Raw genomic sequence first — 57,671 nt, 5'->3', positions numbered from 1 at the left:
ATTTGTTGGTGGATATAGCCTTGGCTGCAGATTTAAGGTTCAAGCAAGTAGACAATTCTATTTATGTGGCCAAAGGAAACTATAAGGATGATCGAGGCAATATTGAAATCTTGATTGAGGAACGTCCTATCAAAGGGAGAGTTGTGGATAGCAATGGACAGGGGATTCCAGGTGCTACTGTCTTGGTTCAGGGAACCAATATAGGTACAGCCACCGATATTGATGGTAATTTTTCATTTGAAGTCCCGGAAAATGCAGTGTTGATCTTTTCATTTATTGGTTACCAACAACAAGTTGTTTCAGTGGGTAACCGAAGTGAAATTGAAGTAACCATGACTGAAGACTTGTCTTCTTTGGATGAGGTAGTTGTGGTAGGCTATGGCACACAAAAGAAAGTAAACTTGACCGGGGCTGTGAGCTCAATAACCTCCAAAGAGATAGTGAATCAACCTGTGGGGCAAACGTCTATGGCCTTGCAAGGCATCGCTCCGGGAGTCACAGTAACTCAGCGAAGTGGGCAACCCGGGAGTGATGGAGGTTCTATTCGGATTCGTGGGGTAGGGACCCTTGGAGATTCTAATCCCCTAGTGATGGTGGATGGAATAGAAACAAACCTTAATAATGTTGACCCGAATGAGATTGAAAGTATTTCAATATTAAAGGACGCTTCTTCTGCAGCCATTTATGGGGCGAGAGCAGCCAATGGTGTGGTGTTGATTACTACAAAAAGAGGCATTGAAGGGGTAAGGGTAAATTATAATATGTATGCCGGTTTTCAGGTACCTACTCAACTTCCGGAAATTGTTGGAGCAATTGATCACATGGAAATGGCGAATGAAGCTTTTACCAATGTAGGTAATGATCCTCAATATACAGATGAGTTTATTGAAGCTTATAAAGCCGGGATGCCATCAGACCAATATCCGGATACCGATTGGCAAGAGATTACTATGAGCAATGTTGCATTCATGCAAAATCACAATTTAAGCATCAATGCAGGGAGTGAGAAGTCAAAGTTATTTGCTTCTGTAAGTTATCTGGATCAGGAAGGAATTATTCCAAATACTAGCTTTAATCGTTTTAATTTAAGGCTCAATTCAGACATAAACGTTTCAGAAAGATTGACACTTTCTACGGATATCTTTTTGCGAAGGGCTTTCCAAAAACAGCCTTCCAGTGGCACGAGTTATGTTTTTCACTGGATGAGAAGAATTCCATCCAATGAAGTGGGAATACTCTCAAACGGGCGCTATGGTGAAGGCTGGAATGGAGACCACCCATTAGCAAGGGCTAAAGATGGAGGGCTAAACACGAATGAGAGCCTTGATGCCATCTTGAACTTTCGACTGAATTACAAAATTTCCGAAGGGCTAAATGCTGAAGTAATGTACGCCCCAAAGTTCTGGAACCCACATAGCAAAGTTTTCTCCAATATCACGCAAACTTATGCCAGAGACGGAGTTACTCCTACGCACTTTGTGCCACAAAGAAATTCATTGTCAGAAAGCTATACTCGAGAGTGGTACAATAACCTCCGAGCAATAGTCACTTATGACAAAACTTTTAATCAGGTTCACACCATTGGTGTGACGGCTGGCTATCAACAGGAAGATCAAACCAATGCATGGATTTCAGCTTATAGAGAAGTGTTTCCCTTGCCTCAATATGAACAGATCAATGCAGGAAACAGGGCAAACGAGCGAACAGGAGGTGCCGCTTCTCACTGGGCTTTACAATCTGTTTTCGGTAGGGTTACCTATAATTTTGATGAAAGATACCTTTTGGAAGGGAATGTACGGAGGGATGCCTCCTCTAGGTTTGCTGAAGGGAACAGGTCGGGTGTTTTTCCTTCATTTTCTGCTGGATGGAGAGTGTCTGAAGAAAGCTTTATGCAGCCTTATTCTGGCATAATTGACCAATTAAAATTACGTGCTTCATGGGGTCAATTAGGAAATCAAAATATTGGACTTTACCCTTTCGCTGCCTTTATGTCCTTAGGTGGTGGTAGTCAGGATTATACCTTTAATGGGGAAAACTCTCCTGGGGCCGCCTTGAATAGTATGGCCAATTCCTCCATAAAGTGGGAAACAACAGAGACCACTGATATAGGCTTGGATTTTAATCTCTGGGGTAAACTAGATGTTTCTGCAGATTATTATATCAGAAGAACCAAGGATATTCTTTTGGCTTTAAATATCCCACAGACCCTTGGGCTAAGTGCACCTTTCCAAAATGCAGGCGAGGTCTTAAATAAGGGCTATGATTTAATGGTAAACTACAGAAACAAAGTAGGGGAATTGAATTATAGCATCATGGTAAACTATTCCGATGTCCGAAATGAAATCATAGACATGAGAGGAATAGAGAATACAGGTTTGACAGTGAATAGGGAGGGCTATCCTATTGGTTCATTCTTTGGATATGTTGATCAGGACTTATTTCAAACACAAGAAGAAGTAGACAATCATGCGGACCAATTTGGAAATATAGCTCCCGGTGATATCAAATACAAAGACATTGATGAAGACGGTATGATCAATGACCGTGACCTTGCTGTGATAGGCAGCCCCATACCAAGACATACTTTTGGACTTCGAGTTAGTGCAGACTATAAAGGGTTTGACCTATCGGTATTTCTACAAGGGGTTGGAAAAGCTGATGGCTACATGTATGGTCAAGGGATCATGCCATTCTACCTAGGAGGTACAGTACAAGAACAGCATAAGGACCGTTGGACTCCCACCAATACTGATGCTGCTTATCCTAGGCTAGCCTGGAATCAAACCAATAATGAGCAGAATTCAAGTTTTTGGATGAGAAACGCTGCTTATTTAAGGGGGCAGAATATCCAAGTAGGTTATACTTTTTCAGAAACAGTCTTGTCCAAGCTTAATATTAGAGGACTAAGGATGTATTTGAGTGGTAGGAATGTGTTTACGGTACATGATTTTTATGAAGGTTATGATCCGGAAGCTCCGGTTAGTAATGGAGGTTGGTATCCCCAGATGGCTACCTATACGATGGGTTTGAATGTTAATTTCTAAACACTTGAAACTGATGAAAAAATTAATAATATACACAATATTAATACCTGCTTTGATTTTGACCACAGCATGTGATGATGAATATTTGGAGCGGTTACCTTTGGACTCTCCTTCAAGCGAAACCTACTTTGCCAATGAAACTGAGTTGGAAATGGCCGTCACTGGGGTGTACAATAGACTGTGGTATTTTCCTGCAGGAATCGCTTGGTTTTTATCTTTCGACTTTGCCTCAGACGATGGATGGGATCGAAATGGGAGTACCCTTCAAGCCTTAGGAAGAGGAGAACAAAATGCTGATAATGGCTTTACCAATGGTTTTTGGTCTCATTTCTACAGAGGGATAAATAGAGTGAATTATATTACTTCTAAAAGTATTGAGCTTAGGCAGAAAATGGATCCCGATGACTATGATAGGTTGGTTGGTGAAGCGAGATTTTTAAGGGCATTCTTTTATTCCTATTTGGCGGAGCTATATGGAGATGTACCCTTGATAACAAGCACGCTTACATTGGAGGATTCACAAACCCCTAGGGCTTCAAAAGAAGCTGTGATTGATTTTGTGCTTTCAGAATTAGATGAGGTAAAAAATTATTTACCCATGAATGCCTCCGATAAAGGAAGAGTGACCAAAGGGGTCGTTTTGGCATTGATATCTAGAGTGGCATTATGGAACGAAAGGTGGGAAGTGTCGGCCTCTGCAGCCAAGGAGCTTATAGACCTGGAGCTTATCAAATTGATCCTGATTATCAGGGGATGTTCACCTTTGCTGGAGATAATTCCCCAGAGGTGATCATGAGGATTCAATATCTTCGTGGAGTAGCTACTCACAATATGCCAAGGAATTTTTGGTCCAGAATGGCTTTAGGGCATTCAAATAAAAACCACCTCAAGATATGGTAGATACTTACCACTGTATTGATGGTTTACCGATTGATGAGTCACCTCTTTACAAGCCCAATAGTCCATTTGAGAACAGAGACCCTAGGTTAGGTCATACCTTGGTCTTACCTGGATCCCGTTTGGTAAATTGGATCTATGAGACGCATAGAGACAGTACTATGACTTGGGAATTTAGAGGAGATGAAATGATAAGGGTTCCTAACATAGAAGCTCAACATGCTTATGCATCCTTTACAGGCTATCTTTATAGGAAGCATGTCGATGTGGCCAATTACCCTACGGATGTGGGATCCTCAGATCAAAACCTAACCATTTTCAGACTAGGTGAGGTCTTGCTGAACTATGTGGAAGCAAAGGTGGAATTAAATCAGTTGGATGAATCTGTATATGAAGCAATCAATGCCATTCGCTCTAGGGAATCGGTACAAATGCCATTGCTAGAGGCCGAGAAAACCCAGGGAGAATTAAGAAATATTGTTAGAAAGGAAAGAAGGCATGAATTGGGAATGGAAGGTTTCAGGTATTTTGACATCCGAAGATGGAGGATAGCAGAAGATGTGATTCCGGGTCCTGTAAGAGGAAGAGTAAACAGGTATGGTGAAGGTGGATGGTTGAATTCTGCACCTATGATAGATGAAATGGGCACTCCATCCTATGATAATATCAGCAATGCAAGTGAAATGGTGGTAGTAGAAACAAGAGCATTCAATCCGGAAAGAGATTATTTGTGGCCAATTCCTAGAATAGAATTAGAGACAAATACCGCTTTGACTCAGAATCCTGGTTATTGATGTTAAAAGCTTATTTCTATTAAAAAAATGACTTAAAATACAATTGAGTTTCCTGTTTCAGGTCAAGGTGCCTGGAGCAGGAAATTCTCTTTTGAACAGAAATTTGACTAGTGGTTTCTCTTTTCAGCATGCCTACGAAAATATTGACATTTTTGAGTTCTTGGGAAAGATGGTAAACCTCCTGATTCATAATATTAGCATAGCTAATCAAAATTTATGTTAAGAATTTATAAAGTATTAGAGTATTTAAAGCTAATTTATAATTGCAAAAAACTTGTTATTTTATTGAACCATTGGATGGTCCGAATAGAGACAAAATAGTGACCTAGAAAATAATTTTCTCACAAATTTTATTTGTGAGTGAAAATAAATAGTCCATAACAGTGGCAGGGCAAAATCCTCAATTATTAAAAACGAAAGAGAAGACGCTAAACGAATGAAGAAAACATTAATGAAACAAATATTATTTTTTAAAAAACCAAGGTTATTAGGATGCTTGGTTTTGGTGATTACTTTTCTATTGGCTGCATGCAAATCCCAGGATAAAGAAATAGTTGGCAAAGATTTACCCAATATCTTGTTTATTTTTGCAGACGACTTGGGATATGGTGATTTGGAAGTATACAACTCAAAATCCAAAACCCTTACACCCAACTTGAATCAATTGGCAAAAGAAGGAGTCCGGTTCACGGAAGCCTATTGCCCTGTTTCTGTCTGCTCCCCTAGTAGGTATGCTCTAATGACTGGTGAGTATCCTTGGAGAAGTTGGAAAAAAAGTGGGGTGATGAGAAATTATGAACCCTCAATGATCAGTGAGGAGACTTTAACATTGCCTCAAATGCTTGCAAACGCAGGGTACCAGACGGTAGGCTTTGGGAAATGGCATTTGGGTACTACTTTTCCTACCATTGATGGTGAAGTTCCAGTAGGTTATGGGGAATTTCACCATGAGCAGAATGGTGCAAATATAGATTTCAACCAACCATTAACTGATGGACCCATGGATCGAGGTTTCCAACACTGGTTAGGTTTCAGTTGTGCCAGTGAATGTTGGCTTTTTGAGGACAAGCAAATTGTGGGTGCTCTTCAGCATGATTTGTATACTACTGAGGCAGCCTCACCGGAAAAAGAGCTTATGAAAATTCCTTTAGAAGGATTTCTACCTCTTATTACTAAGGAAAGTATTAATTTCCTTCAGAAATTTAAAAGCGAACCTGCAAACAAACCATTCTTTCTTTATTACTCCCCCTATGTACCCCATATTCCTTTGGCTGTTTCTGATGAGTTTATGGGTAAAACAGAGGCAGGGCCCTATGGGGATTATGTATTCGAACTTGATTATTATATAGGGGAATTATTGCAAGAGCTAGAGAGGCTAGGCATGAAAGAGAATACCCTCATCATTTTTGCAAGTGACAATGGTTCACAGTTTATTACTACCCATGCCGGACAAGAGGGGGAATCCCATTCAAATAGTCCTTCCAATGTGAATAAAGAGATAAATCCTGATGCTCATCAACCGAATTACCCTTATAAAGGAACCAAATGGTCGGTTAATGAGGGAGGTGTTCGAACTCCCTTAATTGCCAGCTGGAAAGGTAATTTTCCTGAAGGTCTTGTTAGCGACCAACTTATCGCGTTAAATGATGTTTTACCCTCTTTGGCCGCTTTAGTGGGTGAAAAGATACCTGAAGGAGCTTCGAGGGATGGTTATAATTTATTGCCTGCTTTTTATGGGGAGAGTGAAGGTATGGAAAAGAGGGAGTCTGTGGTGGTTAGAGGAAGTGGGAGTCCTACGCCTTCAGACAGGGAAAATGGAAGGTAATAGGGCTGGGGAAATATCCTTTTGTAGCTCCCGGAGAGCTTTATAATTTGGAAGAAGACCCGGGGAATCCAATAATTTATATGAGGAAAACTCCGAATTGGCTGATAAACTATTGAATCAGTTAAATGAACATTTATCAGCAGCCATGTGATAGGCTCGAATTCCAGTGACTTTAAATTTCAGAATTTAGATAAAAATATTACCATTTTCTGATGACCAATTAAAAATTTTAAATTATGAAACACCTATTTACTGTTTTGTTACTTCTTTTATTCGGGACTAATACTTTTACGGTGAAAGCCCAAAGTCCTACTTATGATCTGGTTATTTACGGGGGTACGTCCGGAGGAGTAGCAGCGGCCATTCAAATGTCTCGAATGGGTAAATCAGTAATATTAATCGAGCCCTCAAACCATTTAGGCGGTTTGACAACAGGTGGCTTAGGAGCAACTGATATAGGTAACAAAGATGTTATCGGAGGTATTTCCAGAGAGTTCTATCAAAATATAATGGAATACTACAAGGATCCCGAAACATGGAAATATGAAGATCGATTGGAGTATTTATCCAGACCAGACCAAACAAGATCTAATGATGGTGAAGATGCCATGTGGACTTTTGAACCTTCCGTAGCCATGAAAGTTTACCATGAAATGTTGGCAGCAGAAGAAGTTACCCTGGTGATAGGAAAACGACTGAATAGGCCAAGTGGTGTAAGGTCTCACAACAATAGAATTATTTCTATAACCATGGAAAGTGGAGAGACTTATTCCGGTAAAATGTTTATGGATGCTACCTATGAAGGAGATTTAATGGCTGCTTCAGAAGTGAGTTATACAACTGGAAGAGAGGCGAATAGTCAATATGGAGAAACATTAAATGGTGTTCAGGCCAATAAATATAACCTTACTTTAAAAGGGAATGTGTCCAGAAATGCCATTCACCACAATTTTGTACCCGGAGTTGACCCATACATTGTTAAGGGTGATCCTTCCAGTGGATTATTGCCTTTTATAATTGAAGGAGGGCCGGGAATCGACGGGACAGCTGACAAAGGTATTCAAGCCTATTGCTACCGGATGACCTTAACCAATCATCCTGAGAATAGGATACCATTTAAAAAGCCAGACAACTATAAGGAACTAGAGTTTGAGTTGTTATTTAGAAATTATGAGGCAGCTAATGGGCCAATTGAGGAGATGTACCATTATGGTGATCCTTTGGTTCCTTGGATCAATACCCCAATGCCCAATAAAAAAACAGATACAAACAATCAGAAAGGTTTTTCAACAGATTTTATTGGTCAGAATTTCGATTATCCGGAAGCAAGTTATGCAGAAAGAGAAGCTTTTGCCCAGAGGCAGCTGGAATACCAGCAGGGTTTGATGTGGTCTTTGGCATATCATCCTAGAATTCCAAAGGAAGTTAGAGAGGTGGTATCTAAATGGGGAATGACAAAAGATGAGTTCAAAGATAGAAACGGATGGACCCCACAACTGTATGTGAGAGAAGCCAGGAGAATGGTGAGTGACTATGTAATAACTCAAGCAGATTGTGAAGGTTTGGTCCCCCAGGTAGAAGATGGCGTAGGTATGGGTTCATATGGGATGGATTCTCACATGGTCCAACGCTATGTAGATCACAATGGCTATGTTCAGAATGAAGGTAATTTTGAAGCCAGAGGATTAACAGCTTATCCCATTCCATACCGGTCAATTGTACCTAAAAAAGGGGAGAAGGAAAATCTTTTCGTACCGGTTTGTATAAGTGCCAGTCATGTAGCATTTGGATCTGCTAGAATGGAACCGGTCTTTATGGTTTTGGGTCAATCTGCAGCTACGGCAGCGTCCTTAGCCATAGACCAGGATGTGGCGGTGCAGGATGTGGATTATTCTTTATTGAGGGAGACGCTTCTTGGAGACAATCAAATCCTGAATTATAAAAAATAATTTCATGACCTCTCATCGATTCTTGATAGGAATCATTTAGAAAGAAGTTTATAGAAGGCGAATTAAAAAAAATCTGAAGAGCAAGGAATATCAAATCAACCCAATATACACTTCAAAACATTATTGGAAATAGCATCCTGTACTGCAGCTGAAGGAGCTATTATCAGTTTTTTGTAGATGATAGGTGTTGGTTGGTATCCTGTTAAAAGGAAGCTTATAAAGCTATTAATATTGATTAATTATGTTAGCATTAACCAGTCCATTTCGAAGCCTGAGCCTCAGAAGATTGAGAATTGGAGCAAATGAATTTATATATAAAACAATAAACTAATTAAAATTATGAGAAAAACAGGTATTATCAAGTCTGTCTTTTTAAGCCTCTCACTTGTTTGGGTGTTTATGGCTTGCGGCCCGGCTGCTGAACAGGAAGAAATTACGGATGTAATCGTCTATGGAGGGACTTCCGGTGCGGTAACTGCAGCCATTCAAGCAAAAAAAATGGGGAAATCAGTAATTATGGTTTCCCCTGACAAGCATTTAGGAGGCTTAACTTCCGGGGGATTGGGTTGGACAGATACCGGAAAAAAGAAGTGATTGGTGGTTTGTCGCGTGAATTTTACCAACGCGTATATGATAAGTATGCTGAGGATGATGCATGGCAATGGGAGGCACAAAGTGACTTCGGAAACAAAGGTCAAGGAACCCCGGCCATCGATGGTAAATTCAGAACCATGTGGATTTTTGAGCCGCATGTGGCAGAAGAAGTCTACGATGAATGGGTTGAGGAATTAGGTATAGAAGTTCTTCGAGATGAATGGCTGGACAGGAGTCAGGCGTAACGGTAGAAAATGACAGAATTACAGCCATCCGTACTTTAAGCGGGAAAGAGTTTAAAGGAAAAATGTTTATTGATGCAACCTACGAAGGAGATTTAATGGCCGCTGCAGGTGTAAGTTACCATGTGGGAAGAGAAGCCAGCGATGTATATGGTGAAGAATGGAATGGAGTGCAAACAGGGGTTTATCATCACCGACATCACTTTCAAGTTTTGGGTCAACCCATCGATCCTTACGTGGTTCCAGGGGATCCTTCATCTGGCTTACTGCCAAGAATTAGTGGTGAAGATCCCGGTGTGAAAGGTGAAGGAGATAATAAAGTTCAGGCTTACTGCTTTAGGACTTGTATGTCTGTACATCCTGACAACCAAGTTCCATTCCCAAAGCCGGACAATTATGATCCAAGCGAATATGAGTTGCTTGGACGGATTTTCGATGCCGGATGGGATGAGTGGTTTGGTAAATTTGACATGATCCCAAATAAGAAAACAGATACCAATAATCACGGGCCCTTTAGTTCTGATAATATCGGGATGAATTACGATTATCCTGAGGCCAGTTACGAACGCAGGAGAGAGATCATAAAAGAACATGAAGATTACCAAAAAGGATTGTTATATTATGTAGCCAATGATCCAAGAGTTCCAAAAGCAACTCAAGATGAATTTAAAAGATGGGGTTTAGCTAAAGACGAATTCACAGACAATGGCAACTGGCCTCATCAAATTTATGTAAGAGAAGCTCGAAGAATGGTTGGAAAGTATGTAATGACTGAAAACGAATTGATGCAGAAAAGACCCACTCCTGAATCAGTAGGTATGGGATCATACAGTATCGATTCGCACAATATCCAACGATATGTTGATGAAAATGGTCATGTTCAAAATGAAGGTGATATCGGTGTACACCTTAAGCAGCCCTACGAAATTGCTTATGGATCGTTAGTGCCTAAAGAAGATGAAATTCAAAACCTAGTAGTACCTGTAGCTGTCTCCGCAAGTCATATAGCATTTGGATCCATTCGAATGGAACCTGTATTTATGATATTGGGTCAATCTGCTGCCACAGCAGCTGTAATGTCTATAGATAAAGAAATAAGTGTTCAAGAGCTTCCTTATTCTGAATTGAAAACAAAATTATTGGAAGATGGTCAGGTTTTGACCATTGCCGATAAAATTCAATAAGATTTGAACTAACATAGAAAATTAATTCAATCTAAGTGAAAAATTTAAAGCTATGACAAGTAGTTTTTAAGTAGGATTTGGTTTACCACCTACAGTGTAATTAAATTTTAATTGTTATAAATATGGGGTTATCCGTAAAATTTACCGGGAAGATCTTTGTGTTTTTATGTTGTATGAGTGCTTTTTACGCATGCCATTCTGAAGACAAGGGAATAGTCAAGCCAAACATACTGATCATTCTTACGGATGATCAAGGATGGGGAGATTTAAGTTTTACGGGTAACCCTAATTTACAAACACCAAATATAGACAAGCTGGGTGAAGTAGGAATCAGTTTTGATCGTTTTTATGTTTCACCTGTATGCTCTCCAACTCGCGCAGAAATGCTAACCGGCAGGTACCATTTGCGTGGCGGAGTAAGCGGTACTTCAGCAGGCCAAGAAAGGCTGGATCTTGATGAAACAACCTTTGCTGAAATTCTTCAATCGGAAGGGTATGTAACAGGTGCCTTTGGAAAATGGCACAATGGTATGCAACACCCTTATCATCCCAATGCGAGAGGTTTTGATGAATTTTATGGCTTTTGTAGCGGGCATTGGGGCAATTATTTTAGCCCTCCATTAGAACACAATGGAAAACCCGTGCAAGGGCAGGGGTTCCTTGCAGATGACCTTACTTCCAAGGCTATAGGGTTTATTGAAGAGAATAAAGAAAAACCATTTTTGGTTTACTTGCCACTTAATACTCCTCACTCACCCATGCAAGTTCCTGACCGTTGGTATGATCCTTTTTCTAACAAAATGCTTGATAGCCTTGTCAATGGAGAAGATCCGGATTTTACAAAGGCAGCTTTGGCAATGTGTGAAAATATCGATTGGAATGTGGGGAGGGTGATGGAACAGTTAAAAAAGCTAAAGCTTGAGGAAAACACCCTTGTAATTTATTTCAGTGACAATGGTCCCAATAGTTTTAGATGGAATGGAGGAATGAAAGGAAGAAAAGGTTCTACAGATGAAGGAGGAGTAAGAAGCCCTTTTTTATGCAATGGAAAGGAACAATTCCTGAAGGAAAACTTATAAAGGAAATTGCCGGCGCAATTGATCTTTTTCCAACCTTGATGGATTTATTGGGGATTTCTTACAATCCTGATAAGTCGTTTGACGGGAAAAGTTTAAAACCATTAATATTCAATGAAAATGCGACATGGGAGGATAGAATCATTTATCGTCATTGGAATAATCGAACAAGTTTAAGGACCCAGGATTTTCTACTAGATCACGAAGGGAACTTGTTTGATATGAACAAGGATCCATATCAACAATATCCGATACAAGATAGTAAGCCGGAATTAACAGCCAAACTTAGCTCAGCAAAAGATACTTGGGAAAATGAAATGGCCAATGAATTAGAAAATGACCTTAAAGCGCGTTCATTTACCATAGGTGCACCCGGAGCTAAGTACACTCAAATGCCTGCCAGAGATGGAGATGCACATGGAGGAGTCCAGAGATCTAACCGCTTTCCTAATGACTCATTTTTTGAGAATTGGCAAAGTTTGGAAGACAGCATTACTTGGAACGTAGAAGTGATAGAGCCTGGGAAATATGAGGTCGAACTATATTATACTTGTCCACAGGAAGATATAGGCTCCACTTTTAGGCTTCAATTAGGAGAGAATTATGTTGATGGAAAAGTGGAACTGGCGCATGACCCACCTTTACAAGGTATGGAGAATGACCGAGTTAAAAGAATGGAGTCTTATGTGAAAGATTTCAAAGCCATGCAAATAGGGGAAATTTACCTAGAAAAAGGTGAAGCCACCTTATCCCTGACGGCTTTCGATATACCGGGTAGCCAAGTAATGGATTTGAGATTAATTGTATTTACAAAAACCAATTGATAAAAATAATGAGAAAATATATTAACTATTTAGGTTTACTATGCTTGGTTTTTTCAAGCATCATGAGTTCTTGTTCACCTCCCGAAAAATCGGAGGAAAAAGTTTACGATGTGGTCGTGTATGGAGCAACCTCTTCCGGAATCATTGCAGCTTACACTGCTAAAACAATGGGGAAATCCGTTTTGTTAATTGAGCCCAGCCATCATTTGGGTGGGCTGACCACCGGAGGTTTAGGTTATACAGATATTGGAAATAAATTTGCAGTAACCGGACTTTCCAGGGATTTTTATAGAAAACTTGGAGACCATTATGGGAAATTTGAGCAATGGATTTTTGAACCAAGCGTAGCCAAAGCCACTTTTCAAGATTATCTGGACCGTGCCGGTATTGCCGTTCAATATGGCTTTAGGATTCAAGATGTTGAGAATAAGGATGGGACAATTACCAAAATTTCAATTGAAAACGCAGCAAATCTTACAGAGCCTTTACGAGAGGTAGCAGGCAAGATGTTTATAGATGCCACTTATGAAGGGGATCTAATGGCCAAGGCAGGAGTAACTTATGCCATTGGCAGGGAAGCCAATGAAGTCTATGGTGAGACTTATAATGGTGTGCAGCTAATGAATGGACATCAATTTCCGGATGGGGTGGATCCCTATAAAGTACCGGGAGATCCTTCCAGTGGACTCCTTTGGGGCATAAGTGACGGTAAACTTGCAGAGGATGGTACAGGAGATGATATGATTCAAGCCTATAATTATAGGATTTGCCTGACCAATGACCCGGATAACAGAATAGAAATTACTGAACCCGAAGGTTACGATCCTTCGATGTTCGACCTTTTGGTGAGGCTTTTTGAGGCTCAGCCGGATAAGAGAACCATTAACCAGTATTTTATCTGGAGTAGAATGCCCAATAATAAAACAGATATTAATAATAGGGGAGGCTTTTCTACTGATATGATAGGGATGAATCACGAATATCCTGAAGGAAGTTATGAGAAAAGGCAAGAAATTATTGACGCCCATACTTTATATACCAAATCACTGCTATATTTTTACAAAACAGACCCAAGAGTTCCCAAAGAGCTTCAAGATTTCATTAAGGATTGGGGTTATCCAAAAGACGAATATGTTGACACGGATCACTGGTCTCCCCAACTTTATGTGCGCGAGGTGAGAAGAATGGTGGGTGAATATGTGATGACTCAAGCCAATTGTGTGGGAGAAGAGGTCGTTGAAGATGGAGTTGGGATGGCTGCTTATACCATGGATTCCCATAATATCCAACGTGTAGTTGTGGAGAAGGATGAAAAAAAATGGTGAAAAATGAAGGCAATGTGGAAATAGGTGGTTTTGGCCCATATCCAATTGCTTACAGGTCTATTATACCTAAAGCCAATGAGGCAAAAAACTTGCTTGTACCAGTTGCCCTTTCTGCCAGTCATATTGCCTATGGTTCTATTCGAATGGAACCGGTGTTTATGGTATTGGGGCAGTCTGCTGCAGTTGCGGCAAGTCTGGCATTGGATGAAGGGCTAACAGTTCAGGACTTGTCCATCCAAAAATTACAGGAAGAGCTTAAGTCTAACCCTTTGGCAGATGGAAGTACAGCTGAGATTCTAGTAGACAACGATGATGAGGTTGTAGTTGTTACTGGAGATTGGGAAATTCAAAATAGACATGGATATGGTCCTACACTTTTGAAGAACGCAGGCAATGGCAACTCCATTAGTACAGTCCGTTTTAGTCCAAAAGTGGTAGAAAATGGTAAGTATGACATTTATGTCTATTTCTCAGGAACAGAGGATGCAACAAGTCAGACGAAAATTATTGTTTCTGACGGGAAAGCAGAAAATGAAGTTCTTGTAAAAGAATCGGACATTAGAGTTGAAGGCCAAACAAGAGGGGAGTGGGTAAATGTAGGTACTCATACCTTGGAAGTAGGTACTAATCCCTTTGTTACTGTAAGTACAGAAGGTGCCGATGGTACAGTTGTAGCTGATGCAGTACTATGGGTGCCTGAAAAATAATATTTTCACTGCTTTCTAAAAATTAAATTTATTTGACCAGTTTCACAAAGGTAAAACTTTATGAAACTGGTTTTTTTGTTTCTATTTGCAGTGTAGGGATCAGAGCTGTACCTATGACCGGTATTACTAATACTGAGGTGTTTTCCATTTGTTAAAATTAATTTGTGAATTATTTAGGACTAAATGCATCTCCAACAGGAATGGAAATAAGTTTCAATAGCTGGTATGGGAATCGAAAAATGGTTTGATTTTTGCTAACAAACTTCTTGATTTATCACCATAAATTTTTGTGAAGTTTCAGAATTGTAATCTGGAAGTGTTTTGAGTAAATGTTTCATTTTAGACACTTTTTAAAAAACACACAATGGGAAACCTCACTTGTATCTTTTTAACCGAACAATTAATAAATCTGTTTGAACAAAAATCACCTAGTAAAATTCATCCTTAATCAGCTGTTAATGAATAGATATCATTGATGCTATAACGACTATGAGTATAGATAAAATAGTAAAAAACAACGTAAAAATAATTGGTAACGGTAAGCAACCTATGGTCTTTGGCCATGGGTATGGCTGTGATCAGAATATGTGGCGATTTATCACCCCTGCTTTCGAGATGGATTACCAGGTTATTTTATTTGATCTTGTAGGCTCTGGTAATTCAGATCAAAGCGCTTATGATTTTGAAAAATACAGTTCACTTACAGGGTATGCTCAGGATCTGATTGAAATGATTGTTGAACTTAATCTTTCAAGGGTGATATTTGTTGGTCATTCTGTAAATTGTATTATCGGAATACTGGCTGCTACCGAAAGACCTGATCTTTTTGATAAATTGGTTTTGATAGGGCCCTCACCCTGCTACACCAATGGCGATGATTATTTTGGAGGTTTTACCAAAGCGGATATTGATGAATTAATTGAAACTTTGGATAGTAATTATTTAGGTTGGTCTAGTTTTATTACGCCAATAATTATAGGCAATCCTGAGTTGCCTGAATATGCCGAAGAATTAAAGAATAGTTTCTGCTCGATGAATCCTAATATAGCCAAGCATTTTGCCAAGGTAACTTTTATGGGAGACAATAGAGCGGATTTAGAAAATGTGTCTATTCCCACTTTAATTCTTCAAAGCCATCCCGATGTTATTGCCCCAGTTAGGGTAGGGGAATTTGTAAATCAACAAATTAAAGAAAGTAAATATGTACTATTGAACTCTTCAGGGCATTGTCCTCACCTGACTGCTCCTGATCAAGTTGTTTCAAGTATTGAATCTTATTTAGCCAACAGAAATTGATAGAACAAGGATTTACAGAAGATTCTGAAGACCTTTACCAAAATGCCCCTTTTGGTTATATGACCACTGGTGCGGACGGAAAAATTGTCAACATAAATAGTACATTGCTAAAGTGGCTGGGATATGAAAGAAATGAAATTGTACTTCAAAAGTCTTTTCAGGATTTGTTGGGTATGGGAGAGAAAATTTACTTCGAAACACATATAATGCCCCTGCTTCATATTCATCAAGAAATTTCTGAAATCAATATTGAACTTAAGGGGAAAGATTCAAGGCGATTGCCCACCTTATTAAATGGTATGCAAATTTTTAAAAGCTCCAATGCGTCGCCTTTTTTTAGATTTTCAGTATTGAACATAACCCAAAGAAAGCAATACGAGGTAGAGCTGATAAAGGCAAGAAAACAAGCGGAACAAACTGTCGAAAGGCTTAGACAGGTAAATGAAGGGCTGGAACATTTCGCCTATACTGCTTCGCATGATTTGCAAGCTCCTTTAAATACGATTTCTAGTTTGGTGGGATTATTAGAAAAAGAAGGACATCTGCCCCCTGATACCGACGGTAAGATGTATTACTCCCTTATTTTAGAAAATACCCAAAGGATGAAACTTATGATCAAAGATTTGCTCGATTATTCCAAAATTGATGGAAACGAGAATGAATTTGAAGAGGTTTCATTGAATGAGGTCTGTAGTTTAGCCCTTGAAATGATTGAAGTTCAGGCGAAAGAAAACAATGCTACCTTCAATATACCAGTTTTGCCAGTAATAGTGGCTGATAAAATCCAGATGATTCGACTTTTTCAAAATCTATTTAGTAATGCTATAAAATACCGTTCTGAAGCAGATCCGGTAATCTCTGTTGATTTTGAAGAAAAAGGAGATAAAATCACTGTTTTTGTCAATGACAATGGAATAGGTTTTAAACAGAAATCAACCGACGAAATTTTTGGTTTTATGAAAAGGTTGAACCCGCATGGCCGCGTACCCGGAACAGGTATAGGACTTGCCTCTTGCAAGAGAATTCTTGAAATTCATGGCGGAACCATCAGTGCAAATTCAATACCTGGAAATGGAAGTACTTTCTTTTTCACTCTCCCTATAGAGGGGGAAAAACCAGAATATTAAAGCCGGTTTAGTTTTAAATTATTGGATGGCCCTTACTTATAAAGTCGGAAGCTTATCCCAATCGGCAAAGAGCTTAAATCTTCAATTAATGTTTAATGCGAAACAGCCTTCAAACCAATTATGGAGCCTATCAGCATGAAAATGAAAAACAATCGCCAGAAATGAGCCGGTTCTTTAAAGAAAAATATCCCAACCAAAACCGTCCCAACAGCCCCAATACCTGTCCAAACTGCATAAGCTGTTCCGATCGGTAAACTTTGTGTAGCGCGGATCAATAACGCCATACTTATGGTTAAACAAAGTAAAAAGGCACCATACCAGCCATACATTTCCTTACCAGAAGAGGCCTTTGCCATACTCAAACAGGAAGCAAAAGCAACCTCAAATAGACCTGCAATGATTAAAAGGATCCAATTCATTCGATTTTTATAATGGGTATTTGTTAATTATTTTTTCTAGAAATTAATGTTAATTTGATCATTTTGCTTTAGCAACCTTGCGAGAAATTCTTTTTGTCTTTGGGAGAGACAAGTACACTATCGTACTTATTATAATGTATTTCCAATCGATCCATGGACGCAGCTGCTGAACTTATGGGATTATTGGTTTCAGAGATTTTAATAATTTCCTTAATTGGAATTTTTTTATGTGTACCAAAACACCCATAAATATGCAGGTCGCTTGTATCAATACCATATTTTATGGAAGTAAATAGATAGCCTAAGAAGATGCTGGTCAAAAGCATAACACCTAAACCCAACCAAATTTCGTCAAGATACATTTTATAAGAAATTCCGAGAAATAAAAGACCAATGGGGATGACCAATTCAAGACCTATTTTTGAGGGGAAAATCTTCATGTTTGGCTTATTGATTTTGATTAATCGGGCTTTATTTTACTATTGTTCTAAAAGTCAGGTTAATTCTTGGATTTATAATTTTTTTGAAGGGGTAAGCGATGAAGCCAATTTGTTTGGGTATTCTCCTTCATTAATAACAAGCTTCCATTTTCTAAAATTAACTCTTTTTTAATTTTAGTCTCCTTGTGCTTAAAAGAAAACTTCCTTTCTTCTCCAAAGCTCAATGAAGCAATTGTTCCATTTTTTTCAAGTCATTTTCTCCATCACTGTGCCAGGCCATTCCTTCATTGCCATTGTGGTAAAGGTTTAGAAGACAGGAATTGAAAGTTTCTCCCGTAATCTTTTCTATGGTACCTTTTAATTCAAGTAAGGCTGGTGTCCATGGCAATGCTAATTTTGTGGTTTTAGAATAGGTGTATTCAAAGGCTTCCGACCCATACCAGGCCACTTTCCTTTTAGTGATGATTTTTTTACCAAAAATAATCGCTTCATCGTTTTTCCATTCAATGGTTTGCATCAAAATAGACATAAAATTATTAGCCTGCTCGTGTCCGAAAATTTTCCCATAATAATTTACTATTCCATCAAACGGAAGTAGGTTCTTTTCAGGATCAATATCTCTTTCAAATAATTCCATTGCATAGTTTACGGTGGGACTTATTTGTAGGTTCAAATTATTGTAACCGTCAAAATTAAGCTGTATATAAAATTTTGAGATAATGCCAAAAGGTAAAAATTTAACTTTGGAAGTTATTGCTTAAAAACTCCATTTTGTAGATTTGATCAGTTGAGGTAGACTTGGCTATTGGTTTTTAACTTGCTTATAATCAGTTTCAATAATATAATTTATACCCAATTCATAGGGTGTGGGCGTAAAATCAAAAGCTTTTTCAAATTTACTGCTGTCAAATACATAATCTCTGTCATATTGATAAAGCATTTCTACAGATTCACGCATTATGGGGTTAAATATCCCCATAATCTTGATGAGGAATTTTGGTGCCAGTTGGATTTTTGGTTTAGTGCCTAATCCTTTTGCAATATGTTCTACCCACTGTTTGCCTGTATAAGGAGCTGAGGCAGTTGGTAAATGCCAAACCTCTCCATAGGCCGCTTCTGTGTTGCCTAGTAATGCTGTGGCGACAGCTGCATCAATAGTATAAGTGAAGGAGTGCAAAAAACGATCACTCACCAGCCAATTTGCTTTTTTCCACGACTTAGGGGATTGAAAACAGTTTCAGTAAGAAGACTATTATTGGATATTGAAGGACCATAGAAATCAGCCGATCTGGCTATAAGAGCCTTTAATTTTTTTGCAGCTATCGCGTCTAGAATCATTTTTGCAATTTCCGCCCTGATGACCCCTTTCTTGCTTGATGGGTTTACCTGCGTTTCCTCGGTCATTCCATTGAGAAAATTGGGGTCGTACATATAGACGTTGTCAAAAAACACCAGCTTACAGTTATTCTCTGAGCAAATATTTATAAGGTCTTTAACAAAAGGTATCCATTTATTAGCCCATTGTTGATGACTGTAGGTAAACCCTACTGTAACGTATACAATGGAAGATCCATGAATTGCTTTTTTAAGGTATTGCTGTCTAAGACGTCTGCAGAAAATATTTCATCTGTATCATTTTTTTTTCGGATTTCTGCTGACAAGTCTTATTTGTTGAGTGTAAGCTAGCAAAGCTTTAGCTAATTCTGTACCTATGGCACCACCTGAACCTATGATTGTTTGCATAATAAGGATTTAATTTGATCATCAATTACTAACTATTTTCTGTCTAATTCAAATAAAAAGCAACTGTGAAAATCGCTTATTATTTCTCAATCATTTTCTCTTTTACCCCATTGTTCCTATTTTTTAAATAGGCACCTTCAGGTATATCCGGATATATTTCATTGTATTTTAAAACCTGATTCATTCCGATTCTCCGGTTGATATGCTCTCTATTGAGTTTTTCAGTTTTGCGTATTCCGGATGCTGCAATTAATTCAATGAAACTTTTTACCGTCTCTTCGTGAAAATTGGCCACTCTTTGGGCTTTGTCCTTTACTACCAAACCCTTCATTAAGCTTTTGTCCTGAGTGGCCACTCCGGTTGGGCAGGTATTGATATTGCATTCCAAGGCTTGGATACAGCCGGTAGCAATCATCATGGCTCGGGCACTATTGACCATATCTGCTCCTAAGGCTACTGACCTAGCAATATCAAAACCACTTAACACTTTCCCTGAAGCTATTACTCTAATGTCTTTCTTTAATCCATAGCCCCTGAGGGTATCTATTGCAAAGGAAAGCCCATCCTTTAAAGGCATACCCAAGGAATTTGAAAACTCAATAGGAGCGGCGCCGGTCCCACCTTCACCACCATCAATGGTAATAAAATCCGGTTTGATGCCCAAATTCACCATGGCCTCACATAACCCTATAAATTCGCTTTTTTTACCAATACAAATTTTAAACCCAACGGGTTTTCCTCCGGATAGATCCCTCAATTTTTGGATGAAGTGCATCAATCCTTCAGCATCTTCAAAAGCAGTATGTTTGGGTGGAGAATGTACATCGGTGTGTGGTTTTACATGCCTGATGGCAGCAATTTCTTCCGTATTTTTGGCAGCTGGAAGAATGCCTCCATGTCCAGGTTTGGCCCCTTGAGAAATTTTTATCTCTATCATTTTGACATTATCAAGGGTAGCATTTTTTTGAAATTTTTCTTCACTAAAATTCCCAGCTTCAGTCCTGCAGCCAAAATACCCGGTTCCAATTTGCCAAATTAAATCGCCACCGGGTTCCAAGTGATAGGGGCTAATTCCTCCTTCTCCGGTATTATGCGCGAAGCCCCAATTTTTGCTCCGGTATTCATCGCCAAAACAGCGTTTTTGCTTAAGGAACCAAAACTCATCGCAGAAATATTCAGAATACTTGCTGAGTAAGGTTTTAAACAAGCTTCTCCTCCTACTAAAACCCTGGATTCATGATGCACATCTGCATGGTTATTGGCATAAATGGAATGATCCATCCATTCATATCCGGTGGCATACACATCCATTTGGGTGCCAAAAGGGGTGGTGTCATTGACCTTTTTGCTCTCTGGTAAATCAGTGACCTGTATATTCGGTTGATAGGCCTTCCTTCTGTATCTGTTTCCACAAAGTACTGCATGATTTCAGGTCGAATATCCTCCAAAGGTACCGGAAATTTCCAATAACCGGAAAATTTCTCCTGATGGTATGTTTGGTTTGTAAGATGTCAACCAATCCAATTGCCATTATGGGTACAACTATCCATAAAATCCATAGAATTGAGGGCATGAAGAAATAGATTGCCGGAATACATAAGAGGGCAACTATTGAGGAGGCGATAAAAATTTGCTTTGGCTTCATTATACTTTTACTTCAAAATTTATAGGTACTTATGATGGGTGTTTTCACAAGCCATTTAGCTGACAACGAAACTATTTCTCTTCAAGTTCGAATAAGAAATAATATCAGCAGGTTAATTAAGTACTTGAGATAAATCCCATACAGATTCCAAATTAGTATTTTTTTCAAGATCAATGGCGCTTTGGCTACACTTAACATCTGAAACTGACTTAGGGTAGAGAATAAAACACTATTCGTCTAAAAAAAAATTATCAATAGAACACAAAATTGAATTCTTTGTTTCAACAATTTTAAAATGATTAATGCAAAAAAATAAAGCAGACCATTACGGCCTACTTTAATGATTACAATGGAGAAATGGTGTTAAGGAAAGCCTCACTTACTAAAAGTACTCGATTTTCTGCTTTGAAACCGGTATTACTCCTACTTAGCTCCCTTTGTATTTACTATTATCGCCCCATTCGGTGAATTGTACTTTTTTATAGCATTTTCCCCTTTATAAACATCTATGGAGCCTATGTCCACAGGTTTAAGTTTTTCAAGATCTCCTTTATTTGCTATGTTTCCATCAATGATGATTAACGGTTGGTCCTCATTATTCCATCCATCTTTGGATCTTATTTTAACTTGATCCTCTTTTTTTGATTTGGTTTCAATCAAAATGACACCATTGGGCGCATTATACCTTTCTAAGGCCTTTTCATCTTTTAGGACACTAATGCTTGCTATTTTTTCTTTATCCAAAAGATCAATTATAGCATGATTGTATTTAATTCCGTCAATGTAGACATCAGGATTGTCATTTTCTTTAATTGTGACTTCAAGTTTCTTTTTGACAGCTTCATTCGTTTCCTGAGCCAAGATACTAGAAAATGGGATTAGAGCTATTCCGATTACTAATAGTATGTGTTTCATTGTTAATTGTTATAAAGGTTAAATTTTACTTATTTATTTAGAAGAATAAATGATGATCAAATCATCTTCATAAAGCACTTTTTTATTCTTTTTATTTATGCTGTTATTATCAAACATTGCCAAAGCCTTTTTTAGTAATGCCTCTTTTTCTGCCAGGCTTTTGGTTTCTGGAATCGGTTCAGGTCTAAAAAATCAGTAAAAGTAAAAGGGATGCAGCAATGGACATAAACCCAGCTACAAGCTTTCGGCTTTGGCTCTTTTTTCTTTTTTATTAATGGCTTCCAAAACTTTAGCATTTAGATCTGCTGCTGGAATTTTCTTTTTCCCATTTACATATCTTAGCCATAGTGTTTCTAATGACTTTTTATCAGTTGAATTTTTGATTAAAAATGCTTCTTCTTCAAGTGTACTGTGTCCAGCAGCATACTTTTTCATCAATTCTTTAAATATCCCCTTTTCCATAGCTGTATGTTTTTTGGAGTTCTTTCGCCACTTGTTGCCTCGCTCTGGACAAAAGAACCCTAATATGGTCCACTCTTAATTTTGTCAATTCAGCAATTTCAATAAATTCCATGCCGTCTAAATCTCTCATGATCATGACTTCCTTTTGTTGTTCAGGAAGTTCTTCCAATACCTCCGCTATATTGCGCTTAAGCTCCTGCCATTCATAAGAATCATGTTCAGGCTCCGAAGCCAGTAACTGGGTTTTTGCATCATATTGATCTTCCGGAGGTTTTTTCTTTTTAATCACGTCCAAGCAATAATTCCTTGCCGTCAAGAAAATAAATGCTGGAAGATTGGGATGGTTTTTAATTTGTCTTCGACGCTCCCATAACTTGATCATTATCTCTTGTATGGCATCCTCTGCATTGGCAGCATTACCTAACATTCGTGAGACCATCGGGTACAAGCGGTCAGACATTGAAATTACCCTTTCTTTAAATTCTTTCGTTTTCATCTTGTACTTATATGACGAATCAATGCGGGTTTCATAACAGGAAAAGGAAGGTTTTAGTGAAAACTATTTAATAGAAACCCTGGGGAAAGGTTTAAACCTAGGTATTAATGTGCATTTCCTTAAGTTTCTAATACTATTTATTTTATCATGCTCACTGGAGATAGGTTAATACTCATTTATGATTAAACCTACTTTTACATATGAAAAATTTTTTCAATTATGGGGGATTCATAAAGCCTAATAGTACGAAAAATCAATTGTGTCACAGGTATAAAATTCCAAGAAAATTATTTAATCATAAATTAACAATAAGGTAATTGTCTTATGAATAGGTTTGCATTGGTTAATATTAATCAAATAGCGAATAATATTTTTTTACTTTGTAAGTAGTGAAGGGGTAGTTAATTGTCTTAATAAGTGAAGGGCAATATATAAACCATCGAACATAATGCCAGAACCCAAAATTTCTATAAGTAGTAAAAGGCTCCTTTCATCGATCAGTTTAGAAGAAGCGAAGGTTTCCCATTCAACTGAAATGATGAATGATGAACAGTTAATTAGTCATGCCCTTAAAGAAGATCCCAAAAAAGGAATGGGAATGATTTTTCAACGCTATTACCAACCACTTTGTTCGCATGCAGTTCGTTTTGTTGGGTCAAAAGAAGTTGCACAAGATTTGGTTTCCGACCTTTTGGTTCATTTTTATGATCAAAAGCTTTATTTGAAGGTAAACACTTCCATTCGCTCCTATTTATTCCAGTCGGTAAGAAATCGAGGTTATAATTATCTAAAGCATGATTTGGCACGAAAGGGAGAGTTGAGTCTCGCTACAGAGCCCAGGATTCCTGAAACTTATGAGCCGGATAGCATTACGGAATACGAAGAGCTTTACCAAGATTTTGAAAAAGCCATTGAAACCCTTCCCGGTCAGCGAAGGAAAATTTACCTATTGTTCCAATTTGAAGGGAAAACAATGAAAGAAATTTCTACAGAAATTGGGCTTTCGATCAGAACTGTAGAAACACAACTTTATCGTTCTAAAATTACCATTCGCCAGTTGCTAAGGGATAAATGGCTGCTTTGGCTAATAACGTTTACCCAACTTTTTAATTGAACTTTCAAATTCCCCGCCTTTACCTAACCAATAACTCGAATTATAATGCATGATATAGAAACCATAAAGGAATTATTAATTAAATACTTCAATGGATCAGTCTCCGTAATCCAAAAAAAGTGGATTGATGATTGGATCAATGAATCCACAAGAAATAAGGAATTGTTTTATTCTTGTTTGGAAGAATGGGAGAGACAAAACCTACAATACATGGCTAATGTGGAGCAGGCATTTTTGGATTTTAATAAAAGAATAGATCATGGTGAGCCTCACAAAATAGAAAATTTTCCTCAGCAGATAAGGTTTAACCTGCCGGCACATAAACTCTGTATGGTTGCCTCAATTGTATTGATTGGTCTATTTTTTTCCGGGGCACTGGACTTTGTATGGGTGAAAACTTACCGTACAGGCTATGGAGAGTTATCAACTTTGGCTTTAAATGATGGCACAGTGGTTTATTTAAATGCCAATAGCCAATTAAAAACTGCTAGGTTTCCCTATTTCTCTGACCAAAGGCAAGTGGAATTATCTGGTGAAGCGTCTTTTGATGTTGCCCATGATCCCATCAATCAATTCATTGTCCAAACCAAGAATGGTCTAGATGTGGTGGTTCACGGTACGGAATTTACTGTTTACAACCGTCGTCAAAATACTGAAGTACATTTAAAATCAGGGAAAATTGAGCTGATAAAACACAATACTTCAGGTCGGGAAACTGTGATGATGAAACCGGGAGAGAAAGCCCGCATGGAACCTGATGGCGATTTGCAATTGAAGGAAGTAAGGGCAGCTGAAGAATTCGCTTCCTGGAAGGAATACCGATACGTTTTTAATCAGACAAGTTTGGCTGAGATATCGGACCTAATTAAGGATAATTATGGTGTCGAGGTGGAAATTCTCGAAGACTCACTTAAGCGTTTAACAGTTTCCGGTTCCTTTCGCTCAGAAAATGCCGAGGAATTTGCTACTGCGGTAGCTCAGGTTTTAGGAGTATCTATAGAAGCAGGAGAGAATATTTTTAGATTTTATGATTCCAAGTAGGTTCTCAATGTCTTTCAAAACGCTGAAAATGATCCCTCATAAGTTGTTTTAGTTGATTAAAAAAGAGATGGTTAACCAATATTTTGAACAATACAATAATGAAAGCAGCACTCAATATTAATAATTAAAACCCTGAATCTGACATGAAAAAAAAATTACACTTTTCACTTTTGATTGGGGCACTGTGCATTTTTATGCACCATGTTCCGATTGCAGATGCCAAAGCCCACAACTTAAATTCTCGGCAGTTGGCAGAAATACCGAAAGCAGAGGCTCAAAACAGTGTGGCCTTGGCTGAAGCGCTTGATAAGCTTAAGGCTTATTATAAAGCAGATATTTTATTTGCTGACAGAATGATCCAAAACATTAATGTAGACTTGGGAAGTATAGACTGGCAGGGAGGTTTGGAGAGGAATCTCGACAAACTCCTTAGCTCTAACCAATTGTCATTCATAAAACAGAGAGGGGGATCTTATGTGATAATAGCAAAAAACAGACAGTCCGGTACAGGTACCCCTGTTTTGTCCAAGTTTGTTGCTCAAAATAATGGCTTAATATCAATGAAGCCCAATGGCAGCAATGGGATTTCAGAAAGTATATCAATTGCTGATGTAGTACAAAGTGTTAGAGGAAAAGTTGTTTCTGAAATTGATGGCCTGGGTCTTCCAGGTGTAACTGTGCTATTAAAAGGTACTGCAATAGGCACTGTTACTGATCAAAATGGTGAATATTTTCTTGAGTTTGAAGGTGAAAATGCAATTTTGGTATTTTCCTTTATTGGCTTTGAAACGCAAGAGGTGGCAATAGGGAACCGGGAAATTGTGGATATCACGATGCAGGAAGATATGAAATCACTCCAAGAGGCTGTGGTTACTGCTTTGGGAGTGAAAAGAGAGAAGCAATCTTTAGGGTATTCGGTAGGAAATGTGGAAGGAAGAGACCTGACAGAGACACCGCAAAATAATGTACTGAATGCCATGGCAGGAAAGGTTGCCGGAGTACAAATTTCCCAAATGGATGGTACGGCCGGTTCATCTGTGAATATAATTATTCGAGGAGCCAATTCATTAAACAATGACAACCAGCCATTATTTGTGATTGATGGGGTTCCTGTTGCTAATAAGCTGAACAATGGTTTTGGCGGAGCAGATATGGGAAATCCTATCTCAGACATTAATCCCAATGATATAGAAAATGTGTCAATCCTAAAAGGGCCTAGTGCAGCCGCTTTATATGGTTCAAGAGCCGGCAATGGTGTAGTATTGATCACAACAAAATCCGGTTCCGGAAGAAAAGGAATTGGTGTTGCAGTTAATTCATCGGTGGTGGTGGACTTTCCATTTAAATACATTCCCATTCAAAATGAATTTGCTTCCGGAAAGAGCGGAGCGCATGTTTTTGAGGAAAGTGAGAACGAAAGTTGGGGGCCGGAACTGGATGTTGGAGAAGAATGGGTTCAATGGAACAGCAATGGGGAACCCGCACCTCTGGTGTCTTACCCAAATCGGTTTAAAGATTTCTTTCAGACCGGTTATACCAATACCAATAATGTGGCAATCAATGGAGATTATGACAAAGGTAGTTTTCGGTTGTCTGTGGGGAATATGGCTAACACCGGAATTATCCCCAATACAGATTTTTCAAGACTCACCATAGGACTTAATACCAGTTACCATATTACAGATAGGCTAAGAGCAACTGCAACCATTAATATTACAGAATCAGGTTCAGATAATCGCCCCATAATTGATGGTGGAAGAACTTCTCCGGTAAGGAGCTTATATGAAACAGGTGCCCAAGTAAATATTCTTGACCTTCAGCAGTACTGGGTGCCGGGGTCCGAAGGAATCCTTCAAAGAAAATATAAAGAAAAGCAAAACAATCCATATTTCGTGGTTAATGAAAACCCCACCGGTTTTGATAGAAACAGGACAGTCAGTAAGCTACAGCTAGATTATGATGTCACCAATAACCTTAGCATGATGCTTCGTTATGCGAGAGATTCATATGATGAACAACAAGAGGCAATTATTGCCTACAATAATTATGATCAAATTAATGGAGGGTATCACATAAGAAACAATACTAACAAGGAGAGCAATTTGGATTTTATGTTGAATTATCAAAAGGTTTTTAATGAAGACTGGAACATTACAGCATTGGCAGGAGCGAACAGAATGGAGCAAAAGTATGGCTTCATGGATAATAATGCAGGGCAGTTGGTCATTCCTATGTTGTATACCATTTCTAATGGAGCACCCGGTACAGTTTCTTATGATAGCCAACAATTCTGGAAAGTAATCTATGGAATATATGGATCTGTTTCTACAGGGTTTCGAGATAAACTTTATTTGGATATTACTGCAAGGAATGATTGGTCAAGTACTTTACCGATTGAAAACCGATCTTACTTTTACCCCTCAGCTTCATTAAGTGCCATCATTTCTGAGATGGTTGACATGCCTTCTTTTGTAGATTTATTTAAATTTCGTGCAGGGATAGCTCAGGTAGGAAATGATGTGGCTCCCTATAGTTTAATCCCTACCTTCAATACAGCCTTGGATTGGGGTACTGCGAAAAGTATGTACATGGGAGGGTTATTACGAAATACTTCATTGAAACCTGAAATATCTACTTCCTCAGAAGCAGGTTTTGATATTTCCCTTTTTAATAATAGGCTGGGAATTGACGCTACCTATTATGTCCGAGGAAATAAAAACCAAGTATTACCAATAGATCTTCCCATAGAATCAGGAGCTAGTAGCAAGTTAATAAACGCCGGTTTGGTAGAAAGTCGAGGCTTTGAATTAGGACTAAGTACTACACCAATTATTTCCGGTGATTTTAGGTGGGACTTGAATGTCAATCTTTCTAGAAATAGGACAAGCATCAAAGAACTCGCAGAAGGCATAACTTATTATAATTTCACTTCTTATAGTGGAGCCGAGCTAAGAACTTATGTCGGTGGAGATATAGGAGACATATATATGCGTCCGGTGCTTACTGTGAAAGATACTGAATCGCCCTATTTTGGATATCCTGTACTTACCGGAAGTGGCTTGTATCAAGCAGATCAAGATGTAAATAACCTGGTCAAGATTGGGAATTTTAACCATGACCTAATGGTGTCGTTTCAGCCTACTTTAAGCTATAAAAACCTAAGTTTTTATGCTAATATAGATTGGAGACAAGGGGAGAGTTTTACTCTAATACCATGATGTTTTTAGGTAATAATGGAATGTTAGAAGAAACCCTTTCCGGAATGCCCTATGACCCTAATAGGCCCATTGAAGATCAAATCAAAGAAAATCCTGAAGCCTATTTTGGCAATTGGATAGGGGGCGAAATGCTGCTTACGGAGGTTTGCCATGGACTGGAGAAGAGGCAGGTTATAGAGAGCAAGATGCCAGTTTTAATGTAGGGGTGCGAGAAAGTAGGGATGCTGAAGGCAATATTGTTTACATAGAAAACTTAGGAGGTGAAACTACCCAATGGTTAAACCCTTTTCAAGCTTATCGATATGCCAACCGACCTTTCCCAGACCGAAACTTATACAGTGCCACTTATGTCAAGTTAAGAGAAGTCGCTTTTACTTATCGCTTACCCAATAAGCTATTAGATAAAGTAAGCTTGCGAAATGCGTCCGTCTCAGTAGTAGGAAATAATCTATTTGTATGGACAGAAGCAGGAAACGGTATAGATCCGGAAAGGGCTTTCAGACAAACAGGAAACCGATGGATTCAGGGAGTAGAATATTACAATGTTATGCCATGGACAGGTTCTTTAGGATTGAAAGTAAATGCAGAATTTTAACTTAATGAAAGTCATGAAAAATCTATTAAAAAATATATTTTCTATTGGATTAATAGCTTCATTTTGGGCATGTGAAGACTTAACTGAGGTCAACATAAATCCCAATAGTCCTGAGCAAGTTTCCTCAAATTATATTCTTACTTACGTATTATCAAATACAGCTAAGACCTACCATAATTTAGGGTATGAGAATTCTAAAATTGCAGGAGCCATGCAGTATGTACAACGTGGTACCAATGAAGGAGCAGTAGTTGTCAATTATTACGGTTGGGGTCATGAGTCTTGGAATAGCTATTTTGATATCCTTAGAAATAATCAAGTAATATACGAGAATGCGATTGAAGAAGATAATCAATTCTTTAAAGGGATAGCCTTGATTATGCGGTCTTTTCATTTTGGGCTGATGAGTGATTTATATGGTGATATTCCCTACTCAAATGCCTTGCAGGCGAATAATGATGTTTTCTTTCCAAATTATGATCGGCAAGAAGAGGTTTACAAAGGGATTATGATCGATTTGAAAGAGGCTGATGCCTTGCTTCAAAACCTTGACCCTGCCAAGGATTTAGTAAATTCTTCATCAGATATTTTGTATGGAGGAGATTCCCAGAAATGGAGAAAATTTGCCAATGCTTTGCGAATGCGTTACAGCATGCGTTTGATTAGTAAAAAGTCAGAAATGACTGCTTTAGGAATTGATTTGGTAAATGAATTTGATGAAGCTGTTCAATTTACTTTTACTGACAATGCGGATGAGGCAAAAGTCGATTTTCTAGGGACTGATGAAAATAATGCAGCTCCGGGAGGTCCGCTAAATAGTCCTAACCCCAACTTATTGCTAAAGCCGGCACAAACTATTGTAGATAAACTTATAGGTTTAAATGATCCCAGATTATATCGGTGGATGATGCCTGTTCAATACAAGTGGGACGAAGAGGTGATGGTAGAAAAGGACTCGGTAGTCACCAATATTTTGGGGGAATCATATACAGTTCGGTTTAAACCGGCACCTGAGGGACTTGATGTGAATACCAATTTATATGTGGGGCTGCCTGTAGGTTTGCCCATAGTGGAAGCCATGGCATTCAATAAAGGGAATGATGAAGAAGGGTACCATCCCGAGAGAAGCCCCTATATTTCATACCTACATGAGCGTTACCGTAAAAATCAAGATGAATATGTAAGTATGAATTTAATTACATATAGTGAGGTAAAGTTTTTAATGGCTGAGGCCGCCCAAATGGGAGGGTTTAGTGTCAGTGACCCTGAGATGCATTACAAAGATGGAATCAAAGCATCAATGGAAAAATATGGCATACTCTCAAATCCCGGAAGTTTTAATTTTGACACATATTATGAACAAGCTTCAGTTTCATTTGCTTCCGGGGATAACAAAGAACAAAGGATCATGGAACAGAAATGGTTGGCAAACTGGCAAAACCCACAGGCGTGGTTTGACTGGAGACGCACCGGATATCCGGTACTTGAGGCTGGACCGGTCACTCAATTTGGTGCTGCTATTCCGGTTCGATACATGTATCCCTCGCCAAATTTAGACCCAAATTACCTAGTAAATTATGAAGAAGCCCTATCCTCACTGGAAAACACTGAATATATCCCGGCCGGGCAAAGTAAAGATCATCCTTATGCTAAAATGTGGTTACTTCAAAACTCCGGAAAACCTTGGTAACAATTAAAGGTTTCAGGTCCATGTTTAACCCAGATTATGCAAAAGGATTCGTGATGAGTGTTGCAATCGCAAGAAAATCAGTCTGTTTGGAGATTTTAGCATAGCAGGGCTATGGTGAAATTGAAAACAGCAACGAAGTGGCTGATTTTAAAGCGATTTCAGCACGTAATAGATTGTCTATTGCATATTTCGGGTTTAATGAGCCAATGCAATTTTGACTTGCATCACCAATCAAGAAAGGTAATTTCGCTCTTGATTGAATAGCCTAACAAAAGAAAAGCCACTTGAACATTCAAGTGGCTTTTACTTATAAGCATTAATTAATAATTGAGGAATAAAAATTTTAAATAAGCCCTATCAATCTTAATTCCAGCCACCTCCTAATGCTTTGTAAACATTTACTTTGGCATTCATCTGGCTTAGTTTTATTTCAATAAGTTCCATTCTGGATTCCAAGGCCTCCCTTTGGGTAAGCAATACCTCCATATAATCTGCTCTCGCAGAGCGGAACAAGCTATTAGAAATGGTGATTGATTGATTAAGTAAATCAACCTCCTTGGCTTTGGTTGTATAACTGGCACTAGAATTTACTATCTGCGAAAGCTGATTGGCTACTTCTATATAGGCTTGTAATATGGTTTGTTCATAGTTATAAACAGCTTGTAACTGCCTAGCATTGGCACTGTTATAAGTTGCCTTTATGGCATTTCTATTGACCAAGGGGGCCATAAGATCCCCACCAAGATTGTACAGGATGGACTGTGGATTGAGGAGATATTTGGGGTTAAATGACCCGAAACCAACACCTGCTTCAATGCTGAATGATGGATAGAAATTAGCCCTAGCGATACTTACATCCAATTTGGCCGCCTCTAAAGCCAATTCCGCTTGTTTTATATCCGGTCTATTGGTCAATAACTGAGAAGGTATTCCTGATTGAACATCGTTTATAGTAATGTCATTGAATTCTGATGAACTTCTGACGATCGGTTGCGGAAAGCGACCCACCAGAAAATTCAACCAATTTTCAGTTTCAACAATCTTCTGTTTGATATCGTATTGCAGGTTTTCTGTATTGAGCAATTGGGCAGCAAATCTATTGACGGCAAGCTGTGTTTCCTGAGCAGCCTGTTTCTGTTGTTCAATGATTCGAAGTGCATTTCGTTGAATGGCGATATTTCTCTGGATTATTTCCAGCTGATTATCTAAAGCCATTAATTCATAATATGCATTAGAAATTTCAGCAATTAAATTGGTGACCATAAAATTCCTACCCTCAACACTAGATAAATACCGGGCTACTGCCGCCTTTTTACCATTGCGAAGTTTCTTCCAAACATCCAATTCCCAAGAAGCAAAAGCCCCCACCATAAAATCAGGCAATGGTTCTGGGATGGCCTGACCTTCCCTAATATTTAGGCTTTCATCCACAGCTCCATGACGGGTATATTCACCGTCCTTTTCAAGTCCCGCACCTGCACCAATGTTTACAAAGGGTAAGTATTCACCTTTTCGAGCCAAAATCTCATTGTTATCTACTGCTATTTCCTGCAATAGAATGTTCAACTCCTGATTATTGGCCAAGGCAGTATCTATCAAAGCAATTAAGTTCGGGTCAGGAAAGAATTCTCTCCAATTGGTTAAGGCACTATTTGTTGTGTCTGTTGAAGAATTGAAACTATCCGGAACCGACTTATTTTCATCTATCGTGGTGGCCTGTGGTGTCTTACACCCCCATAAAAGGAGCATGCAAAACAACAGGCTTGTCGTATTTTTCATGAATTTATTGGCCATCTTTCAGTTCTTTTTTCGACAATAATTTCTTAAGTTTTTTTATCAAGCTTGCATTGGATTGGCTTTTAACATAATCCTCGCTAAGTGGTGTTTCGTCTTCATCTCTTATCAGTGTTTTGCCATCTGCCAAGCTGCCGAAAATATAATACAGCCCGGGAACGATGACCACGCCAAACAAGGTTCCGAATAACATTCCTCCCATGGCAGAAGAACCAATGGTTCTGTTACCTATGGCTCCTGCTCCAGTGGCAATGACTAGCGGAATCAATCCTGCAATAAAGGCAAAAGAAGTCATCAGAATTGGTCGAAACCTAACCTTTGCACCAATGATTGCAGCTTCTAAAATTGTGGAACCTTGTTGATGCTTTTGAATGGCAAATTCAACTATCAGTACCGCATTTTTACCTAGAAGTCCCACCAGCATGATCAGGCCAATTTGTGCATAAATGTCGTTGGCCAGTCCCATAAATTTTAACATTAGGAAAGAGCCAAAGACACCTATTGGTAAGGAGAGAATAACAGCTAGAGGAATAATGAAACTTTCATATTGCGCTGCCAATACCAAATAAACAAAAATCAATACAACGATAAATATATAGATGGCTTCGTTACCTCTTCTTGATTCATCATAGGAAAGCCCTTCCCATGCAATGTCGTAACCATTGGGGAGGGTTGCCGCTGCCACTTCCTGAATGGCCTCTATCGCATCCCCACTTGTATACCCGTTTGCAGGAACTCCTTTGATGGAAGATGAAGTGTAGAGATTAAACCTTGTGATTTCATTGGGTCCTTGCTTTTTCTCCATCTTCATAAAAGCAGAGTAGGGCACCATTTCTCCCTCTTCATTCTTGATGAATAAATTCATAATATCCGAAGGAAGTTTTCTGTATTCCGGTGCTGACTGCGTATAGACCTTAAAGAAATTTCCAAATCTAATAAAGCCTTGCTCATAGGTACTACCAATCAGTATGTCAAGATTTTCCATGGCTTTACCAATGGAAACACCTTTTTGCATGGCCAGTTTATTGTCGATTGTTAACTCAAATTGAGGGTAGTTGGCTGCAAAGAAGGTAAAGAGGCCGCTTAATTCAGGCCTTTTATTCAAAGCTTCCATGAAATCACGATTTACCTGATCGAACTCTTGGTAATCGACTGTACTGTTTTTATCAATCATCCTTAAAGAAAACCCATCGGAGGCTCCATATCCCGGAACTGCTGGTGGTTCAAAATACTCGATCACAGCTCCTAAATCTTTGGTTTCTTCCTCCAGCTCTTCAATAATTTCCTTAACGGAATGGTGTCTTTCTGACCAGTTTTTAAGATTAATAAGGCAGGTACCTGCATTGGATCCCCTTCCTTCCGTAAGGATTTCATAACCTGCCAAAGAGGATACAGACTGGATACCATCAATCTCTTCTGCAATCTCTTGCAATTTTCTAGAGACCTCATTGGTCAATTCTAAGGTTGAACCCGGAGGAGTTTGAATAATCGCATAGATCATTCCCTGATCTTCATTGGGAATAAAACCGGAAGGCAACTCTTCGTTGACCACAAAAATCCCCAAGCCAAAAGCCAAAAGAATACTGTAGGTGATTACTTTTCGGTTGACAATAAGCTTAAGTAAACCTTCATATTTATCAGTTACTTTATCAAATTTCCTATTGAACCAATCCAAGAAAAGATCAATTGGAGATTTTCTTTTAGGCTTCCCATGATTATTTTTGAGGATCATGGCACACAAAACAGGTGTCAATGTCAAGGCCACCAATCCGGAAAGAACAATGGAACTGGCCATGGTAATGGAAAATTGTCGGTAAAATACACCAACCGGTCCGGTCATAAAGGCAACCGGAATAAATACTGCGGTCATCACCAAAGTAATGGCTATAATGGCTCCACTAATTTCTCCAAGCACTTTCTTTACCGCTTTAAAAGGGCTTAGATTTTCTTCCTCCATCTTGGCATGTACGGCTTCCACTACCACAATGGCATCATCTACCACAATCCCAATTGCCAAAACCAGTGCAAATAAGGTGATCATGTTAATCGTTAAGCCAAATATTTGCATGAAAACAAAGGCCCCAATCAATGAAACAGGAACAGCGATGGCCGGTATGATGGTGGATCTCAAATCTCCTAGGAAGAGAAATACTACTAAGGCCACCAATATAAAAGCTTCGACTAATGTATGTAAAACCTTGTCAATTGAAGCATCAACAAAAGTAGATACATCATAATTTATCTCATAGGACATGCCCGGAGGAAAGTCCTTTTCGAGTTCTTTCAATTTAACTTTTACATCATCAATTACCTTACTTGCATTACTACCAAAATTTTGCTTCAATACCATTGAAGCAGCAGGATATCCATCTTTATTCGAATAAATATCAAAGAATTCACTGCCTAACTCTACTTCAGCAATGTCTTTAAGCATTAATATTTCTCCTTCCGGATTCGCCCGTATAATGATATCTTCGTATTCCTCAGGTAAATTAAATCTACCCTTATAAGTCAGTACATATTCGATGGACTGAGCGGTTTTCCCGGAACTCTGTCCTAATCTACCCGGTCTACCGATAACACTTTGCTCATCAATAGCCTCCAAAACCTCCTCTGTAGAAATATTGTAGGCACGCATTCTATCCGGTTTTAGCCATACCCTCATGGCATATTGACGGCTACCTAGGATAGTAGCCCTTCCCATTCCACTTATTCTTTGAAGCTCCGGAAGTATGTTAACATTGGCATAGTTATATAGGAATTTTTCATCTGCCTTTTTATCCGTACTGAAGAGGTTGACATACATCAACATACTGGGTTGAATAGGCGTGATAATCACCCCTTCTCTTTGCACCAGAGGCGGGAGATTGTTCATCACCTGATCTACTCGGGTTTTTACATTCACTACTGCTGCATTGGGGTCTGTACCTGGCTCAAATATAATTTGAATGGTAGCCTCCCCAGCACTTGTAGCATCGGAGATAATGTACTGCATTCCCTTTACTCCATTGATCGCTCTTTCCAGAGGGATCAGGGTAGATTTAACCAATACGTCTGCGCTGGACCCCGGATAAGCGATAAATATATTTACCCTCGGAGGGGCTATTTCAGGAAATTGTGAAATAGGTCTTGTTGCAATTGCTAATATTCCTAAGAATATGATGGCCAGGAGATAGCTATCGCTAAAACCGGCCGCTGTATAAACTTGCTAAACATGTGTAAAGTAATTTAGAGGTTAAATTTACTCTGCATGAAGCAGGTTTAAATCAGCTAAAATATCTCTTTGATCTAGAAATTCATGCTTTATTGTCTGGTTGTTTTTGACTTTTCTTAGACCATCTATAAGGACTTTGTCCGTTGGTTTAAGCCCTTCGCTAACAATAAACAAATGAGGGATTTCATGTGCTACTGTGATTTCGGTTGACCTTAAAGTATTGGATTCATCCACGATATAGACGAATTTTTTATCCAATATTTCAAAGGTAGCTTTTTGAGGTATTATCAATGCGTCTTTAAATGTAATTGGCATCAATATATTCCCCGTTTCACCGTGTCTTAACAAACCTTTATCATTTGGAAATGTAGCCCTGAAGGCTATATTCCCTGTTTCATTGTTAAAATCAGCTTCAATGGTTTCAATATGACCAGTGTATTCAAAGTTTTTGTTATTGGCCATTTTAAATTGTACCTCAGGTAAGTTTTCTAGACCTGTGGAGGTGGCAAGATCCAAATATTCCGATTCCGGGACGTTGAAGTAAACCCACATATTACTGTTGTCAGATAAGGTAGCCAATAATTCACCCTCATCTAAAAGGCTACCTAACCTTACATGAAATCTACCCATTATTCCATCGAATGGAGCTCTGATTTCAGTAAAACCCAAATGTGCCTTAGCCAAATTGAGTTCGGCCGTTGCTTTAGCCAATTTTGCCCTTGACATTGCCAATTCATTGGACGAAACGATATTGCTGTCTGCCAGACTTTGTGTATTGTTAAATTCTATTTCTGCAAATTCAGCTTCAGCTTCAGCCCTTTGCTTTTCTGCTTCATAAATTAAAGGCATTATCTGAAACATTAATTGCCCTTTTTTTATGAATTGTCCTTCATCTACAAACACTTTTTGTAAATAACCTTTTTCAAGGGCTCTAAGCTCGATATGTTGGATGGAGTGAACTTGACTAACATATTCCTGAAAAACCACTGTATCCATTTTTATAGGACTTGTAATTCGATAGGTGGATTCCGGATGTTCAGCTTCTTTTTTATGCTCGCAAGCAGTATTACCTAGAATAGCTAGGAAACAAATGAGAATCAATATCCTCTTCATAATGATGTTGATTTTAAATATAAAAATTGGAATGAATAGCCCTATGCGTATAGGAAAACCTATTGGCATTCAAGGCTGAATAAAATCATCGGAGTGGATCCAATGATGGTACTATTGATCTAAAAAATTAATGAGGAAACTCTTCCAGGAGTGGTGTAGAATGATAAGTGAAATCCTTGACCTGTTATCATTTGAGAGGTTCAATTGGGAAAATAATGTTTTTTCCAAATTGTAACCCAGCTTTGAGAAAAAGTAGCATTGACAGTAAAATGCTCACTGTCTTCGTCTAAAGTTTTATTGGATTCATTTTCGCTTTCATTTTCCTGTTCTTCGGGAGAATCTCCTTCAGAAGGTAAATGCAAAAAATAGTGTATATCACTTAAAATATCATTCGCTGATAAATAAGTGATTTGGTGGTTAGCATCCCCGGAATCATTATTATTAGAACTCCCTTGAATCACCAATGGGGTGAAAAGTAGCATTAAAAAGCATAAAGCTAAGGAAGCCCCTACAAACATGGGGGTCTGAACAGAATCCTTTATAAAATGTCTATTACTTTTCATTTAGATCAACAAACCTATAAAAATATTTTATAATTTTTAACGTTTTAACTTTTTTTTACAGAAAATATATTTCAAGATTTTCGGGTATGCTACCAAAAATTGTTTTAAGCTTTGATTTTATGAAAAATTATAGTATCCATTCCCCTTGGTTAGGAGATGTAATTAAAAAATGAAAGTAGATGAATGTTAATTTGAAATAAGAATGATAAAAATATTTTCTAATGCATGATTTGAATTTAATTTTTCAGGAAATGATTAATCCTTATTCCTAATTTGAGACTTACTGTTTTATCATTCACCTAAAAGGACTATATTAAGAAGGTTCCGGAATGAGGTAGGTCAATATGCAAGATGGTATGCCAACCAAATCTCTTGTTAATCTTTTACATATTGGTTGTCCGTGGAAGTGATAAGCTTCGTGGCGCCTTTAATTATTTCTACCTTTATTTCTTTAAATTTACCGATAACCTCACCATCAAGCTGTAGCAACCTTGGTTTTTTGAATTTCAATACGGCCAGTTCTGTGCATATGGCGGTGATGTTTTCTTTCATATAGAAAACATCGTTGAATTTGGATAGCCCAGCATTGATTAAAAATTGAGTATTGAGATCCTTAACCAAAATTATTTCAAATTTGCCATCCATAGGGTTCCCATCAATATTTAATGGAATCCCCGTGCCATATTTCTTAGCATTGCAAATCCCAACCATTACCGCTTTTTCAACGATGGTTTTTCCCTTGGCCTCTACCTCAACTTCAAAGGGGTCGTTCTTGGTCAATTCATCTATGAAATATTTTGCATATGTGGCCATCCCTCGGTTTGGGTCTTGTTCATATGAGGCTACTATTTCTGCGTTGATACCCACATCCCCAAGGTGCATAGAAAAGTGCTTATCGTTAATCTTTAAAATATCCAAGTCTTTGATCATGGAGGACATGATCAAATCCTTTAATGCTTCCATGGGATTTGATTGCACACCTAATTCAACTGCCATTCCATTGGCAGATCCCAAAGGAATAATTCCCATAGGAATTTTACTTTCCAGTAAAGCAATGGCCGAAAATAAGGTCGTTCCATCTCCCCCTACAGAGGCAACCCTGTCCGGAGCAAAAGCCTTTATGGTATTCCCTACTTTTTTTTCATCATCACTGCCGGTTGTTTTAAAAATTTCAATAGTTATACCATATTTTTGACATAATTTTGAAGCCTTTTTAAGAAAAGGCTCTTTATCAACATCCCCTGAGATGGGATTGACAATGAAGAGTAGTTTCATATATTTATTTTAAAGCCTAACAATCCTCCAGATGAAGCCAAGTATATTAGACAAGCTTCATTAATACATTTTTATTGAAATACTGGACAAGTATTTGATAGCTTATTTCGTGCCAATAAATCCTTAGTCACGAATTTTATTTATACAGATATTTTACTGTAATCAACTGTAAAAAGTTTCCTGAGTAAGCGGTTTTTTTATTATCAATAACCGGAATTCTATGAAACGTAATTAGTCCATGCGACAGCTTGATACATTGTGTTCATTGACGCTAATAAGCCGATCAAGCCGGAAAGTCACCTTATTTTCCAATACAATAAACTCCTCTTTGTTTTTAGTGTAAATGTCAGTAATCCGAGTATTGACGGTGACTACTTCATCTATTATATTTTTGTAGACAATTTTAACTACCTCTTTTCTGGTGGCCCAATCTTGTAATCTGTCAACGAATAAACAATCAATCGGTATATATTTGGGTTGCTTGTCCATCTTTTAAAATTTTAGGAATTACTTTTCTTAATGTTTTTATCAATCATTGTCTTAGAAACAACTCAATCTTTGATCATTTCAGTGATTACTTCTCCGGCTTTTTCATCTGGGTACTCTATTCCTAAAAGACTGTAAATGGTCTTGGCTATCATGGAAGAATGCCATAATCCTTTGTTTTTTATCTCACCTTTCGCAGGGGTATCAGGTCCAATGGCAGCCATCCATATTTCTTTTGCTTCAGGAATAGAGGATCCATGACCGGTCCATGTCTTTTTATTTATTCCTCTACCATGATCTGTAGTGATGATCATTGTCGTTTTACCTTTGTATTGTGGAGTACTTTGAATAAAATCCCATAATTCTTTAAGGTAAGCATCAAACTGGTGAATAGAATACAAATACTGATCATATTTGTTGTCATGTGCCCAATCATCAGGTTCCCCATAAGCAATGTAAATGATCTTTGGTTGGTGTTTTTTTATACCTTCAAGGGCAAAGTTGTGAGTAAAAGCATCCAGTCTAACTCCTTCCCAAGGACCTCTAATTTCATTTTGAAGCCTGTTGATCATTAATTCTTTGTCTGTTAGATTATCACCTTCAGCCAAATCAAAACCTGCATTGACAGGGACTTTACTTCTTTCTTCATTAATAATATATGGAAAGACATCCCAACTACCATAAGCCAATACCTTGTTTTGGTAGCCGGTTGTTTGATTTAAGTATTCCAATAAAGTTGTGTTAGGATTATTTACCTTTGAATTTGAATTGATCCTCTTATCATCGGCAAACCCACTTAGTACTTCGTTGTACCCCGGGTAGGAAAATAGCATGGTATTGCTGTTTTCAACAAAATTTCCATAAGCTCTGTTGCCATACAATTGTCCTTTTGAACTTAAGGTTTCCCAAAAAAAGGCATCAACATCTTTCTTCGTGTAATTGGGTCATTGTCCCAAAATTTAGCCAATAGATTGTCGGTGTTCTCCACCATTCCTGTATCATCAATAAACAATGAGTCAGCTCCTTTAAATACTTCTTGCCAGCGGAGCCCATCCACGGTAATTAAAAAAATGTTTTCAGTTTTGGTTTGTTTTTGGGCATATAAATGGGAAAGGTTAATAAATAAGCCAATCGTTAGCAGTAGGGGTATCCGTTTCATTTTTTTTTAATTTGATCTAGTGGAATTAATTGTATTAAACCCGGATCATGTAATTAGGTTTCTCCCCCTTGACTAAAGTCAGGAGTGTAGCCTTTCCCGTGTTTACAGGAAGTGTTGCAATCGCAAGACAAATCAGGGCTGGTTTTGAAGCGATTTCACCACCTGATAGATTGTCTATTGCACCTTTCGGGTTAAAATAATGCGATAACTTATAACTCTTAAAATAAAGTTGTTTTTATTTAAACTTTTGGTCTGAATTTACATAGAAATACCTGATTCTACACGTTTTATTTTGCGAACCTTCGTTAAGACTTTCAGGGATCTTGATTTCCAAAAGATGGTCCCCATTTTCTAATTCACTAGCCAAAGTAAAATACCAAGGAAGGTGCAACTGATTGCTCCACGGTGTAACTAAGTCTAGTTTTATCCATTCTCCTTTGTCTATCCTGTAGCTAATGGTGGCGGCATCCTGCCCTGATGCAACAGTTATTCCAACAGCCGTTCCATTAAATTTTAATTTTAAAGATTTGGCGCCTTCATTTCCAATCAAAAATGGTTTGTTGACATAGTTCGGTCTTGTTTTCAAACTATCCGCAGGTTTCCACTCAGGGTCATGATGCCAGCCTTTGGCTATTTTGGCTTCCTTTACATCTAGAAGAAATCCTGAACTATAGGTAAATCGGTCCATTTTTTCAGGGATGGTATAATGGACGGTTTCCTCATTTATTAACTTGCTTTTAGTGAAACTATTGGTAAGGAAAGTTATGATAGAATTGGCATAAATTCCTTGGCCAAAAGGGGAGGGGTGAAGGTTTTTGAAATCCTTCTCCCAAGAAAATTCTCCTGCATTAATTCTATCTGTAACCTCTTTAGCGAGATTAATGGTAGGAATTGCATAATGATCTGCTACTTCTTGATGGTTTACAATTACTTCAGGGATCAAGCCCTGATTGTAGGAGGCAATTTTTCCTGGATCCACAAAATGCATTACAACGATATCCATTTCCGGATTGGAATTTCGGGCATGTCTGATGATTCCTTCCATGGCACGCTTTTGTTCTTGAGAAGTTCTTCTATTTCCTGAATCATTGACAGCTGCTTCTACGAATAGTAGGTCTATTTTACCTTTAGATAATACATCTCTATCAAGCCTAAAAGCTGAAGGTGTACTACCCATAGAAGGTATGCCGGCATTTATTAATTCAATAGAGGCTTCGGGAAACTGCTCCTGTATAAAATTATTAATACTGTCACGCCAGCCATTATTGTGGGTGATTGAGCCACCTAAATAGGCAACACGGCCGGTTTTATTGCTTGTGAATTTTTTGTAGGCATTGTGAATACCTCCATTTATTGTATGGTAATTTTCTGAAGCTAAAGTATGGGTTTTTATGGAATTGTACTTAATGAAGTCTGCAACCAATCGGGGTGTTTGTATGGGAAAATGGTGACCTTTTAAATTTTGTTCTCCATCTATTGAAGTTACTACAGTTGCGATGCCACCAGATTTAATATACTTCTCAACAAAAGGCAAAGTATTTTCCGCTACAGGGACAATTTGATCCTTAAGCCCTATCATATGGAGGATGGGTACCCTCTTAGAGGGTAATTCATTAAGGTTTTCAATAGGGTTGTCGGTATAGTTTTTTGCATCTTCATCTGAAGCAAAGCCATATACTTCCTTTAAACGGATCCAATCCTTTGCTGAACCTTCGCCCTCTCCAAATCCCCCTGGCCAACTTTTAAAATCCAGAACCGGTGCTTCAGCATAAATGCAAGCTACTTTATCTACATTGGCCTTTGCCCAATTGTAAATGAATAGCCCTCCTCTGCTTACCCCCATTAAAGATACTTGGTCTTGAAGGTCTTGTTCGGAAGTCAATAGCTGATAGAAATCATCCCATACTTTGACGGCTACTTTATTACCATATAGATTATCTGTATTGATATAAGCCAAGTGAAAGCCTTCAGCCACTAAGATACTGTCAGCAGTAGTATGCCAGTCCGGAAATCTAGCCCGCCAAATCCAGGGTTTCCCCGGAAGTGCTTTTTTAGGCTTAATAAGTCTGGCCTTCCTTCCCTGAAAATTAAAATCATAACGCTCAAATCCTTTCCAATCGGAGAGCTCAGCACCTTCAAATGAATCGTTCAGATGTGACTGGGAATAAGCAGGTAAAAAGAGTAAGTTACAACAAAAAAAGCCAGGAATGTACAAGTTCTAAGCATTGAAAAGAGGGGTTTAATGGTTAATTTAAGTGGTGAATATGGTAGGTACATTCAATACCTTCTGAGTCATTTAAATGAATATTTAATTTATTCATAAGCCCTAATTTCAAAGATTCGTGCATGATCTATTCCCTGAGTAGCCAAAACTGTGATCTTAACTGTGTCAATAGGTTGCCCTTGAAGCTTATGCTTACATAGTCTTTGATAGTTGTTTTCCTTGGACAAGGTTTCTTTCTTTTGACCATTTAAATAAGTATCGATAATATAGTCTTTGACAGTTTCAGGTTGAGGATTTCCCCAGTGCATTTTCTGTGTATACTCATCTGCCAAACTGAAGGTTAGTATCCTGTGCGCTCCCGTGTCAAAAACTATCTGAATTGAACGTATGTTTTTTGATTTGGGCCAAGATAATTCAATGGTTACCGGCATACCGTCTTCAGGCTTACTCATCCATCGATGGGAGCCCGGTTGGGCAATTTCAGGCCGTACTCCTCGATGCCCGTGAACACTTCGAGTCTGGCCACTAATTATGTTGATAGCTTTCCCAATTTCTTGTTCGGAGTTGGTCTTGATCTGTGCAACTCTTGCCAAATCGTTTTTATCCTTATTTACCAAACCGGGAATAAAAACATCATCTTTTAAAAGTTGCTGTTGAATGCTAGAAAGAAGGTTTTTGTTGGAGAAAATGCTACCAGGAGCTATTTTACTTTTTACTGCCATAGCAGCTGCCGTTCCTACAGCTTGTCCAACAACAGCACAAGTGGCCATGACTCTGGTAGAGGCAAAAGCTACATGACTTGCAGAAATATTTCTTCCTGCAAACATAAGGTTTTCAACCTTTTTACTAATTGTAGTGCGTAAGGGGATTTGGTATAAATTAGGAACATCATGGTGTATACAAGGGGATTTATCGATCGCATCAACTCCTTCGGGCGGATGGATATCGATATGCCAACCACCATAAGCTATGGCATCTTCAAAAGTTTTGGCCTCTTGGACATCATTTTGGTTTAGGGTATATTGCCCCATAAACCTACGACTCTCCCTTTTTCCCGGAAGAAAGCCGCACCACTCTAAAGCCCAATTATCGGCGCCATGATCACCTCCATTTTTCACATGATCCCAAACTCCGAGTAAAATAGCCAATAATTCGTCTCTGATGAGTTCATTGTCTTTGATCGTATCCAATGTACCTCCCCATTCTAACCACCAATAGCCGTATTCCAATCCCAGGTCCATGTCCATGGCAGGAGTAGCGTGGGGTCTAAGTGCCAAGTCTTCCTCCTTGACTTTACGAGCCCAAGAGGGGGAGTAAAGGGCATGGGTTTATCATGTTTTTTGCTTGAAACATAAGGGAGGATCCTAACCTTAAATTGTCACTTTTGTCTTGGGCCAGGCTCTCATCAAAGCTGGATTTGGCTTCTCTCCCTTCATAGTAAGGTGCCCCTGCAGAGGCTCCTATTGTTCCATCACCTGTGCAGTCAATAAATATTTCAGCTTCTATCTCAAATTCATCTTCAGTAGATTCTCTTCTGGCGAATGCTTTTTTAATTGTATTTCTTTCTACCACTGTGGCAAAAACTCGGGTGTTGAGCATTAATTCAATATTTGGCTCACTTCTGCATTTATCATAAAGAACCAAGTCGAATACTGCCGGAGATCGCTGGGGGTTATTTACAGCTGCTTCAAGCCTAATTTCTTCAATTATCCCTGATTCTCTGGCTTCTACAGTTAAGCGTTCTCCTCTTTTTCCACTACAGTCCGCTCCCACAATGTGCATTCGAACTTCACTTGAGGCATTTCCTCCCAAAACGGGTCTGTCTTGACATAAGATAACTTTTGAGCCATTTCTGGCAGCTGCAAGGGCAGCAGGTAAACCTCCCGGACCTCCTCCGGCTATCAAAATATCACATTTAAGTTTTTTCATGAATTTTGCTTGAATCAAATTTTATTTCCAATTTTATTCATTTCCTAGGAACCTTAAAATTACATTAATTATTTCCTATTTTTTTATTTTGAATTTGAAATGCTCAACTAATTCTTCTATTGAGTAACTGATCAAATTTTTTTAACATTTTTTAATTGTGGTATAGGATTTGTGTCATTAGGATAATAGCATTTTATATTTTATCGATAAATATTTCTAATTGTCGAACGTTAAGGCTTATTCAATATCCTTTTGAGGATGGCGCCTAATTTATTCATTAGGTGATAATCCGATCTCATAATCAAAGTTAACTAGTATATCAGATTCTTAATAAAAACCGATTAAAATGAAAAATATATTATTAGTTATTTTAATAGTTTCCGGTCTTGGTCTTGGGTGTAAGGAAAAGATGGTGACAGAATCAGAGAAGGAAGACTTTGCTAATCAAGATAGTGTGACAGTGGAAACTGCTGTAGGAGAGCTTACTTTACCTGCTCCTTATAGCTCAACTTCTGTTACCAACCGTAGCGAAATTGTAGAATGGCCTGAAGGAGAAGGTCCAAAAGCTCCTGAAGGATTCATTGTGAGTAGATTTGCAGAAGATTTGGATCATCCAAGATGGACTTATGTCGCACCAAATAAAGATATATTTGTAGCTGAATCCAATACTAAAAACAGTGCTGATCAAATAAGATTATTGCGTGATACCAATAATGATGGCAATGTGGACGAACAGCATGTTTTTATGGAAAACTTGAATCAGAATTTTGGCATGTTGGTATTGGGTGAGTATTTCTATGTTGCCAATACAGATGGCCTATATCGATATCCTTATAAGGAAGGTGCCAACAAAATTGATGCAGAAGGAGAAAAGATTTTGGATTTATCCGCTAGTGGTTATAACAATCATTGGACGAGGAATATAATCGCTAGTGAGGATAAAAGTAAGATTTATGTTTCCGTAGGATCGGCTAGTAATGTAGGCGAACAAGGAATGGAAAAAGAACATAGAAGGGCCAATATAATAGAAATTAACCCGGATGGATCAGGAGAAATAATCTATGCTGATGGACTTAGAAATCCAGTTGGAATGGATTTTAATCCTGTTACAGGAGAACTTTGGACAGCCGTAAATGAACGGGACAAGTTGGGAAATGATCTAGTTCCTGATTATGTGACAAGTGTTAAAAAAGGTGGTTGGTACGGTTGGCCTTATAGTTACTATGGGCAAATTAAAGATCCAAGATGGCAAGATGACCCACATGAGGATATGGTAGCAAAGGCAATAATACCGGATGTGCCTGTGGGGAGCCATACGGCATCTTTAGGGCTTACCTTTTACACTTCCAATGCCTTTCCAGATTCCTTTAATAATGGTGCCTTTGTAGGGCAGCATGGATCTTGGAACAGAGAGGAATTGGCCGGATACAAAGTTATTTTTATCCCATTTGAAAATGGAAACCCTAAGAAGCCCATTGATTTTCTTACCGGATTTATTGCCAACGATGATGGTACTGAAGTTTATGGAAGGCCTGTATGTGTTGCGGTTGCCCCAGATGGTTCACTACTAGTCAATGATGACGATGGGGGTGTTATTTGGAAGGTCGCTTACCAAGGTGGTAATTAATAGAGACCGATTGAAGTAAGAATAGGATCTATAGAGCTCATTTAGTAAGACCAAGTTTATTAAATTTAACATTAACAATCATCTCATTTTCAATCTATTTCAAATACTCTAAACATTAAAAAATTATGTTACGCTGGACAATTATTTTCGTTATTATAGCTGTAATTGCTGCTATTTTTGGATTTGGTGGAATTGCCGAAGGGGCAGCATCTATAGCCAAGGTGATATTCTTTATTTTTGTGGTTCTATTCTTGATTTCCTTGGTTTTTGGGCGTAAATAATTGCTAAGAGTATCTTTATACATTGCGGTAAAAACTGAAACTGGCCACTTGCATAATGCTAAGGCCTATAAAAAATGAAAGGTGTCCAATTCTAATGTATTGGTTATTATGCCCAAGTTTAGAATGGCTACCATCTTAATCTGTAATCCAATTTATTGTAGAAAACTTGGGACGCCACCAAAAGATTGAACAAACGAAAAAGTAATGAATACTATACCTAAAGTATAACCAACTTAAATTTAAATTTAAACTATAAACTAAAATTTAAAAACTATGAAACGTTACATTAATATCTTTCTATTAGCTCTTATGACTACTTCATTCCTTTCCTTGTCCAGTTGCAGGGATAAAAAAGATAGTGCAGGTGAAAAAATTGAAGAAGCGGCTGATGATGCTGGAGATGCAATAAAAGAAGGTGCTGAAGAAGTAGAAGATGAAATAGATGATGCTACCTAATTAAAATTGAATCAAATCAGTAGTGATTTTTTAAAAAGAGCGAATTTTCAAATTTGAAAATTCGCTCTTTTTAATTGATGGTATGTTGAAGCAGTATGAACACATTTTACAAGTCTTATGGAATAAAATTCATAGTGAGTGACGTATTCGGACAACTAAATCTGATGGATTTTTACATAGCATTGCTATGGTGAAGTTTTAGCAGCTCATAAGCTCCAAATTTTGAATTGACTTCAGTACCTTATTGAATGTTTATTACTTTAATGCCAAGAATCATTTTTTAATCAAAAATTGATTTGTTAGGAAATGGAATAATCCTTTTTCAAAGGGAAAAATAAATCGATGGATCACTCTTTATTTAAAGATTTTAAGATACAGCTTTTTCGAATTATTTGGTTTCCAGATTTAATTTCAATTTCTAAAAAGGTTTCAATTTTTTATCCTACAATCGGGATATTAAGGAATTGTAGAAATCGTTCCAATTAATTGAAAATGAATACTAACCGAAATTTTAAGACAAAATGGTGTTTATAAATTTAATTAAATACTTTAATTTTAGTAAATTAATGTAATATATCTATTGATTTTGTGCTTATCTTGCTTAAGATTCCGAAAATAAACTGTAATTGAACGCTATTTTAAAGGTTTAATGAAAATTTATTTAAAATATAATTTCAAGGTAGTTTGCGAAACCTTGGTGCGTGAGCAATTCGAGAAATTTAATATTCCATGCTCTAGCATTAATATGGGTGAAGTTGAAATTTTGGATGCCATGGCTGAAGAAAAAAGATTGCACTAATCGAATCACTTAATCGGTATGGTATCACAGTGCTGAATGACCAGAAAGAAACCCTTGTTGATCGAATTAAGAATACAATCGATGAAATGTTAAGTGATGAAAGTGTAAGACATTTAAAGGTATCCAGCTATTTGGCGGACAAACTAGGCTATACCTATTCTTATTTGTCTGCTGTATTTTCTGAAAACACATATTCCTCAATCGAAAATTATTTGATTTTAAGGAAGGTAGACCTTGTAAAAGAATTGTTACAAGAAGGCAATTTGAACTTAACTGAAATTGCTTACCGATTAAATTATAGTAGTGTTTCTCACCTCTCAGGCCAATTTAAGAAAACGACTGGTCTTACTCCTAGCAGTTTTCAACGGATTATGAAACGTAAAATGAGCATGAAGCCTTTAAATGGTCAAACAATAAACTTGGTTAATGAACAATAATTTTCTAAAAGTCTTGCTTGCAGATGATGATGAAGATGATAGGTTTTTGTTTGGCGAGGCCATCAAACAACTTTCCATCAAGACAAAGCTTTCACTTTTCAGGGATGGACAAGAGTTAATGGATTACCTCTTTTTAAATGAAATTGAAAGACCTAATTTATTGTTTCTCGATCTAAATATGCCCGTAAAAAATGGAATGCAATGTTTGAGAGAAATTCGTCAAAATTTAGCATTCAATGATCTGGCAATTGCCATCTATTCAACCTCCTCCACGGAGCAGGATATTGAAGATACTTTTATTTATGGAGCTAATATTTACATCAATAAACCTAGTAGCTTTGCAAAGCTTAAGGAAGTAATTGAAAAGGTGCTACAGATAAATTGGCAATATCATACCTCAAATATGAACCGTAATACTTTTTTGTTTCGTTTCTAAACATGCCCTTGTTTAAGGGCTTGAATGATGATTACTCTATTTCTGTTGTAACCTATTCCTGTTTCATTGTATGCGCCTCACTACAGCATGGATTTTTTAAAAGGCGTTTAAAATGTGAATTTTTTATTCTCCTTTTTATTAAGCCTATAATTCAAATCAAAGAATTGATTTTCACGAGATTAGGATTTTACAAAAATATATTAGTAAAAGGTAGTAAACATAAAATCTTGCAATCTTAACCCAAAGTTTTATAACAAAATTTCTTTTGAGTTGTTGATCTTTGTTAGACAACCAATTTAGAAGATTAACAACTCATGAATGGTTGGAATAGGCTGAAATCAATTTTGTATTGATTTGCTTTGATGGCAAGTGGGCTCCACTTGTATAGTTTAGTATTCAGGTATTTATTGTTTAACTCTAATAAATTTTATGACAACCATTTCACTTACATCTACCGCTATTAAGAATATTTTCGACGAGCTGCACCAGAGTATGAATGGAGACCTAAGTGTGAAGGTAAAAGAACATATTTTGGATATTGACAATGAAGTTGGTCGAGGTAAGATTAGAGGTGTTACTTTTAAAAGTGGCATATCCTTACTTGAATTTGATGTTAAATTTATTCAAGACCTGACTTTATGCGTGGGGTCTTCAGAACATCCACCTATTTGCTTTGCCTATTGTCTAAGGGGTAAAGTTACCCATAGGTTTAGGAGTCAATCAGGGAAAAAAGTGCTTGAAAATTTTCAAACAAGCATCCTTACCAATAAAGCAAATGAAGAAAATATTCTGGAATTTGCTAGTGGGGAGCACATTAAGATTTCATTGATTGTAGTCAGTACAGATTTTAATCCTATCAATACTAAAAAACACAGTTTGAATTATAGAATTCAGAAATCTTTCTTAAAAGGAAAGGCTTCCCAAAATTCGATTTATATAGGTTCATATAATTTGAAAATTGCTGATAAAATTCAACAACTTGAAGCCATTCAAGAACGTGGTATTGTTAGAAGTTTAATGATTGAAGGTTTGGTTCATATGATCTTAGCCTATGAAATTCAGCAACATGCAGATGATTTAAAGAGAGACGCTCTAAACAATGGGAACCTTACTTTAAAAGAAATGCATGCGGTTCGGGAAATTTCTAAAACTATTCTGAATTGCCCGGAAAAACCTCATTGCATTGCTGAATTGAGTCGCCAAGCTGGGTTGTCTCCGGGGAAACTGCAAGAAGGGTTCAAACGAATGCATGGTACCACTGTTAGTGATTATATTAGGTCAGTGAGGGTTGAAAAAGGTGAAGAGTTGATAAAAACTTCAGACATGAATATTTCTCAGGTGGTATACAGTGTTGGATTTTCCAGTAGAAGTTACTTTTCCAAGATTTTTAGGCAAAAGTACAACTGTAGCCCCAAAGAATACAAAGAAAAGCAACAATCGATGGCTTTATCCGCTTAAGGATCTTAAATATTTTAAACCAACTATTATACGGGAAGATTCCCAAGGATTGGCCATCTAGGTATTAAATAGATGGCTTCTCCTTTTTATTCTTCTAAAATTGATGTCAGTTAGGTTCTAAAAAAATACATGTATTCAGGAATTTTTCACAACAATAAATTAGATAGTTATGAGTGGAGATAAATTATTTAATGAAAAAACTATTGCAGAATTAAAAGAATTGGCTGAAAGTATACGGTTTGCAATCATGGGGACCAAGCTAAAATCTCTTCCTCCTCATTTTATACCAATGACTACCAAGGAGGTGGATGAAAATGGAAGTATATGGTTTTTGAGCAGTGAAAAAAGTACCCACAACCAAAATATTATAGAAGACAATAACTTACAATTGATCTATTCAAACCCCGAGGATATGAAATTCCTAACGGTTTATGGTCAAGCTATAATTTATAAAGGGAGTGTGATTCTGGAAAGGTTTTATGACAGCAAGGTTGATGGTATCTGGTTCAATGGTATAGGTGATCCCGATTTGACCGCAATAAAGGTTGTTCCTACTGAGGTACATTACTGGGATAAAACCAAAGGGGAGTTGATTAATTTATTAAAAGTGGGTAAGGAGTCAATTGCTGCAATTCAACCGGAACCAACATTTAAGGAAAATTTTAATCCCTAAAGCAATACATAAGACAAGAGAATTAAATTCGTCTTTTTTTAGGGATTTAGTTTTAGGGCATTTAAAGGTTATTAGTTGATAAAAAAACAGGTTTGAAAACTCTATAATTAATGTAAGTGAATGTCTCACTTCTTTGAGATTTTTATTAGCCCAAAAGGAATTGTTTTCGCATCCTTTCATTACTTTACCTAATGGTCATAGTGTTTTGGTCTCATTTTTGATTTTGTTTCTTGGTAAGCTTAATGGTTTACAACTACCTATTGGTGATATCCGGCTTCTTGGGTGTTAATTGATAAAAGAAACAATAAGAAAAATGAGATATTTAAAGAATAACTTACTTGTATTAACAGATGATGACCCTGATGATTGTGAGTTTTTTTGGACACCATTGAGACGATAAATATAGATATTCCTATACAGGTGTTTAATGGAGGGGATCAGCTTATGGAATATCTGACAAATATAAATTCAAAGTTACCGGACATAATATTCTTAGATCTCAATATGCCTGTTAAAAACGGATTTGAATGTTTGAAAGAAATTCGCTCCAATGAAAGGTTAAAGAAGATTTGCACCATTATTTTCTCTACTTCTTATAATAATTCGGACATTGAACTTTCCTATAAACTTGGAGCCAATGCCTATATCCAGAAACCTTTCAATAGGGAAGAGATGCAAAATATACTCAAGAATACCTTGGATACAGACTGGAATGATCCATGTTCTGCACTCGATAAGCATAATTTCGTCTTGCATGCTTAAAAACTTAAAGGAACGTTTTCTTTTCATCCTATACAAAACTTGGCATTTATTGATTTATTTGTCAGAAAGCTTTGATTTTAATAAGGATAACAGGAATTTGGAACTTTTTATAATGTTAGATGATATATGAATAAGGACGAAATAAATATGCCTAAAGGGCCTAAATTTCTTCAGAATGGAGGCGAAATGGGTAAGATTATTGAGGCATATGATTGGTCTAAACATCCTTTAGGAATGCTAGAAAATTGGCCATTATCTCTAAAAATGGCTATCAGTAATATGTTGAAAACAGCATTCCCTAAATTTATTCTTTGGGGTAAAGAATTTTATTGTTTCTACAATGATGCCTATAGACCAAGTCTTGGGAACAAAGGTAAACACCCAGCTATTTTAGGTGAAAAATTTGAATTTGCTTTTCCTGAATTAACTGATACCCTAAAAAAAGAAGCTGAAAATGTTTGGACCACAGGAGAAGCAACTTGGCACGAAAACCAACTAGTATCCATTTTCCGAAATGGAAGAATGGAAGAAGTTTACTGGACATTTAGTTATAGTGTGTTGATTGGTGAAGAAGGTGAAACGGTAGGGATTACTATTACTTGCATAGAAACCACAGAAGCAGTAAAAAACTTACAGTTGTTACAAGAGAGTGAAAATCAACTTGCCTTTGCTATTGATGCAGCAGAACTAGGGACTTGGGATTACGATCCACTTAGTAATTCCTTTACCGGAAACGATAGGTTAATGGATTGGATGGGGTTCCCCAAAGGAATGAATATTTCCATGGAACAAGCAATGGATACCATAGTTTCGGAAGATGTTTACAGAGTAACTTCCTCCATAAAGAAATCTCTGTCAGGACGAGTAGAAGGTAGATTTAAAGAGAGATTTGGAATAAAAAATAAAAGTACCAATAAAGTAAGGATTGTTCAGGCCCAAGGGAAAGTAAGGTCCAAAAATCCGAAATCACCTTACCGAATTACGGGTACATTACAAGATGTTTCTGAACAAGTCAGCTACGAAAGAAAGTTATTATTTGCCAATGAGAAAATAAAAAAGAAGAGCAAAATTTCCGAAACATTGTATACAAGGCACCTGTAGGGATAGCCATTTTTAAGGGCAGGGAATTGCTTGCAAAAATGGCTAATAATTCCCTTTTAAATTTTTTTAAAAAGAATCTGAGGAATTTATAGGTAAAAGGCTATTTGAAACTATTCCTGAAATAAAAGAGACTTTGGAGAACTTATATATGGAGGTTTTCCATAAAAAGGAATCTGTAAGAGGGACCGAATACCAAATAAGCTTACCCTACAACGGGAAATTGAAAAGCACTTATTTTAATTTTATTATTCATCCGATTCACCTATTGGAAGGAGAGGTCGAGGAGGTCATGATGGTAGTCAATGAGGTTACTGATATTGTCGAGTCCAAAAAAGAATTGGCAGAAAATGAAAGACAATTTAGAAATCACATGCAGCATTCTCCTGTGGCCATGGCTATTTTAAGAGGTGAAGATTTTAAAATAGAATTGGCCAATAATAGAATGTTAAACCATTTATGGGGTAAAACCAGAGAAGAAGTTATAGGAAAGCCTCTATTGGCTGTTTTTCCTGAACTGTTAAATCAAAAATACCCTGAGGAACTGTTAAAGGTAATGAAAACAGGAGTGGCAATTAAAGATAAGGCCTCCAAGGTTATTATTTTTAATAATGGCATTAATAAAGAGTTTTATTTGGATTATCACTATATCCCATTATCTGATATAGATGCCACCATATCGGGAGTAATTGTAACTGCGACAGATGTAACCGACCAAGTATTGTATAGCAAACGTTTGGAAGGCTTTACCAAGGAACTTGAAAGTCAGGTGACTTTAAGGACAAACCTCTTGCTTGAAGCTAACGAAAAACTGAAAGATTCAGTTGCCAAATTGAAACATGCCAACGAGGAGCTTCAATCATTCGCATATGTATCAAGCCATGACCTTCAGGAACCTTTGAGAAAGATTCAGATGTACAGTTCCTTAATTTTGGAAAAGGAGTATGGTAATTTCAGCTCCAAAGGCAAAGGGTATTTTGAAAAGATAACCTTTGCAGCCGGAAGGATGAGGACCTTAATAGACGATTTACTTTCGTTTTCTCGGTCCACTGATGATGTTTCTAAATATGAAATGGTTGATTTTAATGAAGTGGTTGATCAGGTATTAGAAGATATGGCTCCAATGATCGAAGAATCTGAGGCCAAAATAATTGTAAAAAATCTACCGATGGCTGAAGCTATATTTTTCCAAATGCGCCAGGTGTTTTCCAATTTGATCAGCAATGCGATCAAATTTTCAAAAAAGATTGCAGACCGGAAATATTGATTTCAGCTTCTGAAGTTCCAGAAAGCCGGGTTCAACTTATGAATCTAAATCATAACAAAAAATATTTTGAATTTTTAATCAGAGATAATGGTATTGGATTTCCTATTGGAATGGAAAACAAAATTTTTGAAGTATTTCAAAGACTGCATGCCAAGCATGAATATGAGGGTACGGGAATAGGCTTAGCAATAGTAAAAAAAGTAATCAATAATCATTGCGGGCTGGTGAATGCAGAAAGCAAAGAAGGAGAAGGTGCAACTATTAAGATAATTTTTCCATCTCAGCATAGTTAAAGTATAAAAAATGAATTAGGTTTTATTCACCATAAAAAAATCAACCTTTAATAATCATTGATTATAGTTTTAACCCTGATTATGCTATAGAATATGTGATGAGGGTTTTAATCGAATAAAAAAAGCTTTTTACAGATTTTAGCCTTACAGGGCTATGGTGAAATTGAAAACAGTAACAAAGTGACTGATTTTGAAGCGATTTCAGCCTGTTCTAGAGGGGCTATTGCATAATTGGGTTTAACGCAATAACCCAATTTAGGTAAGGGGATAGGCAATGGGGTTAATCTTAAGAAAACCAGTGTGTTGTAAGATGTTAGCCTAGCATTCCTACAGTTAAATTACAAACAATAAAGTAGTGGCTTATTGTGAAGTGGTTTGACCACCTAATAGAAGTATTATCGCATAATTCGATTTTTATAAAGACTCTAAAAGCCATTTAGGGTTAAAGTCCAAAAAATATTTATTCCAGTTAAGGTACGGTATAATTTTGGCTTAAATTAAAAGTGAAACTACAGAATATTTAATTTTAGGATCATGATGAATATAGAAGATAATAAACTTATCCAACAAATTGGAGAAATTTTAGAAAAGAACAAAGATGCGGAAAAAGGGTACAACACAGCTGCAGAAAATGCGGATGACCCTGAGCTCAAAGAGCTTTTCCTCAAAAGATCAAATGAGCGCAAAGACTTTAACATTCGATTAAAAAGAGAAGTTGATTCAAATTATGGCGAACTTTCAAAAGAGGGGACTTATAAGGAAGCACTGAGACGCACATGGATGGATGCAAAATCTTTTGTTGCCGGGAAAGATGATCTGTTTTTATTGGAAAATGTCATTCGTGGGGAAACTGCAGCGCTAGAAGAATATGAAGAATTAATGAAAGCTAAGCATTTACCCATAATGCTGAGTCAAATCATACAAAATCATTTGATCAAAATAAGAACCGATATTATCCAAATTAAATCAATGAAGCAGAAATTGGAGAAATAATGGTCCTTAAGAAAAAATTAATGTTTTAAGTAAAGGTTTAATAGCTAGAAGAAGCCATTTAGCTTCTTTTCACGTCTTTCATGAGCCAGACATCTAAATTTTGTTCACTACTGGAATGGAGAACAGAGATGTCCCCGGTTGTTTCGAATACTACAGCTTTAACTTGACTAAGCTGTATGACATTGGCCTCTCTTAATTTTGATCGGAGGTCGCTTTCAGATACCCGAGCTTTTCTTAAGTTTTGGTGAAGAATATTTTGACCATCCATTAGAAGGAGTGGGGTATTGTCTACCAAGGTCTCTACGAGTTTGTGTCTTCTTCCAATTGCAATAGATATTTGAAGAAAGTATACAGCAGCTAAACCCAAGACTCCTTCAATTAAATTTACTGAGGATGATAAAATAGTGGTAGCTATTATTGAACCTACAGCAACAGTCATTGCGAAATCAAAACTTGACATTTTGGAAAAGCTTCTTTTTCCGCTGATTCTGGTTAATAAAATTACTGATAAATAAATTCCTAAAGCAGAAACAAAAATAACTCCCACAGATTCCCAAGTGGTTTCGAATAAATTTTCCATATTTTTGGGCCAGGTTTTATTATTTATAAAATGAGAATAAATCCTAAGTAATTTAATTTCCCGTGAATTCTAAAATTCTTTTCATTTTAGGGTATTACTAAAGGTATTAATAAAGATTTTCATATGTATTGATTCCTAGGAAAAACATTAATAGGAAGCGGGGTATAGATCGATAATCTTTACTTAGAGAAATAGAAAACTGTAATTATGTGGTGCGGTTTCTGGTAACTTGGGTTATAAATGTTGTCTTGTCCAGCTTAATGAAAGGTTTAAACTTCATAGCGATACATGAGCTATAGACCAAAGTCTTTGATTTTGATGATTGCATTTACACTACAATTCCTTAGACTTATTCCCGGCTAAATTCTTTTAAAATTCAAGAAAATAGAGAAGATAACCATACCAAGAAAAATAAAACAGAATGCTTTTGCAACTTCTGATGCTCCTTCAGCTAGGCCACCAAAACCATACATTGCTGCCAAGATTGCTAAAAGTAGGAATATGATTGTCCACTTAACCATAATTTATTCGTTTGTTTTTATTTTTGAATAAAGTTAACCTGATAATCTTCTTTGAAAGTGCTCAAATGAATAATTAATTGCCTTTAATGATAGAAATTGATCTAGGCTTTATATTTTCGTCTCGAAATAAAATAGGGAGGAAAAATTTTGGCTTGATTATGGTTCTGTGGTACCACAATTATTTTAATTTTCTGTAACAATATATTTAAGACTGATATAAATGGCTTCAGGTTTTTTTGCATTATTGGATGACATCGCAACTTTAATGGACGATGTGGCCACCATGAGTAAAGTAGCTGCTAAAAAGACAGCTGGAATTTTAGGAGATGACCTTGCTGTTAATGCAGAAAAATCTTCCGGTTTCATTGCATCTAGGGAAATACCAGTACTTTGGGCGATCACAAAGGGTTCATTAAAAAATAAAATAATTATTCTCCCCGCAGCATTTTTGTTAAGTGCATTTTTACCTAAAATAATTACGATTGTCTTACTACTGGGAGGGCTTTATCTTGCCTATGAAGGAGCAGAAAAAGTTTATGAATTTTTGGCGGGTAAAAAACATCATGAAACAAAGGTTGTGCAAAAAAATCCTACCAAGGAGGAAGTATTGGCCAGTGAGAAAGGTAAAATAAAGTCAGCAATTTTTACTGATTTTATCCTTTCTGTGGAGATCGTAATCATTGCACTGGGTACGGTGATTCAGGAGGTAATATGGGTACAAATATTAGTTGTTTCATTTATCGCCATATTGGCAACTGCTGGTGTATATGGAATTGTGGCGGTCATTGTTAGAATGGATGATTTCGGTTTAAAATTGATCGCGTACAATGAGCAAGACAACAGCATTTCAGATTATATGGGTAGGTTTTTGGTGAATGCACTACCAATTGTAATCAAGGGGTTGTCAATAATTGGAACCATTGCCTTAATGTTAGTTGCGGGTGGTATATTCTCTCACAATATTGACTTTTTTCACCACCTATTGCCGGATTTTCCGGGCATACTAAAAGAGTTTTTAGTTGGTCTGGCAGTTGGTGCCGTAGTATTTATTGTGGTCTCGGCTGTCTTAAGTATTTGGAAAAAAATCAAAAGTTAAATTGGTCTTTCCAGCTATCGTATTACTTGCCATTAATAGAATCCTTTTCAATGATTTGTAAACCTAATTTCTCCTCCCTGCTAAGCGCATAGGGGCTTGCACTTTGTCTAAAAGGGTTGGGCTGTGGTAGGCTTTGGGAATCAATTTTTTCCATTATGGAAGGATGTATGTAATAATTTCTACATACGCTTGGTGTGTTACCGAGTTCTGAAGCCACCATATTTATCAGTATATTACTGAATTTTTTGCGTTTGTTTTTTTGTTTTTCTTCCAGTGCCACTGGGTAATACTCAATGGCAAGGCGGCAGGCAGCCCATGTGCGAAAATATTTACTTGAATATTCAGCACACATATTTTTAGCAAGGTATTCATTTACTTCATCGCTGTCAATTGACTGAAAATCACCATTTTCATCTTGGTATCTAAATATTTCATATCCGGGTAAATCTGCTGCCTCCTTTATCAACGAAATAAG

Annotated in this window: 53 protein-coding genes and 2 pseudogenes (2 of these 55 only partly in view); 30 read left to right on the top strand and 25 right to left on the bottom strand. The window is 37.4% G+C overall.

The features are described from left to right. The 12 genes and pseudogenes from WG932_RS09880 to WG932_RS09825 form a co-directional block, all read left to right on the top strand. Window positions 1-3,044: the 3' portion of a SusC/RagA family TonB-linked outer membrane protein gene (locus WG932_RS09880; RefSeq protein ID WP_483087805.1), read on the top strand. 283 nt of this gene lie to the left of the window's left edge; the window shows 3,044 of its 3,327 coding nt (coding positions 284-3,327); its start codon lies off the left edge, out of view; its stop codon occupies window positions 3,042-3,044. 13 nt (window positions 3,045-3,057) lie between these two features. Further along, entirely contained in the window at window positions 3,058-3,834 is a 777-nt protein-coding gene (locus WG932_RS09875; RefSeq protein WP_483087804.1) for a RagB/SusD family nutrient uptake outer membrane protein, read from the top strand. Window positions 3,835-3,937: 103 nt separating this feature from the next. After that, the gene (locus WG932_RS09870; RefSeq protein WP_483087803.1) at window positions 3,938-4,735 is read left to right on the top strand and encodes a RagB/SusD family nutrient uptake outer membrane protein; all 798 of its coding nucleotides are present in this window, start codon (window positions 3,938-3,940) and stop codon (window positions 4,733-4,735) included. A gap of 436 nt (window positions 4,736-5,171) precedes the next feature. Beyond that, complete coding sequence (locus tag WG932_RS09865; RefSeq protein ID WP_483087802.1) at window positions 5,172-6,560, top strand: sulfatase family protein; 1,389 nt, start codon at window positions 5,172-5,174, stop codon at window positions 6,558-6,560. Between the two features lie 236 nt (window positions 6,561-6,796). After that, window positions 6,797-8,509 carry an FAD-dependent oxidoreductase gene (locus tag WG932_RS09860; RefSeq protein ID WP_483087801.1) on the top strand — a complete coding sequence of 571 codons (1,713 nt, stop codon included), beginning with the start codon at window positions 6,797-6,799 and terminating at the stop codon, window positions 8,507-8,509. Between the two features lie 339 nt (window positions 8,510-8,848). After that, window positions 8,849-10,529, top strand: a pseudogene (locus WG932_RS09855) (FAD-dependent oxidoreductase). Window positions 10,530-10,651: 122 nt separating this feature from the next. Then, complete coding sequence (locus tag WG932_RS09850) at window positions 10,652-11,608, top strand: sulfatase-like hydrolase/transferase (RefSeq protein ID WP_483087800.1); 957 nt, start codon at window positions 10,652-10,654, stop codon at window positions 11,606-11,608. Next, on the top strand, window positions 11,569-12,429 hold the full coding sequence (locus tag WG932_RS09845; protein WP_483087799.1) for a hypothetical protein: 861 nt from the start codon (window positions 11,569-11,571) through the stop codon (window positions 12,427-12,429). Before WG932_RS09850 ends, WG932_RS09845 begins: the two co-directional genes overlap by 40 nt. Before the next feature lie 8 nt (window positions 12,430-12,437). Continuing rightward, window positions 12,438-13,754 carry an FAD-dependent oxidoreductase gene (locus WG932_RS09840; protein ID WP_483087798.1) on the top strand — a complete coding sequence of 439 codons (1,317 nt, stop codon included), beginning with the start codon at window positions 12,438-12,440 and terminating at the stop codon, window positions 13,752-13,754. Continuing rightward, a complete protein-coding gene (locus WG932_RS09835) occupies window positions 13,748-14,461 on the top strand; it encodes an FAD-dependent oxidoreductase (RefSeq protein WP_483087797.1) in 714 nt (237 codons plus the stop codon). Before WG932_RS09840 ends, WG932_RS09835 begins: the two co-directional genes overlap by 7 nt. 489 nt (window positions 14,462-14,950) lie before the next feature. Beyond that, complete coding sequence (locus WG932_RS09830; protein WP_149393648.1) at window positions 14,951-15,757, top strand: alpha/beta fold hydrolase; 807 nt, start codon at window positions 14,951-14,953, stop codon at window positions 15,755-15,757. Beyond that, a complete protein-coding gene (locus tag WG932_RS09825) occupies window positions 15,754-16,884 on the top strand; it encodes a sensor histidine kinase (RefSeq protein ID WP_014022997.1) in 1,131 nt (376 codons plus the stop codon). The genes WG932_RS09830 and WG932_RS09825 overlap by 4 nt, the downstream gene beginning before the upstream one ends. A gap of 92 nt (window positions 16,885-16,976) precedes the next feature. Here WG932_RS09825 and WG932_RS09820 read toward each other — a convergent pair whose 3' ends face one another. The 11 genes from WG932_RS09820 to WG932_RS09770 all read right to left on the bottom strand — a co-directional run bounded on the left by WG932_RS09820 (window position 16,977) and on the right by WG932_RS09770 (window position 23,004). Continuing rightward, window positions 16,977-17,303, bottom strand: coding sequence for a DMT family transporter (locus WG932_RS09820; RefSeq protein WP_014022996.1), 327 nt, complete (start codon window positions 17,301-17,303; stop codon window positions 16,977-16,979). Between the two features lie 68 nt (window positions 17,304-17,371). Next, window positions 17,372-17,743, bottom strand: coding sequence for a PH domain-containing protein (locus WG932_RS09815; protein WP_483087796.1), 372 nt, complete (start codon window positions 17,741-17,743; stop codon window positions 17,372-17,374). A gap of 59 nt (window positions 17,744-17,802) precedes the next feature. Beyond that, window positions 17,803-17,967, bottom strand: a complete 165-nt coding sequence (locus tag WG932_RS09810; RefSeq protein ID WP_483087795.1) for a hypothetical protein — start codon at window positions 17,965-17,967, stop codon at window positions 17,803-17,805. Beyond that, a complete protein-coding gene (locus WG932_RS09805; RefSeq protein ID WP_483087794.1) occupies window positions 17,964-18,380 on the bottom strand; it encodes an alpha-ketoglutarate-dependent dioxygenase AlkB family protein in 417 nt (138 codons plus the stop codon). The genes WG932_RS09810 and WG932_RS09805 overlap by 4 nt, the downstream gene beginning before the upstream one ends. A 165-nt stretch (window positions 18,381-18,545) precedes the next feature. Then, window positions 18,546-18,935 carry a Rossmann-fold NAD(P)-binding domain-containing protein gene (locus WG932_RS09800; RefSeq protein WP_483087793.1) on the bottom strand — a complete coding sequence of 130 codons (390 nt, stop codon included), beginning with the start codon at window positions 18,933-18,935 and terminating at the stop codon, window positions 18,546-18,548. Next, window positions 18,932-19,174, bottom strand: a complete 243-nt coding sequence (locus WG932_RS09795; RefSeq protein ID WP_483087792.1) for a hypothetical protein — start codon at window positions 19,172-19,174, stop codon at window positions 18,932-18,934. The genes WG932_RS09800 and WG932_RS09795 overlap by 4 nt, the downstream gene beginning before the upstream one ends. Before the next feature lie 391 nt (window positions 19,175-19,565). Then, window positions 19,566-20,543 (bottom strand): glutamate synthase-related protein, encoded by a 978-nt coding sequence (locus WG932_RS09790; RefSeq protein ID WP_483087791.1) that lies wholly within the window; start codon window positions 20,541-20,543, stop codon window positions 19,566-19,568. Beyond that, on the bottom strand, window positions 20,522-20,797 hold the full coding sequence (locus WG932_RS09785) for a hypothetical protein (RefSeq protein WP_483087790.1): 276 nt from the start codon (window positions 20,795-20,797) through the stop codon (window positions 20,522-20,524). Before WG932_RS09785 ends, WG932_RS09790 begins: the two co-directional genes overlap by 22 nt. Window positions 20,798-21,554: 757 nt before the next feature. Beyond that, complete coding sequence (locus WG932_RS09780; RefSeq protein WP_014022991.1) at window positions 21,555-22,046, bottom strand: SusC/RagA family TonB-linked outer membrane protein; 492 nt, start codon at window positions 22,044-22,046, stop codon at window positions 21,555-21,557. Window positions 22,047-22,280: 234 nt separating this feature from the next. Next, window positions 22,281-22,508, bottom strand: coding sequence for a hypothetical protein (locus WG932_RS09775; RefSeq protein ID WP_483087789.1), 228 nt, complete (start codon window positions 22,506-22,508; stop codon window positions 22,281-22,283). Then, window positions 22,489-23,004 (bottom strand): RNA polymerase sigma factor, encoded by a 516-nt coding sequence (locus WG932_RS09770; RefSeq protein WP_483087788.1) that lies wholly within the window; start codon window positions 23,002-23,004, stop codon window positions 22,489-22,491. Before WG932_RS09770 ends, WG932_RS09775 begins: the two co-directional genes overlap by 20 nt. A gap of 448 nt (window positions 23,005-23,452) precedes the next feature. Here WG932_RS09770 and WG932_RS09765 point away from each other — a divergent pair, with 448 nt between their 5' ends. From WG932_RS09765 to WG932_RS09745, 5 genes are all read left to right on the top strand, one after another. After that, the gene (locus tag WG932_RS09765; protein ID WP_014022987.1) at window positions 23,453-24,118 is read left to right on the top strand and encodes an RNA polymerase sigma factor; all 666 of its coding nucleotides are present in this window, start codon (window positions 23,453-23,455) and stop codon (window positions 24,116-24,118) included. Window positions 24,119-24,163: 45 nt separating this feature from the next. Further along, entirely contained in the window at window positions 24,164-25,159 is a 996-nt protein-coding gene (locus tag WG932_RS09760) for a FecR family protein (RefSeq protein WP_483087787.1), read from the top strand. A gap of 143 nt (window positions 25,160-25,302) precedes the next feature. Next, the gene (locus WG932_RS09755) at window positions 25,303-28,377 is read left to right on the top strand and encodes a SusC/RagA family TonB-linked outer membrane protein (protein ID WP_483087786.1); all 3,075 of its coding nucleotides are present in this window, start codon (window positions 25,303-25,305) and stop codon (window positions 28,375-28,377) included. A gap of 112 nt (window positions 28,378-28,489) precedes the next feature. Continuing rightward, a complete protein-coding gene (locus WG932_RS09750) occupies window positions 28,490-28,972 on the top strand; it encodes a hypothetical protein (protein ID WP_483087785.1) in 483 nt (160 codons plus the stop codon). A 13-nt stretch (window positions 28,973-28,985) separates the two neighbouring features. Continuing rightward, window positions 28,986-30,662 (top strand): SusD/RagB family nutrient-binding outer membrane lipoprotein, encoded by a 1,677-nt coding sequence (locus tag WG932_RS09745; RefSeq protein WP_339677031.1) that lies wholly within the window; start codon window positions 28,986-28,988, stop codon window positions 30,660-30,662. Window positions 30,663-31,025: 363 nt separating this feature from the next. Here the strand turns inward: WG932_RS09745 and WG932_RS09740 are convergent, their stop codons facing one another. The 11 genes and pseudogenes from WG932_RS09740 to WG932_RS09690 form a co-directional block, all read right to left on the bottom strand. Further along, complete coding sequence (locus WG932_RS09740; protein ID WP_149394568.1) at window positions 31,026-32,441, bottom strand: TolC family protein; 1,416 nt, start codon at window positions 32,439-32,441, stop codon at window positions 31,026-31,028. 4 nt (window positions 32,442-32,445) lie between these two features. Next, window positions 32,446-35,672 (bottom strand): annotated as a pseudogene (locus tag WG932_RS09735) (efflux RND transporter permease subunit). Window positions 35,673-35,697: 25 nt separating this feature from the next. Further along, on the bottom strand, window positions 35,698-36,783 hold the full coding sequence (locus tag WG932_RS09730) for an efflux RND transporter periplasmic adaptor subunit (protein ID WP_483087784.1): 1,086 nt from the start codon (window positions 36,781-36,783) through the stop codon (window positions 35,698-35,700). Between the two features lie 200 nt (window positions 36,784-36,983). Continuing rightward, complete coding sequence (locus WG932_RS09725) at window positions 36,984-37,346, bottom strand: hypothetical protein (protein WP_483087783.1); 363 nt, start codon at window positions 37,344-37,346, stop codon at window positions 36,984-36,986. 375 nt (window positions 37,347-37,721) lie between these two features. Further along, window positions 37,722-38,621, bottom strand: a complete 900-nt coding sequence (locus WG932_RS09720) for a diacylglycerol/lipid kinase family protein (RefSeq protein ID WP_483087782.1) — start codon at window positions 38,619-38,621, stop codon at window positions 37,722-37,724. Window positions 38,622-38,852: 231 nt separating this feature from the next. After that, window positions 38,853-39,110 carry a hypothetical protein gene (locus WG932_RS09715; RefSeq protein ID WP_014022977.1) on the bottom strand — a complete coding sequence of 86 codons (258 nt, stop codon included), beginning with the start codon at window positions 39,108-39,110 and terminating at the stop codon, window positions 38,853-38,855. Window positions 39,111-39,172: 62 nt separating this feature from the next. Next, window positions 39,173-39,988, bottom strand: coding sequence for a sulfatase-like hydrolase/transferase (locus WG932_RS09710; protein WP_483087781.1), 816 nt, complete (start codon window positions 39,986-39,988; stop codon window positions 39,173-39,175). Window positions 39,989-40,002: 14 nt separating this feature from the next. Then, window positions 40,003-40,266 carry a hypothetical protein gene (locus WG932_RS09705; RefSeq protein WP_483087780.1) on the bottom strand — a complete coding sequence of 88 codons (264 nt, stop codon included), beginning with the start codon at window positions 40,264-40,266 and terminating at the stop codon, window positions 40,003-40,005. A gap of 235 nt (window positions 40,267-40,501) precedes the next feature. Beyond that, entirely contained in the window at window positions 40,502-42,481 is a 1,980-nt protein-coding gene (locus WG932_RS09700) for an SGNH/GDSL hydrolase family protein (RefSeq protein WP_483087779.1), read from the bottom strand. A gap of 98 nt (window positions 42,482-42,579) precedes the next feature. Beyond that, a complete protein-coding gene (locus WG932_RS09695; protein WP_483087778.1) occupies window positions 42,580-43,767 on the bottom strand; it encodes an FAD-dependent oxidoreductase in 1,188 nt (395 codons plus the stop codon). A 16-nt stretch (window positions 43,768-43,783) separates the two neighbouring features. Continuing rightward, complete coding sequence (locus WG932_RS09690) at window positions 43,784-44,419, bottom strand: FAD-dependent oxidoreductase (protein WP_483087777.1); 636 nt, start codon at window positions 44,417-44,419, stop codon at window positions 43,784-43,786. Between the two features lie 346 nt (window positions 44,420-44,765). Here WG932_RS09690 and WG932_RS09685 point away from each other — a divergent pair, with 346 nt between their 5' ends. The 12 genes from WG932_RS09685 (at window position 44,766) to WG932_RS09630 (ending at window position 54,999) form a co-directional block, all read left to right on the top strand. Continuing rightward, window positions 44,766-46,046, top strand: a complete 1,281-nt coding sequence (locus WG932_RS09685; protein WP_149394561.1) for a PQQ-dependent sugar dehydrogenase — start codon at window positions 44,766-44,768, stop codon at window positions 46,044-46,046. 125 nt (window positions 46,047-46,171) lie between these two features. After that, window positions 46,172-46,327 carry a DUF1328 domain-containing protein gene (locus WG932_RS09680; protein WP_014022972.1) on the top strand — a complete coding sequence of 52 codons (156 nt, stop codon included), beginning with the start codon at window positions 46,172-46,174 and terminating at the stop codon, window positions 46,325-46,327. A 273-nt stretch (window positions 46,328-46,600) separates the two neighbouring features. Beyond that, window positions 46,601-46,783 (top strand): hypothetical protein, encoded by a 183-nt coding sequence (locus WG932_RS09675; RefSeq protein WP_014022971.1) that lies wholly within the window; start codon window positions 46,601-46,603, stop codon window positions 46,781-46,783. Window positions 46,784-47,611: 828 nt separating this feature from the next. Next, window positions 47,612-48,019 carry a helix-turn-helix domain-containing protein gene (locus WG932_RS09670; protein WP_483087776.1) on the top strand — a complete coding sequence of 136 codons (408 nt, stop codon included), beginning with the start codon at window positions 47,612-47,614 and terminating at the stop codon, window positions 48,017-48,019. Further along, entirely contained in the window at window positions 48,009-48,455 is a 447-nt protein-coding gene (locus tag WG932_RS09665) for a response regulator (RefSeq protein ID WP_014022969.1), read from the top strand. The genes WG932_RS09670 and WG932_RS09665 overlap by 11 nt, the downstream gene beginning before the upstream one ends. Before the next feature lie 429 nt (window positions 48,456-48,884). Further along, entirely contained in the window at window positions 48,885-49,913 is a 1,029-nt protein-coding gene (locus tag WG932_RS09660; RefSeq protein WP_149394560.1) for a helix-turn-helix domain-containing protein, read from the top strand. Window positions 49,914-50,082: 169 nt separating this feature from the next. Next, window positions 50,083-50,586, top strand: coding sequence for a pyridoxamine 5'-phosphate oxidase family protein (locus WG932_RS09655; protein ID WP_149394559.1), 504 nt, complete (start codon window positions 50,083-50,085; stop codon window positions 50,584-50,586). A 378-nt stretch (window positions 50,587-50,964) separates the two neighbouring features. Next, the gene (locus tag WG932_RS09650; RefSeq protein ID WP_483087775.1) at window positions 50,965-51,348 is read left to right on the top strand and encodes a response regulator; all 384 of its coding nucleotides are present in this window, start codon (window positions 50,965-50,967) and stop codon (window positions 51,346-51,348) included. A 126-nt stretch (window positions 51,349-51,474) separates the two neighbouring features. Further along, window positions 51,475-52,449: a hypothetical protein gene (locus WG932_RS09645; RefSeq protein WP_483087774.1), complete on the top strand. Its 975-nt coding sequence runs from the start codon at window positions 51,475-51,477 to the stop codon at window positions 52,447-52,449. A gap of 133 nt (window positions 52,450-52,582) precedes the next feature. After that, complete coding sequence (locus WG932_RS09640; RefSeq protein WP_483087773.1) at window positions 52,583-53,713, top strand: sensor histidine kinase; 1,131 nt, start codon at window positions 52,583-52,585, stop codon at window positions 53,711-53,713. Then, entirely contained in the window at window positions 53,710-54,006 is a 297-nt protein-coding gene (locus WG932_RS09635; RefSeq protein ID WP_483087772.1) for a sensor histidine kinase, read from the top strand. Before WG932_RS09640 ends, WG932_RS09635 begins: the two co-directional genes overlap by 4 nt. 534 nt (window positions 54,007-54,540) lie before the next feature. After that, complete coding sequence (locus WG932_RS09630) at window positions 54,541-54,999, top strand: ferritin-like domain-containing protein (protein ID WP_014022963.1); 459 nt, start codon at window positions 54,541-54,543, stop codon at window positions 54,997-54,999. 58 nt (window positions 55,000-55,057) lie between these two features. On the opposite strand, the gene WG932_RS09625 is transcribed toward WG932_RS09630, so the two are convergent. Next, a complete protein-coding gene (locus WG932_RS09625) occupies window positions 55,058-55,579 on the bottom strand; it encodes a DUF421 domain-containing protein (protein ID WP_483087771.1) in 522 nt (173 codons plus the stop codon). Between the two features lie 359 nt (window positions 55,580-55,938). After that, window positions 55,939-56,100, bottom strand: a complete 162-nt coding sequence (locus WG932_RS09620; protein WP_014022961.1) for a DUF1328 domain-containing protein — start codon at window positions 56,098-56,100, stop codon at window positions 55,939-55,941. A gap of 220 nt (window positions 56,101-56,320) precedes the next feature. Here WG932_RS09620 and WG932_RS09615 point away from each other — a divergent pair, with 220 nt between their 5' ends. Next, window positions 56,321-57,196 (top strand): DUF808 domain-containing protein, encoded by an 876-nt coding sequence (locus WG932_RS09615; RefSeq protein ID WP_014022960.1) that lies wholly within the window; start codon window positions 56,321-56,323, stop codon window positions 57,194-57,196. Between the two features lie 22 nt (window positions 57,197-57,218). On the opposite strand, the gene WG932_RS09610 is transcribed toward WG932_RS09615, so the two are convergent. Beyond that, on the bottom strand, window positions 57,219-57,671 hold the 3' portion of the coding sequence (locus WG932_RS09610) for a DNA topoisomerase IB (RefSeq protein WP_483087770.1). It continues 525 nt past the right edge of the window; 453 of the gene's 978 nt are visible here — the last part of the coding sequence; the start codon falls outside the window, past its right edge; its stop codon occupies window positions 57,219-57,221.

This window comes from Cyclobacterium sp. SOCE241, from assembly GCF_056867545.1.
Note: the sequence above shows the minus strand (reverse complement) of the source record. Positions and strands in the feature narration are given on the sequence as shown.

Excerpts from the sequence above, each read along its gene's own strand:
- WG932_RS09785 (WP_483087790.1), bottom strand. The coding sequence starts at position 20,797 with ATGGATGTGTATGCCACCGGATATGAATGGATGGATCATTCCATTTAT.
- WG932_RS09725 (WP_483087783.1), bottom strand. The coding sequence starts at position 37,346 with ATGAAAAGTAATAGACATTTTATAAAGGATTCTGTTCAGACCCCCATG.
- WG932_RS09665 (WP_014022969.1), top strand. The coding sequence starts at position 48,009 with ATGAACAATAATTTTCTAAAAGTCTTGCTTGCAGATGATGATGAAGAT.
- WG932_RS09840 (WP_483087798.1), top strand. The coding sequence starts at position 12,438 with ATGAGAAAATATATTAACTATTTAGGTTTACTATGCTTGGTTTTTTCA.
- WG932_RS09690 (WP_483087777.1), bottom strand. The coding sequence starts at position 44,419 with ATGAAAAAACTTAAATGTGATATTTTGATAGCCGGAGGAGGTCCGGGA.
- WG932_RS09805 (WP_483087794.1), bottom strand. The coding sequence starts at position 18,380 with ATGGAATTATTTGAAAGAGATATTGATCCTGAAAAGAACCTACTTCCG.
- WG932_RS09675 (WP_014022971.1), top strand. The coding sequence starts at position 46,601 with ATGAAACGTTACATTAATATCTTTCTATTAGCTCTTATGACTACTTCA.
- WG932_RS09795 (WP_483087792.1), bottom strand. The coding sequence starts at position 19,174 with ATGTACGACCCCAATTTTCTCAATGGAATGACCGAGGAAACGCAGGTA.
- WG932_RS09715 (WP_014022977.1), bottom strand. The coding sequence starts at position 39,110 with ATGGACAAGCAACCCAAATATATACCGATTGATTGTTTATTCGTTGAC.
- WG932_RS09645 (WP_483087774.1), top strand. The coding sequence starts at position 51,475 with ATGAATAAGGACGAAATAAATATGCCTAAAGGGCCTAAATTTCTTCAG.
- WG932_RS09680 (WP_014022972.1), top strand. The coding sequence starts at position 46,172 with ATGTTACGCTGGACAATTATTTTCGTTATTATAGCTGTAATTGCTGCT.
- WG932_RS09720 (WP_483087782.1), bottom strand. The coding sequence starts at position 38,621 with ATGAAACTACTCTTCATTGTCAATCCCATCTCAGGGGATGTTGATAAA.
- WG932_RS09730 (WP_483087784.1), bottom strand. The coding sequence starts at position 36,783 with ATGAAGAGGATATTGATTCTCATTTGTTTCCTAGCTATTCTAGGTAAT.
- WG932_RS09850 (WP_483087800.1), top strand. The coding sequence starts at position 10,652 with ATGGGGTTATCCGTAAAATTTACCGGGAAGATCTTTGTGTTTTTATGT.
- WG932_RS09740 (WP_149394568.1), bottom strand. The coding sequence starts at position 32,441 with ATGAAAAATACGACAAGCCTGTTGTTTTGCATGCTCCTTTTATGGGGG.
- WG932_RS09625 (WP_483087771.1), bottom strand. The coding sequence starts at position 55,579 with ATGGAAAATTTATTCGAAACCACTTGGGAATCTGTGGGAGTTATTTTT.
- WG932_RS09845 (WP_483087799.1), top strand. The coding sequence starts at position 11,569 with ATGCAATGGAAAGGAACAATTCCTGAAGGAAAACTTATAAAGGAAATT.
- WG932_RS09775 (WP_483087789.1), bottom strand. The coding sequence starts at position 22,508 with ATGGAAAAGGGGATATTTAAAGAATTGATGAAAAAGTATGCTGCTGGA.
- WG932_RS09815 (WP_483087796.1), bottom strand. The coding sequence starts at position 17,743 with ATGAAGATTTTCCCCTCAAAAATAGGTCTTGAATTGGTCATCCCCATT.
- WG932_RS09620 (WP_014022961.1), bottom strand. The coding sequence starts at position 56,100 with ATGGTTAAGTGGACAATCATATTCCTACTTTTAGCAATCTTGGCAGCA.
- WG932_RS09660 (WP_149394560.1), top strand. The coding sequence starts at position 48,885 with ATGACAACCATTTCACTTACATCTACCGCTATTAAGAATATTTTCGAC.
- WG932_RS09615 (WP_014022960.1), top strand. The coding sequence starts at position 56,321 with ATGGCTTCAGGTTTTTTTGCATTATTGGATGACATCGCAACTTTAATG.
- WG932_RS09685 (WP_149394561.1), top strand. The coding sequence starts at position 44,766 with ATGAAAAATATATTATTAGTTATTTTAATAGTTTCCGGTCTTGGTCTT.
- WG932_RS09875 (WP_483087804.1), top strand. The coding sequence starts at position 3,058 with ATGAAAAAATTAATAATATACACAATATTAATACCTGCTTTGATTTTG.
- WG932_RS09860 (WP_483087801.1), top strand. The coding sequence starts at position 6,797 with ATGAAACACCTATTTACTGTTTTGTTACTTCTTTTATTCGGGACTAAT.
- WG932_RS09755 (WP_483087786.1), top strand. The coding sequence starts at position 25,303 with ATGAAAAAAAAATTACACTTTTCACTTTTGATTGGGGCACTGTGCATT.
- WG932_RS09865 (WP_483087802.1), top strand. The coding sequence starts at position 5,172 with ATGAAGAAAACATTAATGAAACAAATATTATTTTTTAAAAAACCAAGG.
- WG932_RS09745 (WP_339677031.1), top strand. The coding sequence starts at position 28,986 with ATGAAAAATCTATTAAAAAATATATTTTCTATTGGATTAATAGCTTCA.
- WG932_RS09655 (WP_149394559.1), top strand. The coding sequence starts at position 50,083 with ATGAGTGGAGATAAATTATTTAATGAAAAAACTATTGCAGAATTAAAA.
- WG932_RS09765 (WP_014022987.1), top strand. The coding sequence starts at position 23,453 with ATGCCAGAACCCAAAATTTCTATAAGTAGTAAAAGGCTCCTTTCATCG.
- WG932_RS09780 (WP_014022991.1), bottom strand. The coding sequence starts at position 22,046 with ATGAAACACATACTATTAGTAATCGGAATAGCTCTAATCCCATTTTCT.
- WG932_RS09820 (WP_014022996.1), bottom strand. The coding sequence starts at position 17,303 with ATGAATTGGATCCTTTTAATCATTGCAGGTCTATTTGAGGTTGCTTTT.
- WG932_RS09630 (WP_014022963.1), top strand. The coding sequence starts at position 54,541 with ATGATGAATATAGAAGATAATAAACTTATCCAACAAATTGGAGAAATT.
- WG932_RS09705 (WP_483087780.1), bottom strand. The coding sequence starts at position 40,266 with ATGAAACGGATACCCCTACTGCTAACGATTGGCTTATTTATTAACCTT.
- WG932_RS09835 (WP_483087797.1), top strand. The coding sequence starts at position 13,748 with ATGGTGAAAAATGAAGGCAATGTGGAAATAGGTGGTTTTGGCCCATAT.
- WG932_RS09770 (WP_483087788.1), bottom strand. The coding sequence starts at position 23,004 with ATGAAAACGAAAGAATTTAAAGAAAGGGTAATTTCAATGTCTGACCGC.
- WG932_RS09760 (WP_483087787.1), top strand. The coding sequence starts at position 24,164 with ATGCATGATATAGAAACCATAAAGGAATTATTAATTAAATACTTCAAT.
- WG932_RS09830 (WP_149393648.1), top strand. The coding sequence starts at position 14,951 with ATGAGTATAGATAAAATAGTAAAAAACAACGTAAAAATAATTGGTAAC.
- WG932_RS09870 (WP_483087803.1), top strand. The coding sequence starts at position 3,938 with ATGGTAGATACTTACCACTGTATTGATGGTTTACCGATTGATGAGTCA.